The 56,090-nt window shown below is 70.5% G+C and carries 52 protein-coding genes (1 of these 52 cut by a window edge); 28 read left to right on the top strand and 24 right to left on the bottom strand.

Annotated features, from left to right (window positions below; all coding sequences use genetic code 11):
- Positions 1-580: 580 nt before the first annotated feature.
- From AB0I66_RS32750 to AB0I66_RS32760, 3 genes are read right to left on the bottom strand one after another with little or no spacing between them, the layout of a single operon-like run.
- Positions 581-1,780 (bottom strand): dipeptidase, encoded by a 1,200-nt coding sequence (locus AB0I66_RS32750; protein ID WP_363211613.1) that lies wholly within the window; start codon positions 1,778-1,780, stop codon positions 581-583.
- A 5-nt stretch (positions 1,781-1,785) separates the two neighbouring features.
- On the bottom strand, positions 1,786-2,337 hold the full coding sequence (gene purE, locus AB0I66_RS32755) for a 5-(carboxyamino)imidazole ribonucleotide mutase (RefSeq protein WP_363211614.1): 552 nt from the start codon (positions 2,335-2,337) through the stop codon (positions 1,786-1,788).
- On the bottom strand, positions 2,334-3,452 hold the full coding sequence (locus tag AB0I66_RS32760; RefSeq protein ID WP_363211960.1) for a 5-(carboxyamino)imidazole ribonucleotide synthase: 1,119 nt from the start codon (positions 3,450-3,452) through the stop codon (positions 2,334-2,336). Before AB0I66_RS32760 ends, purE begins: the two co-directional genes overlap by 4 nt.
- A 238-nt stretch (positions 3,453-3,690) precedes the next feature.
- Here AB0I66_RS32760 and AB0I66_RS32765 point away from each other — a divergent pair, with 238 nt between their 5' ends.
- Positions 3,691-4,239 carry a GtrA family protein gene (locus AB0I66_RS32765; RefSeq protein WP_363211615.1) on the top strand — a complete coding sequence of 183 codons (549 nt, stop codon included), beginning with the start codon at positions 3,691-3,693 and terminating at the stop codon, positions 4,237-4,239.
- On the opposite strand, the gene AB0I66_RS32770 is transcribed toward AB0I66_RS32765, so the two are convergent.
- Both AB0I66_RS32770 and AB0I66_RS32775 read right to left on the bottom strand, forming a co-directional pair.
- Positions 4,236-5,516, bottom strand: coding sequence for an ATP-binding protein (locus AB0I66_RS32770; RefSeq protein WP_363211616.1), 1,281 nt, complete (start codon positions 5,514-5,516; stop codon positions 4,236-4,238). The genes AB0I66_RS32765 and AB0I66_RS32770 overlap by 4 nt on opposite strands.
- Before the next feature lie 160 nt (positions 5,517-5,676).
- Positions 5,677-6,354, bottom strand: coding sequence for a response regulator transcription factor (locus AB0I66_RS32775; protein WP_363211617.1), 678 nt, complete (start codon positions 6,352-6,354; stop codon positions 5,677-5,679).
- A gap of 475 nt (positions 6,355-6,829) precedes the next feature.
- On the opposite strand from AB0I66_RS32775, the gene AB0I66_RS32780 reads away from it, so the two are divergent.
- Complete coding sequence (locus AB0I66_RS32780) at positions 6,830-8,356, top strand: oligopeptide:H+ symporter (protein WP_363211618.1); 1,527 nt, start codon at positions 6,830-6,832, stop codon at positions 8,354-8,356.
- 104 nt (positions 8,357-8,460) lie between these two features.
- The gene (locus AB0I66_RS32785; protein ID WP_363211619.1) at positions 8,461-9,294 is read left to right on the top strand and encodes an alpha/beta hydrolase; all 834 of its coding nucleotides are present in this window, start codon (positions 8,461-8,463) and stop codon (positions 9,292-9,294) included.
- 171 nt (positions 9,295-9,465) lie between these two features.
- On the opposite strand, the gene AB0I66_RS32790 is transcribed toward AB0I66_RS32785, so the two are convergent.
- From AB0I66_RS32790 to AB0I66_RS32815, 6 genes are all read right to left on the bottom strand, one after another.
- A complete protein-coding gene (locus tag AB0I66_RS32790) occupies positions 9,466-10,818 on the bottom strand; it encodes a hypothetical protein (protein ID WP_363211961.1) in 1,353 nt (450 codons plus the stop codon).
- On the bottom strand, positions 10,818-11,945 hold the full coding sequence (locus tag AB0I66_RS32795) for a hypothetical protein (protein ID WP_363211962.1): 1,128 nt from the start codon (positions 11,943-11,945) through the stop codon (positions 10,818-10,820). Before AB0I66_RS32795 ends, AB0I66_RS32790 begins: the two co-directional genes overlap by 1 nt.
- A gap of 59 nt (positions 11,946-12,004) precedes the next feature.
- A complete protein-coding gene (locus AB0I66_RS32800; protein ID WP_363211620.1) occupies positions 12,005-12,994 on the bottom strand; it encodes a DUF916 domain-containing protein in 990 nt (329 codons plus the stop codon).
- A 49-nt stretch (positions 12,995-13,043) separates the two neighbouring features.
- Positions 13,044-13,781, bottom strand: a complete 738-nt coding sequence (locus AB0I66_RS32805; protein ID WP_363211621.1) for an LPXTG cell wall anchor domain-containing protein — start codon at positions 13,779-13,781, stop codon at positions 13,044-13,046.
- Positions 13,782-13,960: 179 nt separating this feature from the next.
- Positions 13,961-14,479 carry an ATP-binding protein gene (locus AB0I66_RS32810; RefSeq protein WP_363211622.1) on the bottom strand — a complete coding sequence of 173 codons (519 nt, stop codon included), beginning with the start codon at positions 14,477-14,479 and terminating at the stop codon, positions 13,961-13,963.
- Between the two features lie 277 nt (positions 14,480-14,756).
- Positions 14,757-15,125: an STAS domain-containing protein gene (locus AB0I66_RS32815; protein ID WP_363211623.1), complete on the bottom strand. Its 369-nt coding sequence runs from the start codon at positions 15,123-15,125 to the stop codon at positions 14,757-14,759.
- Between the two features lie 238 nt (positions 15,126-15,363).
- On the opposite strand from AB0I66_RS32815, the gene AB0I66_RS32820 reads away from it, so the two are divergent.
- Positions 15,364-16,335, top strand: a complete 972-nt coding sequence (locus tag AB0I66_RS32820) for an RNA polymerase sigma factor SigF (RefSeq protein ID WP_363211624.1) — start codon at positions 15,364-15,366, stop codon at positions 16,333-16,335.
- A 126-nt stretch (positions 16,336-16,461) separates the two neighbouring features.
- Here AB0I66_RS32820 and AB0I66_RS32825 read toward each other — a convergent pair whose 3' ends face one another.
- Positions 16,462-17,163: an aspartate/glutamate racemase family protein gene (locus tag AB0I66_RS32825; RefSeq protein ID WP_363211625.1), complete on the bottom strand. Its 702-nt coding sequence runs from the start codon at positions 17,161-17,163 to the stop codon at positions 16,462-16,464.
- Positions 17,160-17,888 (bottom strand): helix-turn-helix domain-containing protein, encoded by a 729-nt coding sequence (locus tag AB0I66_RS32830; protein ID WP_363211626.1) that lies wholly within the window; start codon positions 17,886-17,888, stop codon positions 17,160-17,162. The genes AB0I66_RS32825 and AB0I66_RS32830 overlap by 4 nt, the downstream gene beginning before the upstream one ends.
- Positions 17,889-17,967: 79 nt before the next feature.
- Between AB0I66_RS32830 and AB0I66_RS32835 the strand changes: the two genes are divergently transcribed.
- Positions 17,968-18,903: a zinc-binding dehydrogenase gene (locus AB0I66_RS32835; protein ID WP_363211627.1), complete on the top strand. Its 936-nt coding sequence runs from the start codon at positions 17,968-17,970 to the stop codon at positions 18,901-18,903.
- A 129-nt stretch (positions 18,904-19,032) separates the two neighbouring features.
- On the opposite strand, the gene hutI is transcribed toward AB0I66_RS32835, so the two are convergent.
- The 4 genes from hutI to hutU form a co-directional block, all read right to left on the bottom strand.
- A complete protein-coding gene (gene hutI / locus AB0I66_RS32840) occupies positions 19,033-20,205 on the bottom strand; it encodes an imidazolonepropionase (protein ID WP_363211628.1) in 1,173 nt (390 codons plus the stop codon).
- A gap of 330 nt (positions 20,206-20,535) precedes the next feature.
- Positions 20,536-21,885, bottom strand: a complete 1,350-nt coding sequence (locus AB0I66_RS32845) for a formimidoylglutamate deiminase (protein ID WP_363211629.1) — start codon at positions 21,883-21,885, stop codon at positions 20,536-20,538.
- On the bottom strand, positions 21,882-23,084 hold the full coding sequence (locus AB0I66_RS32850) for an allantoate amidohydrolase (protein WP_363211963.1): 1,203 nt from the start codon (positions 23,082-23,084) through the stop codon (positions 21,882-21,884). Before AB0I66_RS32850 ends, AB0I66_RS32845 begins: the two co-directional genes overlap by 4 nt.
- A gap of 17 nt (positions 23,085-23,101) precedes the next feature.
- The gene (gene hutU / locus AB0I66_RS32855; RefSeq protein ID WP_363211630.1) at positions 23,102-24,766 is read right to left on the bottom strand and encodes a urocanate hydratase; all 1,665 of its coding nucleotides are present in this window, start codon (positions 24,764-24,766) and stop codon (positions 23,102-23,104) included.
- 122 nt (positions 24,767-24,888) lie between these two features.
- Between hutU and AB0I66_RS32860 the strand changes: the two genes are divergently transcribed.
- The 6 genes from AB0I66_RS32860 (at position 24,889) to AB0I66_RS32885 (ending at position 30,056) form a co-directional block, all read left to right on the top strand.
- The gene (locus tag AB0I66_RS32860; protein ID WP_363211631.1) at positions 24,889-26,274 is read left to right on the top strand and encodes a diaminopimelate decarboxylase; all 1,386 of its coding nucleotides are present in this window, start codon (positions 24,889-24,891) and stop codon (positions 26,272-26,274) included.
- A gap of 79 nt (positions 26,275-26,353) precedes the next feature.
- Positions 26,354-27,721 carry an APC family permease gene (locus tag AB0I66_RS32865; protein ID WP_363211632.1) on the top strand — a complete coding sequence of 456 codons (1,368 nt, stop codon included), beginning with the start codon at positions 26,354-26,356 and terminating at the stop codon, positions 27,719-27,721.
- Between the two features lie 220 nt (positions 27,722-27,941).
- On the top strand, positions 27,942-28,355 hold the full coding sequence (locus AB0I66_RS32870; protein ID WP_363211633.1) for a hypothetical protein: 414 nt from the start codon (positions 27,942-27,944) through the stop codon (positions 28,353-28,355).
- A gap of 5 nt (positions 28,356-28,360) precedes the next feature.
- On the top strand, positions 28,361-29,131 hold the full coding sequence (locus tag AB0I66_RS32875) for a transcriptional regulator (protein ID WP_363211964.1): 771 nt from the start codon (positions 28,361-28,363) through the stop codon (positions 29,129-29,131).
- Between the two features lie 82 nt (positions 29,132-29,213).
- The gene (locus AB0I66_RS32880; RefSeq protein WP_363211634.1) at positions 29,214-29,606 is read left to right on the top strand and encodes a roadblock/LC7 domain-containing protein; all 393 of its coding nucleotides are present in this window, start codon (positions 29,214-29,216) and stop codon (positions 29,604-29,606) included.
- Positions 29,607-29,681: 75 nt separating this feature from the next.
- Positions 29,682-30,056 carry a hypothetical protein gene (locus AB0I66_RS32885; RefSeq protein WP_363211635.1) on the top strand — a complete coding sequence of 125 codons (375 nt, stop codon included), beginning with the start codon at positions 29,682-29,684 and terminating at the stop codon, positions 30,054-30,056.
- A 64-nt stretch (positions 30,057-30,120) separates the two neighbouring features.
- Here the strand turns inward: AB0I66_RS32885 and AB0I66_RS32890 are convergent, their stop codons facing one another.
- From AB0I66_RS32890 to AB0I66_RS32900, 3 genes are all read right to left on the bottom strand, one after another.
- Positions 30,121-30,507: a peptidase inhibitor family I36 protein gene (locus tag AB0I66_RS32890; RefSeq protein WP_363211636.1), complete on the bottom strand. Its 387-nt coding sequence runs from the start codon at positions 30,505-30,507 to the stop codon at positions 30,121-30,123.
- Positions 30,508-30,616: 109 nt separating this feature from the next.
- Positions 30,617-31,450 (bottom strand): MurR/RpiR family transcriptional regulator, encoded by an 834-nt coding sequence (locus AB0I66_RS32895; RefSeq protein ID WP_363211637.1) that lies wholly within the window; start codon positions 31,448-31,450, stop codon positions 30,617-30,619.
- Positions 31,447-32,985, bottom strand: coding sequence for an aromatic amino acid ammonia-lyase (locus tag AB0I66_RS32900; protein ID WP_363211638.1), 1,539 nt, complete (start codon positions 32,983-32,985; stop codon positions 31,447-31,449). Before AB0I66_RS32900 ends, AB0I66_RS32895 begins: the two co-directional genes overlap by 4 nt.
- Before the next feature lie 151 nt (positions 32,986-33,136).
- On the opposite strand from AB0I66_RS32900, the gene AB0I66_RS32905 reads away from it, so the two are divergent.
- From AB0I66_RS32905 to AB0I66_RS32930, 6 genes are read left to right on the top strand one after another with little or no spacing between them, the layout of a single operon-like run.
- Positions 33,137-34,330: an ABC transporter ATP-binding protein gene (locus AB0I66_RS32905; protein WP_363211639.1), complete on the top strand. Its 1,194-nt coding sequence runs from the start codon at positions 33,137-33,139 to the stop codon at positions 34,328-34,330.
- Positions 34,327-34,974, top strand: coding sequence for an ABC transporter permease (locus AB0I66_RS32910; protein WP_363211640.1), 648 nt, complete (start codon positions 34,327-34,329; stop codon positions 34,972-34,974). Before AB0I66_RS32905 ends, AB0I66_RS32910 begins: the two co-directional genes overlap by 4 nt.
- A gap of 1 nt (position 34,975) precedes the next feature.
- A complete protein-coding gene (locus AB0I66_RS32915; RefSeq protein WP_363211641.1) occupies positions 34,976-35,647 on the top strand; it encodes an ABC transporter permease in 672 nt (223 codons plus the stop codon).
- A gap of 20 nt (positions 35,648-35,667) precedes the next feature.
- On the top strand, positions 35,668-36,603 hold the full coding sequence (locus AB0I66_RS32920) for an ABC transporter substrate-binding protein (protein WP_363211965.1): 936 nt from the start codon (positions 35,668-35,670) through the stop codon (positions 36,601-36,603).
- Between the two features lie 48 nt (positions 36,604-36,651).
- Positions 36,652-38,064 carry a cytosine permease gene (locus AB0I66_RS32925; RefSeq protein WP_363211642.1) on the top strand — a complete coding sequence of 471 codons (1,413 nt, stop codon included), beginning with the start codon at positions 36,652-36,654 and terminating at the stop codon, positions 38,062-38,064.
- A gap of 11 nt (positions 38,065-38,075) precedes the next feature.
- On the top strand, positions 38,076-38,498 hold the full coding sequence (locus AB0I66_RS32930; protein ID WP_363211643.1) for a hypothetical protein: 423 nt from the start codon (positions 38,076-38,078) through the stop codon (positions 38,496-38,498).
- A gap of 85 nt (positions 38,499-38,583) precedes the next feature.
- On the opposite strand, the gene AB0I66_RS32935 is transcribed toward AB0I66_RS32930, so the two are convergent.
- Positions 38,584-40,878: an MMPL family transporter gene (locus tag AB0I66_RS32935; RefSeq protein ID WP_363211644.1), complete on the bottom strand. Its 2,295-nt coding sequence runs from the start codon at positions 40,876-40,878 to the stop codon at positions 38,584-38,586.
- Between the two features lie 354 nt (positions 40,879-41,232).
- Between AB0I66_RS32935 and AB0I66_RS32940 the strand changes: the two genes are divergently transcribed.
- The 9 genes from AB0I66_RS32940 to AB0I66_RS32980 all read left to right on the top strand — a co-directional run bounded on the left by AB0I66_RS32940 (position 41,233) and on the right by AB0I66_RS32980 (position 50,197).
- Positions 41,233-41,817 (top strand): TetR/AcrR family transcriptional regulator, encoded by a 585-nt coding sequence (locus AB0I66_RS32940; RefSeq protein ID WP_363211645.1) that lies wholly within the window; start codon positions 41,233-41,235, stop codon positions 41,815-41,817.
- 93 nt (positions 41,818-41,910) lie between these two features.
- Positions 41,911-42,534 (top strand): hypothetical protein, encoded by a 624-nt coding sequence (locus AB0I66_RS32945; RefSeq protein WP_363211646.1) that lies wholly within the window; start codon positions 41,911-41,913, stop codon positions 42,532-42,534.
- 372 nt (positions 42,535-42,906) lie between these two features.
- Entirely contained in the window at positions 42,907-43,683 is a 777-nt protein-coding gene (locus AB0I66_RS32950; protein ID WP_363211647.1) for an AfsR/SARP family transcriptional regulator, read from the top strand.
- Positions 43,684-44,167: 484 nt separating this feature from the next.
- Entirely contained in the window at positions 44,168-45,718 is a 1,551-nt protein-coding gene (locus AB0I66_RS32955; protein WP_363211967.1) for an aldehyde dehydrogenase family protein, read from the top strand.
- A 103-nt stretch (positions 45,719-45,821) separates the two neighbouring features.
- A complete protein-coding gene (locus AB0I66_RS32960; protein WP_363211648.1) occupies positions 45,822-47,114 on the top strand; it encodes an aminotransferase class III-fold pyridoxal phosphate-dependent enzyme in 1,293 nt (430 codons plus the stop codon).
- Positions 47,115-47,126: 12 nt separating this feature from the next.
- On the top strand, positions 47,127-47,627 hold the full coding sequence (locus AB0I66_RS32965; RefSeq protein ID WP_363211649.1) for an SRPBCC family protein: 501 nt from the start codon (positions 47,127-47,129) through the stop codon (positions 47,625-47,627).
- Between the two features lie 16 nt (positions 47,628-47,643).
- Positions 47,644-48,645, top strand: a complete 1,002-nt coding sequence (locus tag AB0I66_RS32970) for a beta-ketoacyl-ACP synthase III (RefSeq protein WP_363211650.1) — start codon at positions 47,644-47,646, stop codon at positions 48,643-48,645.
- A 74-nt stretch (positions 48,646-48,719) separates the two neighbouring features.
- Positions 48,720-48,959, top strand: coding sequence for a phosphopantetheine-binding protein (locus AB0I66_RS32975; protein WP_363211651.1), 240 nt, complete (start codon positions 48,720-48,722; stop codon positions 48,957-48,959).
- Positions 48,959-50,197 (top strand): beta-ketoacyl-[acyl-carrier-protein] synthase family protein, encoded by a 1,239-nt coding sequence (locus AB0I66_RS32980; RefSeq protein WP_363211652.1) that lies wholly within the window; start codon positions 48,959-48,961, stop codon positions 50,195-50,197. The genes AB0I66_RS32975 and AB0I66_RS32980 overlap by 1 nt, the downstream gene beginning before the upstream one ends.
- Before the next feature lie 66 nt (positions 50,198-50,263).
- Here the strand turns inward: AB0I66_RS32980 and AB0I66_RS32985 are convergent, their stop codons facing one another.
- From AB0I66_RS32985 to AB0I66_RS32995, 3 genes are all read right to left on the bottom strand, one after another.
- Entirely contained in the window at positions 50,264-50,587 is a 324-nt protein-coding gene (locus AB0I66_RS32985; RefSeq protein WP_363211654.1) for a RedY protein, read from the bottom strand.
- Positions 50,588-50,652: 65 nt separating this feature from the next.
- Positions 50,653-51,831, bottom strand: coding sequence for an L-prolyl-[peptidyl-carrier protein] dehydrogenase (gene redW, locus AB0I66_RS32990; RefSeq protein ID WP_363211655.1), 1,179 nt, complete (start codon positions 51,829-51,831; stop codon positions 50,653-50,655).
- On the bottom strand, positions 51,828-54,695 hold the full coding sequence (locus AB0I66_RS32995) for a polyketide synthase (RefSeq protein WP_363211657.1): 2,868 nt from the start codon (positions 54,693-54,695) through the stop codon (positions 51,828-51,830). Before AB0I66_RS32995 ends, redW begins: the two co-directional genes overlap by 4 nt.
- A 272-nt stretch (positions 54,696-54,967) precedes the next feature.
- Here AB0I66_RS32995 and AB0I66_RS33000 point away from each other — a divergent pair, with 272 nt between their 5' ends.
- On the top strand, positions 54,968-55,240 hold the full coding sequence (locus AB0I66_RS33000) for an acyl carrier protein (protein WP_363211658.1): 273 nt from the start codon (positions 54,968-54,970) through the stop codon (positions 55,238-55,240).
- A protein-coding gene (locus AB0I66_RS33005) for an aminotransferase class I/II-fold pyridoxal phosphate-dependent enzyme (RefSeq protein WP_363211659.1) crosses the window boundary here: on the top strand, positions 55,237-56,090 show its start. It continues 985 nt past the right edge of the window; the window shows 854 of its 1,839 coding nt (coding positions 1-854); the start codon lies at positions 55,237-55,239; its stop codon lies beyond the right edge, outside the window. Before AB0I66_RS33000 ends, AB0I66_RS33005 begins: the two co-directional genes overlap by 4 nt.

A 56,090-nucleotide genomic window follows, 5' to 3' on the forward strand; every position in this document is an offset into this window, starting at 1 on the left:
TACCCGGGCGCCGACCACGGCTGACGCGGGGCGCCGGATGACACGCTGGCGGGCCCCTTCACCCACTCGCTGCGCTTCGCACAGGGGCCCGTCGGCTGAGACACGCGAAGACGCCGACGGCACGACCACAGGAGGCAGGAGCCAAGGTGTAGCTGCGCAAGATACCGGGCGCCGACCACGGCTGACGCGGGGCGCCGGATGACACGCTGGCGGGCCCCTTCACCCACTCGCTGCGCTTCGCACAGGGGCCCGTCGGCTGAAGCACGCGAAGGCGCCGACGGCACGACCACGGGAGGCGGGAGCCGAGGCGTAGCTGCGCAAGATGCCGGGCGCCGACCACGGCTGGCGCGGGGCGCCGGATGACACGGTGGCGGGCCTCTTAACCCACTCGCTGCGCTTCGCGCGGGGGCTCGTGGGCTGAAGCTACGGGACGCGGGCGCCCGCGCCGAGCTGCGCACAGTGTCGCGCGCCGACCACGGCTGGTGTCGCGCGGCGGCGTCTGCTGAGCAACGCGAAGGGCGGGGGCGGCCGTTCGGCCGTCCCCGCCCTGATGTGCGTAAGCCCGTGTCCCCGTACGGCCTCAGCCGTCCAGCTGCTGGAGCGTCGCGTTTGAAGGGCCGCGCCTGGACTGCTCGTCGCGTGCCACGTCCTCGGCCGCGCCGAGCACGCGGACCGCGTTGCGCCACGTCAGCTTGGCCAGGTCCGGCTTCGACCAGCCGCGGGTCAGGAGCTCCGCGATCAGGTTCGGGTAGCCCGCGACGTCGTCGAGGCCGTCCGGCGTGAACGCCGTGCCGTCGTAGTCCCCGCCGATGCCGATGTGGTCGATGCCCGCCACCTCGCGCATGTGGTCAAGGTGGTCGGCGACCGTCGCGGCCGTGGCGACGGGGCGCGGGTTCGACTCCTCGAAGGCCGCGTGGACCTTCATCGCGTCCGGCGTCGTGTCCAGGTGGTGGAAGCCGTGCGCCCGCATGTTCTCGTCTGCGGCAGCCGTCCAGTCGACCGCCGCCTGGAGGACGAACTTCGGCACGAACGTGGCCATCGCGACGCCGCCGTTCGCCGAAAGGCGTTCGAGGACGTCGTCCGGGATGTTGCGCGGGTGGTCGCACACCGCGCGCGATGACGAGTGCGAGAAGATCACCGGGGCCACCGACGTGTCCAACGCCGCCCGCATCGTCGTCGCCGCCACGTGGGAGAGGTCCACGAGCATGCCGCTGCGGTTCATCTCGCGGACCACCTCGCGGCCGAAGGCGGACAGGCCCCCGACCCCCGGCTCATCCGTCGCCGAGTCCGCCCACGCGATGTTGTCGTTGTGCGTCAGCGTCATGTAGCGGACGCCCAGCGCGTGCAACGCCCGCAGGGTCGCGAGGGAGTTGTTGATGGAGTGGCCGCCCTCGGCACCCATCAGGGACGCGATACGGCCCTCCGCTCGCGCCGCTTCCATGTCCGCGGCCGTCAGCGCGCGCTTCAGGTCCGCGGGGTAGCGCGTGAGCAACTGCTCGACGCAGTCGACCTGTTCGAGCGTCGCGCTCACCGCCGCGTCACCCGTCAGGTCGGTGCGGACGTACACCGACCAGAACTGCGCACCGACCCCGCCCGCCCGCAGGCGCGCGATGTCCGTGTGGAGGTGGCCCGTCTGGTCGGCCGCGATGTCGAGGCGGTCGATGTCGTACCCCGCCTTCTCGCGCAGCGCCCAGGGCAGGTCGTTGTGACCGTCGACCACCGGGAACTCGGCGAGGAAGGCGCGGGCGTCGGCGAGGGAGGTGCTGTCCGGGGACGTCACGCCGCTCACTTCCCCGAGCCGAAGCCGAAGCCGGAACCCGCGCCCTCGACCTTCGTACGGAGCCGCTTGCCCTTCTCCGTGGCCTGTTCGTTCAGCTCCTGCTGGAACTCCCGCATACGGCCCAGGAGTTCGGGGTCGTGCGCGGCCAGGATGCGCGCGGCGAGGAGGCCCGCGTTGCGCGCGCCGCCCACCGAGACCGTGGCCACCGGCACGCCCGCGGGCATCTGCACGATGGAAAGGAGGGAGTCCATGCCGTCGAGATACTTCAGCGGTACGGGCACTCCGATGACCGGCAGCGGCGTCACCGAGGCCAGCATGCCCGGCAGGTGCGCGGCACCGCCGGCCCCCGCGATGATCGCCTTGAGGCCGCGGTCCGCCGCTTCCTCGCCGTACGCGATCATCTCGCGCGGCATGCGGTGCGCCGAGACGACGTCGACCTCGTAGGGGATCTCGAACTCGTCGAGGGCCTTGGCCGCGGCCTCCATGACGGGCCAGTCGGAGTCCGAGCCCATGACGATGCCGACCACAGGTCCCACGGGTTCTACAGGTGCCGTCATTCGGTGATCGTCCCTCTGAGATAGCCGGCCGCGTGGCGCGCGCGCTCCAGCACGTCGTCCAGGTCGTCGCCGTAGGTGTTGACGTGGCCGACCTTGCGTCCGGGTTTCACGTCCTTGCCGTACATGTGGATCTTCAACTGCGGGTCGCGCGCCATGCAGTGCAGGTACGCCTGGTACATGTCCGGGTAGTCGCCGCCCAGGACATTGGCCATGACCGTCCACTTCGCCCGCGGGCGCGGGTCGCCGAGGGGCAGGTCGAGCACCGCGCGCACGTGGTTGGCGAACTGGGACGTGATCGCCCCGTCCTGCGTCCAGTGGCCGGAGTTGTGCGGGCGCATCGCCAGTTCGTTCACCAGGATGCGGCCGTCGCGCGTCTCGAAGAGCTCGACCGCCAGGTGGCCGACCACGCCGAGTTCCTTCGCGATGCGAAGGGCCAGTTCCTGCGCCTGGCCCGCGAGGTCCTCCGAGAGGCCGGGGGCCGGCGCGATGACCGTGTCGCACACGCCGTCGACCTGCTGCGACTCGACGACGGGGTAGGCCACGGCCTGGCCGTGCGGCGAGCGCACGACGTTCGCCGCGAGCTCTCGCGCGAAGTCGACCTTCTCTTCGGCGAGCACGGGGACACCGGCCCGGAAGGGGTCTTCGGCGTCCTCGACGGAACGTACGAACCACACCCCCTTTCCGTCATAGCCGCCACGCACCGTCTTGAGGATCACGGGGAAGCCGTCGCCTTCGGCCGCGAAGGCCGCCACGTCGGCCGGATCGCGCACGATCCGGTGGCGTGGACAGGGCACGCCGATCTCCGTGAGCTTCTCGCGCATCACGCCCTTGTCCTGGGCGTGCACCAGCGCGTCGGGCCCCGGACGCACGGGGATGCCGTCCGCCTCCAGGGCCCGTAGATGCTCGGTGGGTACGTGTTCGTGATCGAAAGTGATCACGTCGCAGCCCCTCGCGAACTCGCGCAGCGTGTCGAGGTCGCGATAGTCGCCGATGACGACATCGCCTACGACCTGCGCCGCGGAGTCCTGAGGGGTGTCACTGAGGAGCTTGAATTTCAGGCCGAGGGGGATACCCGCCTCGTGGGTCATGCGGGCGAGCTGACCGCCGCCGACCATGCCGACTACCGGGAACGTCACACCCCCAGGGTATCGGCCTGTATCGGCCACCTCGGAACGGCCGGTTTCCGCGCACCGTACGGTCTCTCCCGTCACAGAGGCGCCACAGTGTGGAGGCGCCCCCGAGCGACGGGCGGGGTCGCTGGTTAGCATGGCTGGGTTGACGCGACCGAATCACCACATACGTCGACGAGGACGAGACCGGAACGAATCGACGACGGGGGCTGGGGCGACCACCATGACGGAACGTGGCGCACTACGGGTGCGACTGGAGCAGCTCGCGCGCGAAGTGGCCAAGTTCGGAGCCGTGGGGGCGCTGGGCACGCTGGTGAACTTCAGCGTGTCGAACCTGCTGTGGCACACCACCGACCTGCAGGCCGTGCGGGCGAACGTGATCGCCACCGTCGTGGCCATCGCCTTCAACTACGTGGGGTTCCGTTACTTCACGTACAAGGACCGCGACAAAAGCTCCCGCACCAAGGAGCTCACGCTGTTCCTGGTCTTCAGCGCGGTCGGCCTGGTGATCGAGAACGGCGTCCTGTACGCGGCGATCTACGGCTTCGACTGGGACAGCCCGCTGCAGCGCAACATCTTCAAGTTCGTGGGCATCGGCATCGCCACCTGCTTCCGCTTCTGGTCCTACCGCACCTGGGTCTTCAAGGCGCTTCCGGCGCGGGAGACGGTCGCCCGTGCGGAATCGTTCCTGGAGGACGACTCCAAGGCGTCCACCGCGTCCACGGCCGTGGCGGCCGAGGAGAAGCGGCCGGCCGGGCGGGGCACGCGCTAGCGCACCGTCTCCTCGTCGTGCCACCGGTCTCGCTTCTGCGGCGGTGTACGCGACAGGAACAGGCCGAAGACCGGCGGCTTGGTCTGCAGCATCTCCAGGCGGCCGCCGTCCGCCTCGGCCAGGTCCCGGGCGACCGCGAGGCCGATGCCCGTCGAATTGCGGCCGCTGATGGTGCGCTCGAAGATCCGCGCGCCGAGGTCGGCGGGGACGCCGGGGCCGTCGTCGGTGACCTCGATGACCGTCTGGTTTCCCGTGACGCGGGTCCGCAGCGCCACGGTGCCGCCGCCGTGCATGAGCGAGTTCTCGATGAGAGCGGCCAGGACCTGCGCGACCGCCCCGGGGGTGCCCACGGCCCGCAGATGGCGCTTGCCCGAGCTGACGATGGCGCGGCCCGCGCTGCGGTAGGCCGGGCGCCACTCCTCCAGCTGCTGCTTGACGACCTCGTCCAGGTCGAAGGAGACGGCGGAGCCGGTGCGCGGGTCGCGTGAGTTCGTGAGCAGCCGCTGCACGACGTCGGTGAGGCGCTCGACCTGCGCGAGCGCGATCGTGGCCTCCTCCTTCACCGTGTCCAGGTCGTCGGTGACGGTGATCTCCTCCAGGCGCATGGAGAGGGCCGTCAGGGGCGTACGCAGCTGGTGCGAGGCATCCGCGGCGAGCCGGCGCTCGGCGGTCAGCATCCGGGCGATCCGCTCGGCGCTGCCGTCCAGGACGTCCGCGACGCGGTCGAGCTCCGGCACCCCGTATCGCTTGTGGCGGGGCCTCGGGTCGCCCGAGCCGAGGCGCTCCGCGGTCTCCGCGAGGTCGGTGAGGGGCGAGGCGAGGCGGTTGGCCTGGCGTACGGCGAGAAGTACGGCGGCGATGATCGCGAGGAGGGCGACGGCGCCGATGATCAGGAGGGTACGGCCGACCTCCTGGGTGACGGCGGTGCGCGGCTCCTCGACGGTGACCTTCTCGCCCTCCTCGCCCATGGCCGTGTCGCGGATGACGTCGCCGGTGGGGCGGGAGCCGATCTTGATGGGGGCGCGGCCGGGGATCTCGATGAGGGCGTAGCGGTCGGCGTCGACCGCGGCCACGTCCCGCAGGATGCCGGCGCTGATCCGCTCGTCGCTGATGAGCCTGCTGTCGACGACGCTGGCCAGGCGGAGCGCCTCGCTCGTCACTCGCTCCTGGGCGCTGCTGCTGATGGTCCTGGTCTCGACGATGACGAGGCTGACGCCGAAGACGGCGATGACCACGAGGACTACGGCGAGGGTGCTGCTGATCAGTCGGCGGCGCATTCACTCAGTGTGGCCGATCGAAGGCCCCGTCAGGGGCGCGGGGAACTGCGCGAGCAACCCAGAACGCCCCGCACCCGCCGTAGGACCGCAGTGGGCAGACGCGTCTGCGGCTCCGTCGCGGCTGGCCGCGCAGTGCCCCGCGCCCCTGACGGGGCGCTCCTCAGCTCTTTTCGAAGCGGAAGCCCACGCCCCGCACAGTGGCGATGTAGCGGGGGTTCGCCGCGTCGTCGCCCAGCTTCTTGCGCAGCCAGGAGATGTGCATGTCCAGGGTCTTGGTGGACGACCACCACGTGGTGTCCCAGACCTCGCGCATCAGCTGGTCACGGGTCACCACCCGCCCCGCGTCGCGGACGAGGACCCGGAGCAGGTCGAACTCCTTGGCCGTGAGCTGGAGCTCCTCCTCGCCCATCCAGGCGCGGTGCGACTCGACGTCGATCCGCACGCCGTGCGTGGCCGGAGCCTGCTGCGGCTCGGCGGCGCCACGCCGGAGCAGGGCCCGGACCCGGGCGAGCAGTTCGGCGAGGCGGAAGGGCTTGGTGACGTAGTCGTCGGCGCCCGCGTCCAGGCCGACGACGGTGTCCACCTCGTCGGCACGGGCGGTGAGGATGAGGATCGGCGCCGTGTGCCCCCCGGCGCGGAGGCGGCGGGCCACCTCCAGGCCGTCCATGCCGGGCAGCCCCAGGTCGAGTACGACGAGGTCGACGCTGCCCTGCAGCCCGGCGTCGAGGGCGGTCGGGCCGTCCTCACGCACTTCGACCTCGTACCCCTCCCTGCGCAGGGCACGGGCCAGCGGCTCCGAGATGGACGCGTCGTCCTCGGCGAGCAGTACACGGGTCATGGGGTGATGGTAGTCCGCACCGGAGGACCGCAGTGGGGTGATCGACAGCTGTCGGTCGGCCCCTGCGGCTATGGGGTGCGATCCTGGGGATCACCTTGGAATGTGGGCAGGCGGTTCCACCGTAACCTGTGATCCATCTCTCAAGTCCTTCCATATGCCGCACTGTCGTGGCGTATGGTGACCCAACGCCTGATGCACTATGCAAGGACCTTTGGCCCACTGTGCGGCCTTAGGTCTCTTTTATGTGCGGGTTGGCTTCTGCCAGCCTTTGAAAGGAATGACCTGTGGTCGGGCCCTGCGCGTGAAGATGCGTCCAGGGCGTGGATCTCGGAGTCGCCGTCCTGCGCCTTCCCCGTAAAGGGGCGCGAACACTCCCCGGGCGTGGGGGTGAGGCCGGTCAGACCCCGGTGCCGACCGCCCCCCACCGGGCGCGCACACGCTCTTGCCGCGCGTCCCGAACCACGAGGATCGACCCATGGCGTCCAGCCTGACGAAGGACTCCGCCGGTACCCCTGGCTCTGAGAAGACCTTCTTCGGCCACCCCCGCGGACTGGCCACACTCTTCATGACCGAGATGTGGGAGCGCTTCTCCTACTACGGCATGCGTGCTCTGCTCGTGCTCTACCTGGTCTCCGGCGGCGCAGACGCGGCCACCGGCAGCCAGGGCGGCGGCCTCGCGTACACCGCGGCGACCGCCACGGCCATCTACTCCGTCTACGTGGCCATGGTCTACCTCATGGCCATGCCCGGCGGCTGGATCGGCGACCGTGTCTGGGGCGCCCGCAAGACCGTGGCCATCGCGAGCATCGTGATCGTCGCCGGTCACCTGTGCCTGGCCCTGCCGAGCTCGGCGATGTTCTTCGTCGGTCTGGCCCTGGTCGCGGTCGGCTCGGGCCTGCTGAAGGCCAACATCTCGACGATGGTCGGCCAGCTCTACAGCGACCCGAAGGACCTGCGCCGCGACGGTGGCTTCACGATCTTCTACATGGGCATCAACCTCGGTGGTTTCGCCGCGCCCCTCGTCATCGGCATCCTCGGCGAGAAGGTCAACTGGCACCTGGGCTTCGGCCTGGCCGCCGTCGGCATGGCGCTCGGCGCGATCCAGTTCATGATCGGTTCCCGCCACCTGTCCGCGGAGAGCAGCAAGGTCCCGAACCCGCTGTCGGCCGAGGAGAAGCGCGGCGTCATCGTCAAGACGCTGGCGGCCGTCGCCGTGATCGCGGCGTTCTACCTCCTGGTGGCCTTCACCGACGTCTACCGGCTCACCCTCAACTGGGCGCTGCTCCCGATCACCGTGGCCGGCCTGCTGATCCCGATCGCGGTGCTGCTCAAGATCAAGCGGGACCGGGACCTCAACGCCGAAGAGCAGACCAAGATGACGGCGTTCATCTGGTTCTTCGTGGCCGCCGCGATCTTCTGGATGATCTTCGACCAGGGCGCGTCGACGCTGTCCCTCTTCGGTGACTCCCACACCTCCCGGGACATCTTCGGCTGGGAGATGCCGAACACCCTGTTCCAGGCGCTGAACCCGGGCTTCATCATGCTGCTCGCTCCGGTCTTCGCCGCCTTCTGGATCGCGCTGGCCCGCCGCAACCGCGAGCCCAGCACGATCGTGAAGTTCTCCTTCGCCCTGGTGATGACCGGCGCCTCGTTCTTCGTGTTCCTCGTCCCGATGGGCATGGCGACCGGCGACACGAAGGTCACCATGTGGTGGCTCGTGCTGATCTTCCTGATGCACACGGTCGCCGAGCTGTGCCTGTCCCCGGTGGGTCTGTCGCTGACCACGAAGATGGCGCCCGCGAAGTACGCCTCGCAGATGATGGGTGTCTTCTTCCTCGCCGTCACCGCGGGTGACAGCGTGACCGGCATGCTCGCCATCGCCGGGGTCGACCTCAACGGCCGGGGCATGGTCGCCCTGGAGGCCACGGCCGCGGTGCTCGCCGGCTTCTCGGTCTACATGGCCCGCAACAAGGTGAGCTCGCTCATGGGCGACGTGCGCTGATCCGCACACCTGCACGCTCGAACTGAGGGCCGCCGCACCACCCGGTGCGGCGGCCTTTGGTGTTTCTGCGGGTGCCGAGCCGCGGGACGGTGGAGCATCTGGCCATGCGCCGTACGTTGCCGACCCTCGCCCTCTGCGTGGCGTTGCTGTCGTCCTCCACTGCCGCCGTCGAGGCCGCACCCGAACCGCCGCCCGTCCGGACCTTCTCGTACGGGGAGCACGCGCGGCAGAAGATCACCGTGTACGGCGACGGGTCCGGGCGCCCGGCGCTGATGATCCTGCACGGCGGTTCCTGGGTGCGGGACACCGACTGGAGCGGGCGTGCGCGGTGGTTCGCGGCGCGCGGGTTCACCGTGTACGACACCGACTACCGGCTCGCCACCGACGCCGCCTGGCCCGCGCAGCGTGACGACGTGCTCGCCGCCCTGCGCTGGGTGAAGCGGCGCGGCGGTGCCGCGCCCGTGGTCCTCGGGTCCTCCGCCGGCGGGCATCTCGCCGTCAGCGCGGGGGCGTACGGGGCCGGGCGGAAGCGGGTGCGCGGCGTGGTGGCCCTCTCCCCCGTCGCCTCGCCGTACCGCGCCTGGAAGGACGGCGGGATGACCGCCGCCGCTCCGGCCCAGCGCAAGCTGCGGGGTACGGCGGAGCTGCTCGCGGGGTGCGTGCCGGACCGGGCCTCCGGGCGGTGCTGGAAGAAGTGGGTCGACCTGGTGGCCAAGTCGCACGCCTCCGGCAAGGACGACGCGCCCCTCTACCTCACGCACTCGGCGGCGGACTTCGTCCCGGTCGCCCACTCCACGGACCTCGCGCACGCGCAGACGGTGGCGGGGCTGCGGGACGTCACCGTACGGATCGAGCCGGGTACGGGCCACGGGGGCGAGCTGTTGCGGGACCCTGCGGTCGCACAGGCCGTCCTTGGGTGGCTCAGAAAGCACACCTGAGGGGCGCCCCGTCAGGGGCGCGGGGAACTGCGCGAGCGGCCCAAGGCGGCCCGCACCCGCCGACCAACCGCCGTAGGCAGACGCATCTGCGTCGACTGCAGGCCGTGCTCGGCTGAGCGCGCCCACGCGGCGGAGTCGCACATGTCACAGCCCCGCGCCCCTTGCGGGGTCTCAGCGCAGGCCGCGCCTCCGCCCGGGGAGGAACGTGAACACCGCGCCGCCCAGCAGGATCACCGTGCCCGCGACAAGCCCCAGCGCACGCAGCGTGCCGTCGTTCTCGGCGCCGGTCTCGGCGAGGCCGCCGCCTGCCGCACCACCACCGCCGGTGGTGGAACCGCCCGCCGAGCCGGTGCCACCGGCCGACCCCGAACCGCCGGCCGCCCCGCCGGGTACCGCCGCCGTGTCGATCTCCAGGGACACCTCCGCCTTGGACGGGGTGCAGGTCGTCGTCGTACCGAGTGCCTTGACCGTCAGGACGCCCGGCGAGAGCGTCGACTTGCCGTCGGCTCCCGGCTTGTACGTGCCGGTCAGGTCAGGGATGGTCATCGGGTCGCCGGACTTGATGGGCTCCTTGTTCGTGGGGCCCTCGACGTGCACCGTGCCCTTGTCCGCGCCGCCCAGCTCGACCTCCATCGACGGCTTCACCGAGTCCGCGGGGATGTCGGCGGGGCTGTCCATGACGGACTTCTTGAACTCGACGGTGAGGCCGTAATTCCCGCCGTCCTTCTTGGCGTTGATCTGGACGGGGGACGTGGCGTCCTTGTCGCCGATGGGCGTCTTGCACTTGTAGGGCGTCTGGACCTCCTTGCCGGGGAAGTCGGTCTTGCCGCCGTCGTCGCCACCGCCACCGGTGGAGCCGCCGCCGGTGTCGCCGCCCGTGTCACCGCCGGACGCGGAACCGCCCGACGTACTGCCGCCCGACGTACCGCCACCGGAAGTGCTGCCGCCCGAGGCCGTGCCGCCGCCCGAACTGCCGCCGCCCTCCGTCACCTTGATGGTCGCGCCCGCCTTGACCTCTTCCTTGGGCGTGCACTTGGTGTCGGTCGACATCGGCTTGCTGACGTTGATGTTGTACGCGCCCGGGGTGAGCGTGAGGTCGCCCGCCTTGGTCAGCTTCAGCTTGCCCTTCATGTCGGACAGGAGCATCGGGCTGTTCTTCTTGATCGGCGGGTTCGCGCGCTCGCCCGCCACCGCCAGGTCACCGGTCTGGCCGCCGCCCAGCTTGATCGTGCCGGTCGGCTTCACCGTGTCCTTGTCCAGGTCGAGGATGTCCGGGTTCTTGGACGCGGCCTCCGTGGTCTTCCATACGACCTCGACCTCGTCGCCCACCTTCGCGGTGGCCGGCGCGGTGATCTCCACCTTGGTGGTGCCCTGCACCGGCGGCAGCCCCGATATGGACGGCGGGATGCACTCCGTCTTGTACGCCACCTCGGCCGCTTGCGCGGGACTCGCGCCCAGCAGGATGCCCGCCCCGCCGAGCAGCAGCGAGACCGAGGCCGCGCCCGCTCTCCGTCGTGTGCTGATCACGTGTTTCCTTTCGTCGTCGGGCTGTTCTCTGACGGTGCGGAGAGCTGTCCGGCGGCGGGTGCGGTCCCGGAGCCGGGGTCTGTGTCAGGGGTGAACCACGGGAGGGTGCCCGTGTGCGTGGCGGTGTCCTTGGCGGATGGCCCGCCGGTCTCGCGGGGCGGCTTCGTACGTGGCGTACGGGCCGCCTCGTCCGCCGCGACCGCCCCCTGGGGCAGCCGCAACTTCGGTATGCGGTCGGTGAGTTCGGCGATCCTGCCGGTGCGGTGGCGCCCCGCGGGGCGGGAGCCGCGGTTACGGCGGCGGCCCGGCCGCAGCCTGTCGACCACCGCCATGCCGATGCGGAAGACGGCGGCCGGCACGACGACGCAGAGCAGGATCCAGAAGAGGGTGACGCCCCACGGACGCCCGACGCCCCAGGGTTGCTCGGCGAGCACCTTGCCGCCGAACTTCAGTGAGACGAGGTAGTCGCCGTGCGCCCCGGCCGACAGTTCGACCGGCAGTTTGATCTGCGCCTTCTTGCCCGGCGCGATGGTGCCGCGCCACTGCTGCTCCTCCCACTGCGGGGCGAACACCCCATGGGAGGTGCCCACTTGGAAGACCGGGTTCTTGACCGGGGCCGAGCCGACGTTGCCCACGGTGAAGACGAGCTTGCGGGACGGCGGGGCACCGAACCAGGTCAGGACGCCGCTCGACCCCTCAAGGCGCGTATCGGTGAGGACGGAGAGCTTCCCGCCGCCCTGCTGCTTCGGCAGGGGCTTCACGGGGTGCCCGGCGACCGCGAAGACGGCGTCCGCCTGCGCCTTGTCCCCCGTGACCGTGGCCACGTGGACCACGCAGGGGCAGGGCTTGGGCGGCTCGGCCACCGGGAGCTTCTTGCTGAAGGCGCCCTTGGCGTCCGTGGTGACGGCGCGGCCGCTGTCGTTGGCGCAGGAGTTCGTGCCGCCGGGCACGCCGTCGGCCGGGGTGGACTGTCCGCAGACGAGCATCATCAGGAGGGCGTTCGGCCGCCACCCCTCTCCCTTGACGGTGATGTCACCGCCCTTGCCCGCCTCTGTCTTCGAGAGGGTGAGGGAGGGTTTCTCGGCGGCGCCGGCCCCCGCCGCCGGGAGCAGCGCCAAGGCCATGGCCGCAAGCACGGCGGTCACGGCGACGCACCGCCGAACCGCCCACAACGGGTTGCCGTTCACAGCTGCTCTCCCTCTGCCGTCCCCACTCCCGCCAACTCCGGTTTCATGACGCCCTGTTCAGGTACTTCGTCCGGTGGCAGCTCCGCGGCCGCCGCTCTGCGTCTGCGCACGAACCAGACGCCTGCCGCCACCAGGCCGAGCACCCCGGCCCCCACTCCTGCCACCGCTCCCCATGGGACGAAGCGGGCCGATGCCGTCGCCTCGCCGTGGGCTCCGCCCGATGCCGTCACCGTGAGCGTGACCTCCACGGAGTCGAGCGCGGGGGCGTCCTTCCACGGTTCCGTGAGGGTGACCCTGCGGCCGGGGAGGAGTTCCACGGGGAGCGTGCGGGGCTTCCGGTCGAGCAGCGGGCCGAACACGCCCTCCGCGTGGACCGTGAGCCTGGGGGTCAGGACCGTGTTGCCGCGGTTGACGACGTCGTACGAGATGCGCCCGCCCTCGGCCCGTACGCGCTCGACCGTGAGCGCGGACAGCGTCGGGCCGCTCACCCGCAGATGCACGCGGACCCCGGCGTCGCGGCCGCCCTCCCGCGCGACGACCGCCCCGGGGTGGTCGCCGGGCACCGCGTTCTCGGGGATGCTCACGCTGAACGGCACCTCGGCGCGGGTGCGCGGCGGCACCTTCACCTTGCGTTCGGCGAACGTGATCCAGGAGCCGGTGTCCTTCGGCTTGCCCCGCTCCAGGGAGTACGCGCCGCTCTTGGTGTTGTCGGCGTCCGCGCCGCTCAGCTCCACCGTGCGGGGCTTCGACCCGGGGTTGGTGACCGTCACCGTGTCCTCCAGGACGGAGCCGGGCGTGCCCTCCACGTAGAAGTACGGCCGCCCGTCCTTGGCCGGCCGCGTCCCTCCTCCCGCGGAGGGCGCGACGGACCACGCCCCGGAGTCGTCGGCGGACGCCCCGGTCGCCGGCGCCACGCCCGTCACCAGTAAGGCCACGGCCACGGTGAGGGCTCGGGCGACGGACAGCAGCGACGGCTTCGGCGGCATCGGCGGCTCCTGGATCTTCTCGCGCTTCGTACCTTCGTACGCGTCGCGCCTAGCGCGACCTGGCCGCCTGGTTCCTGCGGGTCAGCCAGAGCGCGCCGGCCGCGCCCGCGAGCAGCACGGTGCCGCCGAGGGTGCCGAGCGCGATGGCGGAGTCCGCGGGGCCGGTCTGCGGGAGCTCTTCGCCGCCGGAGGGTGCGCTGGCCGAGCCGCCTGAGCCGCCGTCGTCGGTCGATCCGCCTCCGCCGGAGCCGCCGTCCGTCGCGCCGCCGCCGCCCGAGCCCTTCACGTCGAGGGAGAGCGAGGGCTTGGGACTGTTGGACGGGGTGCACGTCGTCGTCGTGCCGAGCGCCTTGATGGTCAGGACACCCGCGGTGAAGGTGACCTTGCCGCTCTTCTTGGGCGTGTACGTCCCCGACAGGTCACTGATCTTGATGGGGGTGTTGGCGGGGATCGCCTTGTCGTTGGGCGCTCCGGACACCGGCACCGTGCCGCTCTCCGCGCCGCCCAGTTTGATGAGCGCGCTCGGCTTCATCGCGCCCTTGCCCAGTTCCACGGGGCTGGAGGAGACGCCCTTCTGGAAGGACATGGTGAGTTTGTAGCCGCTGCCGCTCTTCACGCTCTTGATGTCGATCGGCGAGACCGCGCCCTTGTTGCCGATGGGCGTCTTGCACTGGTAGTTGACGTCCTGGACCTCGGCCTGCGCGGCGGGGGCGGCCATCAGCACCGCCGAGCCGCCGGCCAAGGCCGTGGCAAGCGCGAGCACAGCCGTTCGTTTCTGGTACGACACCTCGGGTTCCCCTCATGCCGGTCGTGGCGTGCCGCGGTGCGGATTTACTGACGGCACATCAGATTGGGCGCTCAAGGTACGCCCGGGGCCTTGCCGAGGGAAGACAAAGAACGCGCCGGATCTCAGTGATCCGGCGCGCGTACGAACCGTGGGTAACCCAAGGGGGAACTGAACGGGCCCTATGCGGGCGCGCTCAGCTCGGCCCACACCGTCTTGCCCGCCACCCCCGGGGTGCGGACAACACCCCAGTCCAGGCAGAGCCGCTGGACTATGAACATTCCGTGCCCGCCGGGCCGGCCGGCGCGGTGCGGGGTACGGGGCTCGGGCTGACCGGCGCCGCGGTCGGACACCTCGATCCGCAGCACCTTGCTGTCGGAGGAGAGCCAGAGCTCGTCGGGTCCCTCGGCGTGCAGGCACGCGTTGGTCACCAGCTCGGACACGACAAGGAGGACGTCCTCCGCGGCGGCACGCTGATCGGCGCCCGCCGCGGGCAGCCAGCCCCACGCCTGCAGCGACTGGCGCGCGAAGTCCCGGGCGAGCGGAACGATGCCACTGGCGCCGTTCAGGTTCAGCCTGCGGACCTGGCGACCCTGACGGACCGTGGCCGCCGGGACGGCCTGATCCGCGGGGGCGGCCGCGACGACGGCCTCGGGCTCCGGGCCGCGGTCGCCCGGCGAGCAAGGCCGGGTGGTGCTCATCAGCGCTTCACCTCACCGACAAGAGGACTCTGGACAAGGAACTGGACAAGTAGCAGGGCTCCAAGAGGGATCATCGGCTGCTCGGCCGTTCCGGCTGTTGATTTGGCAACGATTGTGCGCGGACCGCTGTCGACGTATCCAGGATGTCTCCTGCCCGGCCGAACCGTGAGAACACCCACTTATTCGACGCTACCCGTGTGACACTCGTAACGCAGTGATCACATAGAGACAACTGACGCGTAACTCTTGAGCACGCTCCGTCAGCGGGCCCCCTGAGTCAGTCGGCCAACGCGTCGGCGAGCGTCTCGTGGACACTGAAGACCGCCTCGGCCCCGGTGATCTCGAAGACCCTGGCCACCACCGGCAGCATCCCTGCCAGATGCACCCCACCTCCCGCCGCCTCGGCCTTGAGCCGGGCACCCAGTAGGACATTGAGTCCGGTGGAGTCCATGAACTCCAGGCGCGAGCAGTCGACGACCAGGCGTGAGTAGCCGTCGTCGAGGCATGCCTCGAGCGGCTCACGCAACAAATCGGCGGTGTGGTGATCCAACTCACCCGCCGGAGTAACGACGACGCTCGGGCCTTCTGCCCGGACTTCGACCAGAAGCCGGCCCCGATGCGCGCTACCGACTGTCCCGCGGTCCATTCCGTCACTCACTTCCGACCGTCGTGGCTGTTGATGACGCCCCTGAACATTACGCCTTCCTCACGCCCTCGGGTACCCGAACATCCCCCCGAAATCGGACATTTAGCCGCACAACGCACTTGCGACCGGGCTGTGGAAACGGGTAGGGGTAGAAGAGACAGTAATCAACACTGACGGCTTTGGAGGCGCCGCACTCCGCAGTGCACGTATTGGCATCGGCAGCCATATGCCGAGAACGATGGAGGACACCATGTCACCCCGGCTCGACGAATCGCGCACTGACCGAGCGACGTCGACACTCCCACCGCACCGTATCGAGACCGAGATCCCGGGTCCCCGCACGGAAGCCACGCCCGGCGAACTCCCGGACCTGACGGCCATGCCGGAGGCGGAAGCCCTCGAAGGGCTCGCCGACCTGCCCGAGATCCCGCCGTTCGACGAGGTGGGGCCGCTGGATGCGAGGGCCCTGTCCAAGACCCTCTTCGAACGCCTCGAGTCGCTCGAGGAAGGCACGCACGAATTCGCGTACGTGCGCAACACGCTGGTCGAACTCAACCTCGCCCTGGTCAAGTTCGCCGCCTCCCGGTTCCGCTCCCGCAGCGAGCCCATGGAGGACATCATCCAGGTCGGCACCATCGGCCTGATCAAGGCGATCGACCGCTTCGAGCTCAGCCGAGGCGTCGAGTTCCCCACCTTCGCGATGCCGACCATCGTCGGCGAGATCAAGCGCTTCTTCCGCGACACGAGCTGGTCGGTGCGCGTTCCGCGCCGCCTGCAGGAACTCCGACTGGACCTCGCCAAGGCGGGCGACGAACTCGCCCAGCAGTTCGATCGCGCCCCCACGGTGGGCGAGCTCGCCGAGCGCCTGGGCATCTCCAACGACGAGGTCGTCGAGGGCATGGCCGCGTCCAACGCCTACACGGCGAGCTCGCTGGACGCCCAGCCCGAGGAGGACGACTCCGAGGGCGCGCTCGCGGACCGGATCGGCTACGAGGACCACGGCCTTGAGGGCATCGAGTACGTCGAGTCGCTCAAGCCCCTGATCGCCGAACTGCCGCCGCGCGACCGCAAGATCCTCTCGCTCCGCTTCGTCGCCAACATGACGCAGTCGGAGATAGGCGATGAGCTCGGCATCTCGCAGATGCACGTCTCGCGACTGCTGTCGCGCACGCTGGTCAAGCTTCGCAAGGGATTGACCGTCGACGAGTGAGGGGGCGCGCCGCTCGGCGTACCTCCGGGTCCTCGGACCGCCGCTCCGCGGCGGAACGCGCCCACCCACCCACCCGTTTGCCCCGCGTCCAGGGGTGGACGGGTGGGTTGCTGTCGTCTGCCTACTTCACTCGGCCTCCATCGCCAGCGCCGCCGCCACCGCTGCCTCCGCATGCAGCCGCGTCGTCGGGAAGAGCGGTACCGGGCTGTGCTCCTGCCCGATCAGCAGCTCGATCTCGGTGCATCCCAGGATGACGCCCTCAGCTCCTTCCCGTACAAGATCCTCGATGACGTTCTGGTACCCGACCCTGGACGCCTCATGCACCACCCCGAGGCACAACTCCTCGTAAATCACGCGGTGCACCAGAGCGCGTCCCTCCGCGTCCGGAACGAGTACGTCGAGCCCGTGCGAGGCCAGCCGCTCCCGGTAGAAGTCCTGCTCCATGGTGAACGCGGTCCCGAGCAGCCCCACGCGCCGCAGACCGCCCCGCAGGACCGCATCGGCGGTGGCGTCCGCGAGATGCAGCAGCGGCACGGAGAGAGCCGCCTGGACCTGTCCTGCGACCTTGTGCATCGTGTTGGTGCAGATCAGCACGAGCTCGGCCCCCGCCGCCTCGACCCCCTTCGCGGCCCCGGCGAGCACCTCCCCCGCCCGCTCCCACTCCCCCGCGACCTGCAACTTCTCGATCTCGGCGAAGTCCACGGAGTACAACACGCAGCGCGCGGAGTGCAGCCCCCCGAGCCGCTCCCGCACCAACTCATTGAGCAGCCGGTAATACTCGGCGCTGGACTCCCAGCTCATACCGCCGATGAGGCCGATGGTCTTCATGGGGCCAGGATGCCGTAGCCGTGCCGACGTCCGGCCGAAGGCACCGCGGCAGCAGCCAGCTCAAGAACCTCGGGGATCACGGCGAACGCGGCGTCCATGTGCCCGACCAGTGCACCGCGGTCGTGGTCTCCACCAGGCGTGGACCACTCCTTCAGCGCGCCGCGCCACGCGGAGAGCATCAGCTCCAGGAGGAGCCGCACCCGTAGCGGCGCCGGGTCCGTGGGGAGGGCGGCGACCGTCAGGGCGATGACCTCATCGGTGATCTCCGCGCAGTGCCGCAGGCTGTGCGCGTTGAGCGCGGGCGTAGCGTCGGCCAGGGCACGGCTCGTCAGGAAGCGCCGCTCCCAGTCCTCCTCCATGCCAGCCACGGCGGCGTACAGCGACTGCTCGAAGACGGTGAGCAAGGGTTGGCCTTCCCCGAACGGCCGCTGGCCGATGTCGTCGGTGTACGCCCGCCACAGCTCTCGCTCCGGGGCGAGCGCGACGTCCTCCTTCGACGCGAACGTACGGAAGAACGTGCGCTTGGAGACCTCTACGGCCTCGACCAGTTCGTCGAGCGTGGTGGCCGCGAACCCCTTGGCGGAGAACAGCTCAAGGGCCGTCTCGACGAGGGCCCGCCGCGTGCGCAGCTTCTTCCGCTCCCGCAGCGGCAAGTCTCCAAAGACACCCCTGTCCCTGCCCTTGCCCCCGCCTGGCCCTTCGCCCTTGCCCATCTCGCTCGCCATGGCGCCATCTTAGCCACGACGCCTCCCGTGCGCCTTTGCCCCTTGAAGGCTTTTGCCACTGAGTGGCACTATGGCGGCCATGCGAGCACTCACGATCGACCACTCCGCTCCCGGCCACCTCTCTCTGCGCGAGGCACCCGACCCGGTCCCCACATCTCATCAGGCGCTCGTCCGCATTCACTCCTTCTCCGTGAACCACGGCGAGGCCGCTTTCGTCGTCCCGAACGGCGAGGAGGGCACCATCCCCGGCTGGGACGCCGCGGGCGTCGTCGTGCGCGCGGCCGCCGACGGCACCGGGCCCGCTGCCGGCACCCCGGTCGTCACACTCGGGCCCTCCGGGGCATGGGCCGAACTCCGGGCGGTGGAGACGGGGTTGCTCGGGATCGTGCCCGAGGGTGCGGACCTGGGTGCGGTCGGTGCGCTGCCGGTCGCCGCTGGGTCGGCGCTGCGCGCGCTGCGACGGCTCGGGCCGATCCTGGGGCGCCGCGTTCTGGTGACAGGGGCGAGCGGCGGCGTCGGCAGGTTCGCGGTGCAGCTCGCGGCCCGTGGCGGCGCGCACGTCGTGGCGGCGACCAGCGACCCCGCCAAGGGTGAGGCACTGACGCACCTCGGCGCCCACGAGGTTGTGGCGGGCGATGCCCTGACGCTCGTCGAGCCGGTGCACGGCGTGATCGACGTGGTCGGCGGTCCACAACTGGTGGACGCCTATCGGGCGTTGGCGCCCCACGGCACTCTGGTGGCCGTCGGCCACAGTTCGGGGGTCGGGGAGGAGCTCCCGTTCGGCGCCCTTTTCGGGGACGCCGGGCGTCACGACCGTTCGCTCACCACGTTCTTCCTGATGGACGACGCCGACGGCCTCGGCACCGACCTCGACTGGCTCGCGTCGCTCGTCGCCCGCGGTGAGCTGGACCCCCAGATCAGTCGCCGCGACGACTGGACCCGCACCACGGATGCGTTGGCCGCGCTACTCGCCCGCGAGGTCACCGGCAAGGCCGTCTTGGACATTGCGCGGTGACGGGTGGTGGTGCCCATGCGAGGAAATCCCGCTCGGTGGTGGGTGTAGCGCTTGGCGGGTGGGATTTTTTTGCGGTCGGGTCGGGTCGGGTCGGGTCGTGTCGTGTCGTGCCGTCAGGACGCCGCACCCTCAGGCCACCCGCATACCCCGGCGCCAGACCTCGCTGACCAAGGGGACTCCCGGGCGGTAGGCCAGGTGGACGTGGCTGGGGGCGTCGAGGAGGGCCAGGTCTGCTCGGGCGCTCTGGCGGATGTGGCCGATGTCCGTGCGGCGCAGGGCTGCCGCGCCACCCGCTGTCGCCGACCAGATCGCCTCGTCCGGGGTCATGCCCATGTCCCGTACCGCGAGGGCGATGCAGAACGGGACCGAGGACGTGAAGGAGCTGCCCGGGTTGCAGTCCGTGGAGAGGGCCACCGTCGCGCCCGCGTCCAGGATGCGGCGGGCGTCGGGCCACTCGGCGCGGGTGGAGAACTCCGCGCCGGGGAGGAGCGTCGCCACCGTGTCGCTGTTCGCGAGGGCGTCGACGTCCTCGTCCGTGAGGTGCGTGCAGTGGTCCGCCGATGCCGCGTCCAGTTCTACGGCGAGCTGGACTCCGGGGCCGTACGAGAGCTGGTTCGCGTGGATGCGGGGGTGCAGGCCCTTCGCCTTGCCCGCCGTGAGGATCGCGCGGGCCTGGTCGCCGTCGAAGGCGCCCTTCTCGCAGAAGACGTCGATCCAGCGGGCGTGCGGGGCGCAGGCCTCCAGCATCTCGCCGGTGACGAGGTCCACGTACGCGGCCGGGTCGTCGGCGTAGTCCGGGGAGACGATGTGGGCTCCCAGGTACGTCACTTCGTCCGTGTGGCGGGAGGCGATGCGGAGGGCTCGGGCCTCGTCCTCCGTGTTGAGGCCGTAGCCCGACTTCGTCTCGAACGTGGTCGTGCCTTGGCGCAGGGCCTCGCGGAGGTAGTGGGTGAGGTTCGCTTCGAGCGTCTCGTCTGTGGCGGCGCGGGTTGCGGCGACCGTGGTGCGGATGCCGCCCGCCGAGTACGCGCGGCCCGACATGCGGGCGTTGAACTCCTGGGTGCGGTCGCCTGCGAAGACGAGGTGGGAGTGGGAGTCGACGAAGCCGGGGATGGCTGCGCGGCCCTTCGCGTCGTACGTCTCGTCTGCCGCGGGGGCCTTGGCGGCCGGGCCCACCCAGGCGATGGTCTCGCCGTCCAGGACTACGGCGGCGTCCGTGAGGAGGCCCAGGGGGCTGCCGTCCCCCAGGGCGGGGTCGTTCGTCACCAGGCTGCCGATGTTGGTGATGGCGGTCGTCGTCATGGGGGTCTCCGTGGTGGGCTGAGGTTCGGGCGGTCTTCTTTCCCCGATCCCGCCCCTTCCCGAATTTTCCGGCTCCGCCGGCCGTGGTGACCGTCGATCACCGGCTCCGCCGAGTTCGTCCTCAAACGCCGGACGGGCTGGAGATTCAGCTGCGGGGCAATCGGGCGGGTGGGTGGGAAAGATTCGCCGCGCAGCGGCGGCTCGGCGGCCAGTCGCGGCCGACGACGGCGGAGCTGGAAACACTCCGCCGGGTGCACGGGCAACTGCCGGGTAATCGGGTGGGTGGGCGGGAGAGATTCGCCGCGCAGCGGCGGTTGGGGGACGGGCGGGTCAGTCCCGTAGCGTTGCCACCGCCTTCGCCAGCGCCCCCGGTACGTCCGGTACCAGCGTGTGGATGCCGTCTCGTACGACATGGCGGCCCCCCACCACCGTGTGCCGCACGTCCGCCGACGTTGCCGCGAAGACCGCCGTCTCCGCCGCCAGGCGCGGCAGAGGGCCGGCCGTGCGGACCGAGTCCAGGGCGATCGTCGCGAAGTCGGCCAGTGCGCCGACTTCCAGGACACCCGCGTCCGACCAGCCAAGCGCCGCATGCCCATCGGCGCTCGCCGCGCGCAGCAGCGCCGCCGCCGTCCAGTGGCCGCGCGTGTGCGAGCGGAGGCGTTCGTTCAGCTCCATCGCGCGGGCCTCCTCCAGGAGGTCGATCACCGCGTGGCTGTCGCTGCCCAGGGAGAGCGGGCTGCCCGCCTGCTGGAGGCGGACCGCCGGGCCGATGCCGTCCGCCAGGTCCCGTTCCGTCGTGGGGCACATGCACGTGCCGGAGGAGGAGCGGCCCAGGAGCGCGATGTCCTCGTCCGTGAGGTGCGTGTTGTGCACGCCCGTCGTACGGGGGCCAAGCACCCCGTGGTCCGACAGGAGCTGGGTGGGAGTGCGGCCGTGGACCGACAGGCACGCCTCGTTCTCCGCCTTCTGCTCGGAGAGGTGCACGTGGAGCGGGGCGTTGCGGGCCGACGCCCAATCCGCCACCGCGCCCAACTGCCTTGCCGGGACTGCTCGCACGGAATGGATCGCCGCGCCGATCCGCGCGTGGCCGCGGTCCTTGAGGGCCGAGGCCCGCTCCGCCCACGCCTCCGTCGTACCGTCGGAGAAGCGGAGCTGGTGGCGGTTCGGGGCCTCGCCCCGCGTCTCGCTGAGCAGCCCCGACGCCACGTACGCCGTGTCCAGGAGCGTGATGCGGATGCCCGCGTCGGAAGCCGCCTCGATCAGCGCCTCGCCCATCGCGTTGGGATCGGCGTAGGGCGTGCCGCCCGGCGCGTGGTGCACGTAGTGGAACTCGCCCACCGTGGTGATGCCCGCGAGGGCCATCTCCGCGTACACCGCGCGGGCCAGCTCGCGGTACGTCTCCGGTGTCAGGCGGTCCGCCACCGAGTACATGACCTCGCGCCACGTCCAGAACGTGCCGGAGCCCACCTGGACCGTGCCCCGCAGGGCCCGGTGGAAGGCGTGCGAATGGGCGTTCGCCAGGCCCGGCAGCGTCAGGCCGCGCAGCACCGTCGCGCCTGGTGGCGGGGACTCCACGCCCTTGCGGACCGCGGAGATCCGGTCGCCCGTCACCTCCACCGCCACGCCCGGCTCGACCGTCGGGTCGAGCCAGGCCTGCTCCAGCCAGTAAGTCTCCGTCACCTGCACGCCAGCCCTTCCAGTACGTCGGCCAGTGCGGTCACCCCGGCCACGCAGTCGTCCTCGGCGGCGAACTCGGCCGGGGAGTGCGAGATGCCCGTGGGGTTCCGTACGAACAGCATGGCGGTCGGGATCGAGCCGGACAAAATACCCGCGTCGTGTCCCGCGCCCGTGCCCAGGACGGGAAGCTTCCTGCCCGTGCTGCCGCCGAGAATCCGGCCCAGTTCGTCGCGCAGGGCGTCCTCGAACTCCACCACCGGCGTGAAGGACTCCTGTACGACGTCGAGGTCGATGCCGTGCCGGTCCGCGTACTCGCGGGCCGCCTTCTCGATGCCCGTCACGACCGTGTCCAGCGACTCCTGGTCCGCGGCGCGCGAGTCCAGCCAGCCGCGCACGAGCGACGGGATGGCGTTGACGCCGTTCGGCTCGACCGCGATCTTGCCGAACGTCGCCACCGCGCCCGCGAGTTCCGCCTCCCTGCGCGCCGCGAGGACCGTCTCCGCGTACGACAGCATCGGGTCGCGGCGGTCCACCAGGCGGGTGGTGCCCGCGTGGTTGGCCTCGCCCCTGAAGTCGAAGCGCCAGCGGCCGTGCGGCCAGATGGCGGAGGCGATGCCCACGGGGTCGCCGGTGAGGTCGAGGGCTCGGCCCTGCTCCACGTGCAGTTCCACGAACGCGCCGATTCGCGCGAGGCGTTCGGGGTCCGGGCCGATGGTCGACGGGTCGTATCCCGCCGCCTCCATCGCCTGCGGGAGCGTGGTCCCGGACGCGTCCGTCAGCTCGTACGCCTTCTCCTTCGTGAGCTGCCCGGCGGTCAGGCGCGAGCCCACGCAGGCGAGGCCGAAGCGGGCGCCCTCCTCGTCGCCGAAGTTGGTGATGGCGAGGGGACGACTGAACGACACCTTCCGGGCGCGGAGTTCGTCCAGGGCCGCGAAGGAGGAGACGACCCCGAGCGGGCCGTCGAAGGCGCCGCCGTCCGGGACCGAGTCCAGGTGCGAGCCCGTGACCACCGCGTCGCCGCGGGCCGGGTCGCCGAGCCAGGCCCATTGGTTGCCGTTGCGGTCGACCTCGTAGTCGAGGCCGCGTGCCTCCGCCTGCGCCTGGAACCAGAGGCGGCACTCGGCGTCCGCGCCGGTCCAGGCGTAGCGGCGGTAGCCGCCCGAGGCGTCGCTGCGGCCGATGGGCCGCAGCGAACGCCACATGGCGTGGAACGTCTCGCTCACGCCTGGTCACCCTCGCGCATCGGGATGCGTACGCCCTTCTCGTCCGCCACCGACTCCGCGATGTCGTAGCCCGCGTCGACGTGCCGGATGACGCCCATGCCGGGGTCGTTCGTGAGGACGCGGCGGATCTTCTCGCCGGCCAGCTTCGTGCCGTCGGCGACCGAGACCTGGCCCGCGTGGATCGAGCGGCCCATGCCGACGCCGCCGCCGTGGTGGATCGAGACCCAGGAAGCGCCCGACGCGACGTTCACCATGGCGTTCAGGAGCGGCCAGTCGGCGATCGCGTCGGAGCCGTCGAGCATGGCCTCGGTCTCGCGGTACGGGGATGCGACGGAACCGCAGTCCAGGTGGTCGCGGCCGATCGCGAGGGGCGCGGCGAGGGTGCCGTTGCCGACCATGTCGTTGAACATGTCGCCCGCCTTGTCGCGCTCGCCCTGGCCGAGCCAGCAGATGCGCGCCGGGAGGCCCTGGAAGTGGACCCGCTCGCCCGCCATCTTGATCCAGCGGTGCAGGGACTCGTTCTCCGGGAAGAGGTCGAGGAGCGCCTTGTCCGTCTTGTGGATGTCGGAGGCCTCGCCGGAAAGCGCCGCCCAGCGGAACGGGCCCTTGCCCTCGCAGAAGAGCGGGCGGATGTAGGCGGGGACGAAGCCGGGGAAGGCGAACGCGCGGTCGTAGCCAGCGAGTTGGGCCTCGCCGCGGATCGAGTTGCCGTAGTCGAAGACCTCGGCGCCCGCGTCCATGAAGCCGACCATGGCCTCGACGTGCCGGGCCATGGACTCGCGGGCGCGGGTGGTGAAGCCCGCCGGGTCCTTGGCCGCGTACGCCGCCATGTCGTCGAAGTCGACGCCGGTCGGGAGGTAGGCGAGCGGGTCGTGGGCGGACGTCTGGTCCGTGACGATGTCGATCGGGGCGCCCTCGGCGAGCATCTGCGGGAGCAGGTCGGCGGCGTTGCCGAGCAGGCCGATGGAGAGGGGCTTGCGCTGGTCGCGCGCCTCGACCGCGAGCTGGAGCGCGTGCTGCAGCGAGTCGGCCTTCACGTCGAGGTACTTGTGCTCGATGCGGCGCTCGATGGCGCGCGGGTCGACGTCGATGCAGATCGCGACGCCGTCGTTCATGGTGACGGCGAGCGGCTGGGCGCCGCCCATGCCGCCGAGGCCGGCGGTGAGGGTGATCGTCCCGGCGAGCGTGCCATTGAACTTCTTGGCCGCCACCGCGGCGAAGGTCTCGTACGTGCCCTGGAGGATGCCCTGCGTGCCGATGTAGATCCAGGAGCCCGCGGTCATCTGGCCGTACATGGTCAGGCCGAGGGCCTCCAGGCGGCGGAACTCCTCCCAGTTCGCCCAGTCGCCCACCAGGTTCGAGTTGGCGATCAGGACGCGGGGGGCCCACTCGTGGGTCTGCATGACGCCGACCGGGCGGCCGGACTGGACGAGCATCGTCTCGTCCTGCTTGAGGGTCTTCAGGGTGCGCACCATCGCGTCGAACGAGCGCCAGTCGCGGGCCGCCTTGCCGGTGCCGCCGTAGACGACGAGCTTGTCGGGGTGCTCGGCGACCTCGGGGTCGAGGTTGTTCTGCAGCATGCGCAGGGCGGCTTCCTGCTGCCATCCCAGGGCGCTCAGTTCCGTACCGCGCGGTGCCCGTACGGGGCGGGGTCCTGACATGGCGATGCCTCCTCGTGACGCTCTGCTGTGACCTTGTTATTCACATCCTGCGATGTTGAATAGAGCTAGTCAATACGCCGACGGGGCAGCGATACCCCGTGACGGATGATTGGCTGGAACACATGAGCGATCAGGGCACGGAGACCGCACCCACGACCGAGGTGGACGGAGAGGATCCGGCGGACCGCGCCGTCCGGCGTGACCAGGCCGTCCGCGCCGCCGTCGAGCAGGGCCTCGTGGACCCCGCGTCCCCGGTCGTAGGGCTCCTGGACGTCACCGGCATCCGCTCGGCCGCCGCCGCGCTGCGCGCCGCCTTCGAGGCGGTCACGCCGCCCGGCACCCCCGTCCTGCACGCCTTCGCGGTGAAGGCGTCGCCCCTGGTCCCGGTCCTGCGCCTGCTGCGTGACGCGGGCATCGGCGCCGAGGTGGCCAGCCCCGGCGAGCTCGCCCTCGCGCGGGCCGCCGGTGTGCCGCCCACGCACACCGTCCTCGACTCGCCCGCGAAGACCGCCGCCGAGCTGCGCGAGGCCCTCGCCCTCGGCATCGCCGTGAACGCCGACAACCCGCAGGAGCTCGCCCGCCTGGACGCGATGACCCGCTCGGCGCCCACCGGCTCCCCCATCGGCCTGCGCGTGAACCCGCAGATCGGCGGCGGCTCCATCGGCGCGCTGTCCACCGCGACCGCGACGTCCAAGTTCGGCGTCGCGCTGCTGGACGAGGGCGCCCGCGAGTGGATCGTCCGGGCGTACCTCGACCGCCCGTGGCTGACGCGCCTGCACGCCCACTCCGGATCGCAGGGCATGCCCCTGGAGCTGATGGTGCGGGGCGTCGCGGCGACGTACGAGCTCGCCGAGGAGATCAACGAACGGGCCGGCCGGCAGCAGGTCGACACCATCGACATCGGCGGCGGCCTGCCCGTCAACTTCGGCTCGGACGAGGAGACCCCGACGCACGCGCAGTACGCCCGCCGCCTGAAGTCCCGCGTGCCGGGGCTGCTCGACGGGCGGTACGGCATCGTCACCGAGTTCGGCCGCTCGCTGCTCGCCAAGCACGGCACGATCCTGGCCCGCGTCGAGTACGCCAAGTCGGCGGGCACCCGGCCCATCGCCGTGACGCACGCGGGCGTCCAGGTGGCCGCCCGCACGGTGTACGCGCCCGCGTCCTGGCCGCTGCGGATCGCCGCGTACGACGAGAAGGGCCGCCCCAAGAGCGGGCCGGCCGTCGGGCAGGACATCGCGGGCCCCGCGTGCTTCGCTGGCGACCTGCTCGCCGAGAACCGTCCGCTCCCGCTGCTCGAACAGGGCGACTACGCCGCGGTGCTCGACACGGGCGCGTACTACTTCGCGCACCACTACTCGTACAACAGCCTTGCCCGGCCCGGCATTTACGGCTTCTCCGCGGGTCAGGGCGGAGAAGTCGGCTTCGCCACCGTTCGCGAGCCGCAGACCCTTCAGGAGATCGTCGCCGAGTCCGGGGGCGCGCTGCGGGACGCGCTGCGCGACCTCTGAGGTTGCTCAACTCCCGCATCGCATCGGCACTTCCGGGGCAGATGCTCCCTCCAGGCACACCCTCGGGGGAGATGATCCTGTGACGACATCCGAAAAGGCCACCGGTACGCCGCCGCCGTCCGGAGAACCCGCGCTGAACCGCGCGATCGGCCCCAAGCTCCTGATCCTCTTCGTGATCGGCGACATCCTCGGCACCGGCATCTACGCCACCACCGGCAAGGTGGCGGGGAAGGTCGGCGGCGCGCTGTGGCTGCCGTTCGCGATCGGCTTCGTGGTGGCGATCCTGACGGCGGCGTCGTACGTCGAGCTGGTCGGCAAGTACCCGAAGGCGGCGGGCGCCGCCCTCTACACGCAGAAGGCGTTCAAGGTCCCGTTCCTCACCTTCATCATCGCCTTCATGGTGATGTGCTCGGGCCTCTCGTCGGCGAGCGCCGCGGCCCGCGCCTTCAGCGGCGACTACCTCGGGGAGCTGACGAGCAACGCGCTCCCGCCGACGCTGGTCGCGATCCTCTTCATCCTCGCGCTCGCGGCGCTGAACCTGCGGGGCGTCTCGGAGTCCGTCAAGACGAACGTGGTCCTCACCCTCGTCGAGCTGACGGGCCTGGCCATCATCCTCGCGATCGGCGCGTACGCGGTCCTGAGCGGGGACGGTGAGCCCTCGCGCCTGACGGAGTTCGAGGCGGGCGACGGAACGGCCTACGCCCTGATGACGGGTGTGCTCGGCGCGACCGCGCTCGGCTTCTTCGCGTTCGTCGGCTTCGAGGACTCGGTGAACATGGCCGAGGAGACGAAGGACCCGACGCGCACGTTCCCCCGGGCGATCTTCCTCGGGGTCGCGGTGACGGGCACGATCTACGTCCTGGTGGCTCTGGTGTCCTCGCTGCTCGTCGACTACAAGGTGCTCGAAGGATCGAGCGGCCCGCTGCTCGAGGTGGTGAAGGCGGGCGGCATCGACTTCCCGCACAAACTCTTCGCCCTGATCGCCCTGTTCGCGGTCACCAACTCGGCGCTGATCAACATCATGATGGCCTCGCGGCTCTGTTACGGCATGGCCAACGAGCGCATCCTGCCGCGCGCGATGGGGCGGGTCCTTCCCAGTCGCCGGACACCGGTGGTCGGGATCGTCTTCGTCTCGCTGCTGGCGATCGGTCTGGTGACGACGGGCGAGATCGAGGGCCTCGGCGACACGACGGCCTTCCTGCTGCTCTGCGTGTTCGCGGTGGTCAACGTGGCCGTCCTGGTGCTGCGCCGCGACCCCGTCGAGCACAAGCACTACCGCGCCCCGACGGTCCTTCCCGTGCTCGGCGCCCTCACGGCCCTGATCCTCGCGAGCCCCCTCGCCGACCGCCCGGCGGAGGTCTACATCCGGGCCGGGGTGCTGCTCGCCATCGGCATCGGGCTGTGGGCCGTCAACAAGGTGGTGCTCAAGGCGCGCGGCGAGGAGTGAAGGGGGCGGTCCGGTCGTCGGCCGCCACAATCGGTCAGGCTCGGGCCCGAACCCACCTCTCCTCGCACTGATCCCGTCGAGGTCGGGCATGTTCCCCTGGAAAGTGCCCATTTCCCAGGACTCTCCACCACTTCTGCGTACCTTCCTCACACCGGGCGGCGCTGAGCCTCCGGTCGGGTGGTAGGGGCCACCCGGTTCAACCCTGGGGAAGGGGAGCCGCGTGCCCGGAATCGACGAGTGTCTGCTCGAAGCGATGACACTGCCTGGTGCGCGCGGCGCGGCGATCGTCGACTGGACCAGCGGGCTCGCCCTCGGTTCGGTCGGCGATCCTCCCGGCGGCGACCACGAGGCGACCGCGGCCGAGACCGCGGAGGTGGCGCGGTCCGCGGCGGAGTACCAGGCGTTCGCGCCCAGGGACGACGTGCTGGACACGGAGCGGTGCGACGACCGCAAGGGGCTTCCCGTCGAGGACCTCATGCTCACCACGAGGACCGGGTTCCATCTGATCCGCTTCGTCGAGACGACCTTCGACAGCAGCGTCTTCCTCTATCTCTGGCTCGACCGGCACACCGGAAATCTCGCGCTCGCCCGCATGCGGCTGCGCGACCTCTCCGAGCGTCTGGTGCTGGTGTGAGCGCCATGCGCATCACCGCGGCCGCCACCTCACCCATGCTGATGCGGCTCGCCGACGAGCGGGCGACCGGTGCGCTGCTGCGCGACCAGGGCACCCTCTATCTCGTCGAGGGCCGCGTCGTGCACGCGGAGAGTCCCGCGGCGCCGGGCATAGACGTCCTGCTCACGGCCGGTGGCGTGCTGCCGCCGCAGGGCTGGCAGGAGGCCCTCTCGCTGGCCGGGACACGCAACGAGGTGGGGCGGCAGCTGATCGACAGCGGCCGGGTCACCGCGGGCGAGCTGGAGGTCTGCCACATCGGCGCGCTGTTCGACGCCGCGTTCTTCGTCCTCGGCCCGGCGAGCGGACCCACCCGGTTCCGTTACGGCGTCGCGCACTGGCTCGGCCGGGTGCGCCCGGTGGCGGCGGAGGCCGTGGAGCGGGAGACCCGGCGGCGCCGGGCTCTCCTGGACAGCGTCTGGCCCTGTCCCGAGCTGGACACCTCTCCCGTCGTGGCGCGCCCGCCCGCGCCCGGGCAGACGGTCACCGGACGTCAGGACGCGCTGCTGCGGCTCGCCGACGGGGTCCGTACGCCGACGGCCATCGCCTGGGCGCTCGGCCGGCCGTCCTTCCACACCCTCATCGAGGTCAGGCGGCTCGCCGCGGCCGGGCTCGTGGAGCCACCGCGCACGCCCGACCCGGCCCCGCCGATGCTTCCCGCCCCGGCCCGCACGGAGCACGACGAGCCGGACGTCGCCCTGCTGCGCCGGGTCCGTGACGCGCTGGAGGCGACCCTGTGAAGGTCCGTGCCGTTCAAGGGACTTGGCCCCCGTGCCCATGAAGTTTTTCGCGCTCTGGAAGCGCGCCGGGAGGAGAGAGCTGATGGCTGCCGAAGCCGACGTACTCGTCGAACTGAAACGGCTGCGGACCAGGATTCCTCAGCTCAAGGGCGCCCTGACGGCCAGCGTCGACGGCTTCGTCCTCGCGCAGGACGCGCCGGACGTCGAACCGGAGGGCCTCTGCGCGCTCACCGCGGCGGCGCTCGGAGTGGCCCTGCGGCTCTCCGACGCGACGCATCAGGGCGGCTTCCGCGAACTGCTCATCCGCGGCGAGGGCGGCTACGTGGCGACGTACACGGCCGGCTCGTCCGCGGTGCTCACCCTGCTCGCCGAGTCCCGAGTCAACGTGGGCCGGCTGCACCTGGAGGGCCGCCGTTCGAGCGTGCTCATCGGAGAGCTGGTCGACGCCGCCGTCGAACGAGCGGAGGAAACCTGACCCATGTCCCCCACCACACCCTCATCGTCCCCAGCACCGCGTACACCCGGCAGACGGAAAGGAAGTGCGAAAATCATGGCCAACACAGAGACATCGCTCAAGGAAGTCACCACCTCGATCGAGGGAGTCATCGGCGCCGCCCTGGTCGACTACACGAGCGGCATGGCCCTCGGCACCATCGGCGGCGGAAAGGACCTGGACCTGGCCGTCGCCGCGGCGGGCAACACCGACGTGGTGCGCGCCAAGCTGCGCACGATGGAACTCCTGGACCTCAAGGACGAGATCGAGGACATCCTGATCTCGCTCAGCAGCCAGTACCACCTGATCCGCCTGATCAAGGGCCGCAACAACAACGGCCTGTTCCTCTACGTGGCCCTCGACCAGAAGCGTTCCAACCTGGCCATGGCCAGGCACCAGCTCAAACGCATCGAGGCGAACCTGGACGTCTGAGCCCGGCACGCAGAGAGCGACGGACCGGGCCTTTGTGGCCCGGTCCGTCGTGCACGGCCGGGGTTCAGCAGCTCTTCACCCAACGGACCGCGTCGACTTCGAAGGTCTTCTTGTCCTCCCACTTCTCGCCCGGGGACAGGCATCCCCACTTGGAGTCGCTGCTGCCCGGGTAGTTCCACTTGACCTTGACGTGGTCGTAGGGCTCATCGGTGTGGCCGTTGTTCCGGGCCGAGTTGATGCTCTTGAAGTTGCTGTTGCTGTCGGCGTGACGCTCGTAACGCGTGCCGTCTCCGTTGCTCCCCGTGTAGAAGCAGACGGCCCCCTTGGTGCAGCTCCACGCCGCCTGGGCGTCCACGCCCTGGGCAGGCGCGGCCCCCGCCGTCATCGTCCCGCCGGTGGCGAGCAGTGCCGCCGAACCGACGCCGACCAGCACCATCTTCATCGTGCGCATCTTTACCCCCGTTGTCCGCCGCCTCCTTGGCGGCCTGACACGACCATGCCGTCCGGCGCGGTCCGGGGGTACCTCGTAACTCATAGGGTCGCCGCCCCGGAGGCCCGCCTCACTCCACGAAGAGCCCCCGCGCCGCCGCTCCCGCGTCGAACTCCTCCAGGCGGGCCTGGGCGTCCGGGAGTCCGTCGCACATCGCCTCCAGGAGTACGCGGCCCAGGAGCATCGGGGCGCAGGCCGTGTCGAAGGCGAGGCCTGTGCCGACCGCTGCCGGGAGGAGGAGGTCGGAGTGGGCGGCCACGGGGGCGAACGCCGAGTCGGCCACCGTCACCACGGAGAGGCCCGCCCCCTGGGCGTGGGCGAGGGCGTCCACCACCTCGCGGGGGTGCCTCGGCAGCGCGAAGCACAGGAGCGCCGTCGCGCCCGCCCGCACCGCCGCGTCGATCCGGTCGGCCAGCATGGTGCCGCCCTCGTCGAGGAGGCGTACGTCGGGGTGGACCTTCGCCGCGAAGTACGAGAAGCCGTACGCCTGGGACGCGGCCGCCCGCAGGCCGAGGACCGGGAGCGGGCGGGAGGAAGCGAGGAGCTGTCCCGCGCGCTCCACCGGGGAGGGGTCGGCGAGGATCTCCGCCAGGTGCCGCAGGTTCGCGATCTCCGCCTCGACCGCCTGCTGGTACTCGTTGAGGGAGTCGCCGCCCGCCGCCTCCGCGGGCGCCAGTTCCCGCAGGTGCCTGCGCAGCGCCGGGTAGCCGTCGAAGCCGAGCGCCACCGCGAAGCGGGTCACCGAGGGCTGGCTGACCCCGGCGAGCTCCGCCAGTTCGACGCTGGAGAGGAAGGGGACGTCCGCCGCCCGCCGCACCATGCAGTGCGCGATGCGCCGCTGGGTGGGCGTGAGCCGGTGCCCCTCGAAGAGCACTTGCAGCCGCGCCGCAGGACTGTCACTCATACCGTTCCCCTCACAACACCCTGACTCTCGCCCAGGTCCGACCACAGCTCCGTGAACCGGTCGAGCAGCCCGGCCGCCGCCGTCACATCATCCGTCAACGGCCGGTCGGCCAGCTCCGCGTCGAGGACGGAGTCCGCGAGCTCGAAGGCCCGCCCGACGGGCAGCTCCGGGTCGAGGCGCATGTCGCGCTGCCTCAACGCCCTGACGGCGGCCACCAGTTCACAGCCCACGACCAGGCGGTACGCCTCGCACGCCCGCAGCGTCTGGCGTGCCGCGAGCGAGGCGAAGCTGGCCTGCTCCTCGACCCCGCGCGAGAGCACGGCGTGGCCGAGCGAGGCGGGCGCGGAGAAGGCCCGCAGGTCACCGAGGGCGGCGCCGGCCGCGTACTCCAGGATCATCACGCCCGACGACGCCGGTTCGCCGTCCGCGAGGAAGGGGCGCAGCCGGGTGAAGCCCGGTTCATTGAGGGTCGAGAGGCGTGACGTCGACAGGCGTGCCGCCTGGGTCACCGCCAGTCTGAAGTGGTCCAGGGACAGAGCGAGTTGGGCCAGGTAGAAGCCGCCGTGGTGGTACGCCGCCATGTCGTCCGCCGAGATCAGCGGGTTCTCGGCCGCCGCGTTGATCTCCACCGTGAGGACGTCCTCCAGGGCGTCCGCCGCGTCGTGCGCGGGCCCGTGGATCTGCGGCACACAGCGCAGGCCGTACGGGTCCTGGATGCGGCCGAGCGGCGGCGTGGGGCGGTCGGGCGCGCCGAGTATCCGCCGCATCCGCTCGGCGACCGCGAACGAACCGGAGTGGCGCCGCGCCTCGTGCACGGGCAGCGCGTACGCCTCGTACGAACCGTCGACCGCCATCAGGGTCAGCGCCGCCACCACCTGGGTGGCCGCGATCAGGCCGCGCAGTTCGTGCAGGGCGAGCGCGGACTGGCCGAGGGTCAGGGCGTTGCTGCTGATCAGGGCGAGTGCGTCGTTGTTGTCGAGGGGCTGCGGCTCGGGGGCGGTCCCCGGCCCCTGCCAGGGATGCTCGCCCGCGAGCGCGAGGCCCATCTGCGCGAGCGCGGCGATGTCGCCCGTACCGACCGAACCGAATTCGTTGACCCGGGGGTACGCGCCCGTCTCCAGGGCCTGGCAGAGCGCCGTGACGACGGTCGGGCGCAGGCCCGCGCCGCCGGCGAGCAGCTGGTTGGCGCGGACCGCGAGCATCGCGCGCACCTGCCGCGCGGGCAGCTCGTCGCCGATCGCCCCGGCGTGGCTGCGCAGCAGCCGCAGACCGTGGTCGGCGGCCGCCTCGGTCGGCACGGACTCATTCCGGTTGGCGCCCACTCCGGTGGAGCGGCCGTAGACGCGGCCCCAGGACGCGATCTCCCGGGCGGCGTTCCACGAGAGCTCCACCCGCTTCATGCCGTCCGTTCCGGGTACGGGCTTAGCGGTGGATTCGGCCATACGTACGACATCTGCGACCATCAGTCCCCGGCCGTCCAGGACGACGACCGAGTCACTGGCGTCGGTCGCCCTGTCCGCGATACGAGACGACATCACTCGTAATTCCTCCTCAACCGGACGCTCAGTCTTGCCCTGCGACCACTTGTCACCAGTGATTTACGTCGGGGCGTGGACAAGCTATTGACAATCTATTCAGTCAACGAGAACTCTGCATGACGATATACAGCCGGGCAAGGGACTCCTCATGATCCAATTCGATACGGTCCACAAGCGCTTCCCGAACGGCACAACCGCGGTCCACGACCTCAGCCTTGAGATGCCGGAAGGGGGCGTGACCGTCCTCGTCGGATCTTCCGGTTGCGGCAAGACGACCACGCTCCGCATGATCAACCGGATGGTCGACCCGACCTCCGGGACGATCAGGGTGGGCGGCAAGGACGTCCTGGAGCAGGACGCCGCCGAACTGCGCCGCTCCATCGGTTACGTGATCCAGCAGTCCGGGCTCTTCCCGCACCGCACCGTCCTGGACAACATCGCGACGGTGCCACTGCTGCTCGGCTGGGGCCGCAAGAAGGCGCGGGCGCGGGCGGCCGAGCTCCTGGAGACGGTCGGCCTCACCGCCGACGCCGGGAAGCGTTACCCGCACCAGCTCTCCGGCGGCCAGCAGCAGCGCGTGGGCGTGGCCCGCGCGCTCGCCGCGGACCCGCCGGTGCTCCTGATGGACGAGCCGTTCGGCGCGGTCGACCCCGTCGTCCGCACCCAGCTCCAGGACGAACTCCTGCGCCTGCAGCGGGAGTTGAACAAGACCATCGTCTTCGTCACGCACGACATCGACGAGGCCGTCCGGCTCGGTGACCGCATAGCCGTCTTCCGCACCGGCGGCCACCTCGTTCAGTGCGCGAGCCCTGCCGAGCTCCTGGCCCGCCCCGCCGACGACTTCGTCGCGGACTTCCTGGGCGCGGAGCGCGGCCTGAAGCTGCTGTCCCTGGTTCCCCTGGCGGGCGTCGCGCAGGGCCCAGCCCCGCAGGACGGCGACTGGACACTCCGCCTGGACGCGGCGGGAGCACCGCTGGCCTGGCGGCACAAGGACGCCGCGGAGCCCGACCTCCCCGTACGCCCGTTGCGGGACGCCGACTCGCTCCTCGCCGCCCTCGACGAGTCCCTGTCCGCACCGACGGGGCTCGTGGCACGCGTCGACGCGGAGGGCCGTCTGACAGGGGTGTCTTCGCGGGAGGACATCCACGAGGGCGCGGCGCGCGGGCGGAACTCTTCCGTCCGCGGGCCGGTGGGGGCTGATCGCGCAGTTCCTCGCGCCCCTTCCAGGGGCGATGCCCCGTCAGGGGCGCGGGGAACTGCGCGAGCAACCCAAGACGGCCCCGTGCCCGCCGAAACGACCCCCGCGGGCACGGCGGACGGCGCAAGCAAGGCCGACGTATGACCATCGACTGGTCGTGGATAGCCGACCACACCGACGACCTCACCACCCTCACCCTCTCCCACCTCCAGGCCGCCCTCACCGCCGTACTCCTCGGCCTGCTCATCTCGCTCCCCCTGGCCGTCCTCGCCCACCGCGTGCGCCCCCTGCGCGGACTGCTCCTCGGCCTGTCGAACGTCCTGTTCACCATCCCGTCCATCGCCGTCTTCGTGCTGCTCCTGCCGGTCAGCGGACTGACCCGCACCACCACCGTCATCGGCCTGACGATCTACACGCTCGTCGTGCTCCTGCGGAACACCGTCGAGGGCCTGGACTCCGTCCCGGCGAAGACGAAGGAAGCGGCCAAGGCCATGGGCACCCGCCCGCTGCGCACCCTCCTCACCGTCGAACTCCCCCTCGCACTCCCGGTGATCATGGCGGGCGTACGCATCGCGACGGTCATGGCGATCTCCCTCGTCTCCGTGGCGACCTACATCGGCGACGGCGGCCTCGGCCAGCTCTTCACGGACGGGTTCCAGCGCAACTTCCCCACCCCCGTCATCGTCGGCGTCGTCCTGACCCTGCTCCTCGCGCTCGTCGCGGACGCGCTCCTGGTCACCCTCCAGTACGTCCTGACCCCCTGGACCCGCCGCAAGAGGAGCGCGTGACATGTACGAACTCTTCAAGGATCTCGGCGCCTGGCTGGTCAGCGGCGAGCAGTGGGCCGGTCCCGACGGCATCGGGCACCGCCTCCTGGAACACCTCCAGTACTCGCTCCTCGCGACCCTGATCGCCGCCGTGATCGCGCTGCCGGTCGGCCTGCTCATCGGGCACACCGGGCGCGGCGCGTTCGTCGCCATCAACCTCTCCAGCTTCGGGCGCGCGCTTCCGACGGTCGGCCTCGTCGTGCTGGTCTTCCTGGCCAGCGGCCTGTCCATGTGGCCCGTCTACATCGCTCTGGTGGCGCTGGCCGTCCCCTCCATCGTCACCAACACCTACGCCGGGATGACCGCCGTCGACCCCGAGGTTCGGGACGCGGCGCGCGGCCAGGGCATGCGCTGGCACCAGGTCCTCTTCCAGGTCGAACTGCCCCTCGCGCTGCCGCTGATCATGACCGGGCTCCGGCTCGCGCTGATCCAGGTCGTCGCGACGGCCACCATCGCCGCGTACGTCTCCTTCGGCGGGCTCGGCCGGTACGTCTTCGACGGGCTCGCCCAGCGCGACCTCGTGCAGGTGCTCGGCGGTGCCGTGCTCGTCGCGGTCGTCGCCGTCGTCCTCGATCTCGCGCTCTCCGGACTGCAGCGCGCCCTCTTCCGCCACCGCCCCGCCAAGTCGGCCTAGGAGCAACCCAGATGGCCCCCATGAACCGCAGGACCCTCCTCGGCGGACTCTTCGCCGCGGCCTCCGTCCCCGCGCTCGCCGCCTGCAGCGGCGGCATCACCTCCCTCGACGGGGGAGGTTCCGGCGGCGGAGGCGGTGGCTCCAGCAAGGACGGCGTCACCATCGGCACCGCCAACTTCACCGAGAACCAGGTGCTCGGCCACCTCTACGCCGCCGCCCTGGAGGCGGAAGGCGTGAAGACGACCGTCCGCCCCAACCTCGGCACCCGCGAGATCCTCATCCCCGCCCTCAAGGGCGGCGACATCGACCTCCTGCCCGAGTACCAGGGCGCCCTCCTGCACTACCTCGACACCAAGGCGAAGGCCACCGAGGAGGGCGAGATGCAGAACGCGCTCGCCATGGTCCTGCCGCGCGGCCTGCAGATCCTCCCGTACGGCAAGGCCGAGGACTCCGACGCCTTCGTCGTGACGCGGGAGACCGCCGACAAGTACGGCCTCAAGTCCCTCGCGGACCTGGCGAAGCACAACGGCAAGCTCGTCATCGGCGCCGCACCCGAGGTCAAGAAGCGCACGGTCGGCTCGGTGGGCCTCAAGGACGTGTACGGCGTCGAGTTCAAGGAGTTCAAGTCCCTCGACTCCTCCGGGCCGCTCGTGAAGGGCGCCCTGAAGAAGGGGGACGTGGACGTGGCGAACCTCTTCACCACCGACACGGACATCGTCGCCGAGAAGTGGGTCGTGCTCACCGACCCCAAGAACCTGATCCCCGGCCAGCACGTCGTGCCGCTCATCGCCGACCGCAAGGCCGACTCGACGGTCCGCAAGGCGCTCGCGCGCCTGGGCAACGCCCTGACGACCAAGGACCTCACCGAGCTCAACCGCCTGGTGGACAAGGACAAGAAGGACCCCGAGGACGTCGCGAACGACTGGGCGGCGCGGCACGGGATCAAGAAGAAGTAGCTCACCAGCAGGGCAACGGCTCACCAGCAGCAGGGAGTTCACCGGATCATGGCAGACACTCTCGTGGAGCGGCGCTCCATCGACGTCGTCCCCGACGACGAACGGCACGGCACCGCGTTCAGCCAGTTCACCCTCTGGCTGGGCGCCAACCTGCAGATCACCGCGGTCGTCACCGGCGCGCTCGCCGTCGTCTTCGGCGGCGACGTGGTGTGGTCGGTGGTCGGCCTGCTGCTCGGCAATCTGCTCGGGGGCGCCGTGATGGCCCTGCACTCCGCGCAGGGCCCGAAGCTCGGTCTGCCCCAGATGATCCAGTCGCGCGCCCAGTTCGGGGTGCGGGGAGCCGTCGTACCGCTCCTGCTCGTCATCCTCATGTACGTCGGCTTCTTCGCGAGCGGCAGCGTCCTGGCCGGACAGGCCACGGCGCAGCTCACGCACACGAACGACACCACCGGCATCATCGTCTTCGCGGTGATCACCGCGGTGGTGGCGGCCGTCGGCTACCGCGTGATCCATGTCCTGGGCCGGGTGGCGAGCGTGATCTGCGCGCTCGCCTTCATCTACCTGGGCATCCGTCTCCTGGACCGCGTGGACCTCTCGGCGCTCCTGAACGACGCGCACTTCGACCTGCCGATGTTCCTGCTGGCCGTCTCCCTCTCGGCGTCCTGGCAGCTCGCCTTCGGCCCGTACGTCGCGGACTACTCGCGCTATCTGCCGCGTACGACGTCGGGGCGGGCCACCTTCTGGTGGACGCTGTCCGGGTCGGCGCTCGGCTCCCAGTGGTCGATGACGTTCGGTGTGCTCGTGGCGGCGAGCGCGGGCGAGGCGTTCCTCGCCAACCAGGTCGGGTACGTGGTGGGCCTGGGCGGCACGGGTCTGATCGCGTCGTTCCTGTACTTCGTGATCGCGCTCGGCAAGCTGACCATCAACGTGCTCAACACCTACGGCGGCTTCATGTCGATGGTGACGAGCATCAGCGGCTTCCGCGGCCAGAAGACACTGTCCCCGCGCGGCAGGTCGGCGTACATCGCGCTGATCATGGTGGCGGGCACGGTGGTGGCGCTGCTCGGCAAGGACAGCTTCCTGACCTCGTTCAAGGACTTCCTGCTGTTCCTGCTGACGTTCTTCACACCCTGGTCCGCGATCAACCTGGTCGACTACTACCTGATCTCCAAGGAGCGCTACGACATCCCGGCGCTCTCCGACCCGCACGGCCGCTACGGAGCCTGGCGCTGGGACGCGCTGACGGTCTACGGGGTGGGGCTCCTCGCCCAGCTGCCGTTCCTGGTGACGCACTTCTACACCGGCCCGCTGGTGGAGCCGCTTGGCGGTGCGGACATCTCGTGGATCGTGGGCCTGGTGGTCCCCGCGGTCCTGTATTGGCTGCTCGCCCGCCGCGACACGTCGCACATCCCCGCGGAAAGGGGGGGTAGCCCCACTGTCAGGGCCTCGTCCGCTGCGTAACGTGAAGGACTATGGAAGCCCGAGACGCCGAACTGAAGAAGGAACTCGACGCCTCTTTGCACGCTCGCAAAGAGCTGGGCGAAGAGTATGAGTCCGCGCTGGTCGACTCGTTCCTCGAAAAGGTCGAGCAGCGCCTGGACGGCACCATCGACCGGCGGATGCGCCGGCACATGGCCGAGCAGCAGATGGTCGTGGCGCGCGGCTCGCGCGCGCCGAACGGCCCCGTGGACTCCTGGGGCGAGCGCTTCGGGTTCGGCATCGTCTCGCTGATCCTCGCGATCCCCCTCTCGGCGATCGGCGTGGTCAACGCGGACCTGCCGGGCCTGTTCGTCACCTGGGGCGGCATCGTCGGCGTGAACGCGGTGCACTCGATGCGGGGCATGAGCTTCGGCCGCGGCAAGGACCGCGGACGGAAGTCGGAGTGGGACGACTGACACGGCACGGCGACGGGGCCGGCCCCCGGGCGTGCTGCCCGAGGACCGGCCCCGTCGCCGTGGAAGCGGGCCGGGCCCGGCCGCGTCAGTTCGACGCCCGCTCCCGCTCCTTGGCGTCCTGAGCATCCGGCGGCGGTGGCACCGTCGCGCCCGCCGCGCTCCCGGTGGCGGCCGGCATCTCGTGGTGGAAGCCGTACTTCTGGTGGAAGCGGCGCAACGGCCCCGGTGCCCACCAGTTCGCGTTGCCGGCGAGCCGCATGAACGCGGGCACCAGCAGACCTCGGATGATCGCCGCGTCCATGACGATCGCGAGTGCCGTCCCCAGACCGAGGATCTTGACGGGGGTGAAGCTGGTGAAGACGAGGGCGACGAAGAAGATCGCCATCAGCCCGGCGGCCGCGGTGATCAGCCGCCCCGTGCTCTGGATGCCGTGCGCGACCGCCGCCGTGTTGTCGCCGGTCCGGTCGTACTCCTCCTTGATCCGGGAGAGCAGGAAGACCTCGTAGTCCATCGAGAGGCCGAAGATCACGCAGAACATCAGGATCGGCATCGTGACGTCGATCTGCCCTGTCACGGTGAAGTCACCGGCCAGGAAGGTGAGATGGCCCTCCTGGAAGATGAACACCATCGCCCCGAACGTGGCCGTGAGGCTCAACAGGTTCATGACGATCGCCTTGAGCGGGACCAGCAGGCTGCCGGTGAAGAGGAAGAGCAGCACGAAGGTCAGCACGGCGATGATCAGCGCCGCGTAGGGGAGCGCGGCCCAGAGGCTGTCGAGGGTGTCGGTGTAGGCGGCGGCCATGCCGCTGACCTTGGCCTCGGTGTCCCCCGGCGGGGAGAGTCCGCGCACGTCGGCGACCATGTCCTGGCCGTCGTCCGAGTACGCCTCCGTGGTGCTCTGGAGCGAGAGCCAGGTGGAGCCTTCGGCGTCGAAGGCCTCCGCGGCACCCGAGGGCGCGGGGGCCACGCGCTCGCCGTCCTTGAAGATGCCGGCGGACGAGTCGACCCGCTCGATGCCCTTGACCTCGGACAACTTGACGGCGTATGAGGTGAGTTCATCTCCGGATGGCTTGGTGTCGAGGACGACCTGGAGTCCCTGTCCGGCCATGGCGGGGAAGTCGTCCCGCAGGGCGTTGCCGACCTGTGCGGCCTCCGCGTCCTTCGACAGTGAACGGTCGTCGGGCAGCCCGTAGGACGCACTGCCGAACGGCGCGACCAGGATGGCGAGGCCGACGAGCACCACGGTGAGCACCGGCACGGGTCGGCGCATCACGAAGGTGGCGAGCCGGTACCAGAAGCCCTCCGTCTGATCGGCGGCGGCCACGGGCTGCTTGCGCCGGAACCTGGCCAGCAGGTCGAACTTGTCGACCCGGGGGCCAAGGAGGGAGAGCAGGGCCGGGAGCAGCACGAGCGAGCCCAGCATCGAGAAGAGCACCACGCCGATGCCCGCGTAGGCGAACGACGTCAGGTAGTACAGCGGGAAGACCAGCAGCGCGCAGAGCGAGAGCAGCACCGTGAGCGAGGAGAAGAAGACCGTGCGGCCCGCGGTGTTCAGCGAGCGGCGCAGCGCCTCCTCCAGGTCGCAGCCTCTGGCAAGTTCCTCGCGGTAGCGGCTGACGATGAAGAGCGAGTAGTCGATGGCCAGGCCGAGGCCAAGGGCGGTGGTGAGGTTGGTGGCGAAGACCGACACCGAGGTGAACTGGGCGATGACCACCAGGGCGGCGAGCGACCCCACGACCGAGACGCCCGCGACCGCCAGCGGCAGCAGTGCCGCGGCGCCCGAGCGGAAGACCAGGATGAGCAGAAGCAAAGTGATCGGGACCGCGATGGACTCGGCGAGCAGCAGGTCCTGCTCGACCTTCTCGTTGCTCTGCCGGTTGAACTCCGCGTAGCCGCCGGACTTCACCTGGAGGCTGCCCTGGTCGCCCACCACATCCGGGACGATCTCCTTGGCCGTCTCCGCGATCTTGTCGTCGTCACCGCCGAGCCGGGCCAGGATCAGGGCCTGGTCGCCGTCCTTGGAGACGAGTTCGGATGCCGCCTCCCCGCCCTTCGGGGCGAAGTAGGACGTCACCGACTCGACGCCGTCCTCACCGGCGAGTCTCTTGGTGAGCCGCTCCCCGTCGCTCTTCGTCCGCGGATCGTCGAGCGCCCCGTCGGGCGTGACGAGCAGGATGAAGTTGGCATCGCCCGCGTCGAAGCGCTCCTCGATGACATCGGAGGCGACGGACGACTCGGAGTCGGGGTCGTCGAAGCCTCCGGCGGACAGCGAGGTCATCACCGGTCCCGAGACGACGGCTATCAGCACGAAACCCAATGCGGACAGTACGAGAACAAGACGGCGCCGGTGGACAGCCAGCGACGCCAGTCGCGAAAGCATAGAGAAACTCCGTTTGTTTGCGTGAGAGCAGGACGGGAGGCGCATTCGCGATTCGGCGCAGAACGCGATCAACAGGCGTGCAGGAGAAGGGACGCCCAGGTTCTGCATGAAATAGCCCGCCGGATAAGAATGTCAAGACGGCATTTAGCCCCGGCAGATGATTTCCCCCGGTCAGGGCGCGGGAAAGAATTTCAGCGGGCTCGGCGGCGCCCACGGCACATCTGACGGCGGCGGAGCCCGCACGGCGCGGCAGGCCGCGACGGCGTCCCGCACGGATCTTCGCCGAACGCACGCCGCTGACCTGCGGTGATGGCCGGGCGTGACAAAGGCGAGGCGTAACGCTAGGTTGGTCACATGACTAATTTAGTCGATCGGCCAACTTCGGCACGCGGCCAACGCCGACGTGAGCAACTGGCCGATGCCGGCGTGGAGCTGCTCGCGGAGAGCGGCTGGCCGGGCGTCACCACCCGTTCCGTCGCCGAGCGCGCCAACGCCAACCTCGGCCTGATCCATTACTACTGGGGCGGGTTGCCCCAGCTGAAGGCGACCATCGCCCGCCGGGCCGGTGAGCAGGTCTTCGACCCGGTCACCACGGAGCTGAGCAGCACCACGACGATCGGCGAGGCGCACGCCAAACTGATCGAGCTGCTGTCCACCCCGCACGACGACAGGACCGCCCGGCTGACGGTCGAACTGATCGCGGGCGCGGCCCGTGAACCGCTGCTCGGCGAGGTGCTGCGGGAGTCGCTCACCGAGACCAGGGCCGTGCTCCGGGCCTGGATCAAGAGGGTCCACCCGACCGCACCGGACGGCACCGAGACCGTTCTGATCGCGCTGCTCGACGGCATGCTCCTGCACCGGATGCTCGACCCCGACCTGGACAACGGCGAGGCGCTCTCCGCCCTGTCCCAATTCCTTCCCGGCCGCCCCGACGGGTAACGATCCCCCTGACGGCACAGTCTCGGCGGCCCGGACCTCCCCCGGCCGGGCCGCCGATCCCCCCTCTCTCCCTGCCTTCCTGGAGGACTCACAGTGGATGCGGCCAAGCCGAGCTGGGCGTTCGGCGCCGGCGCCACCCGCGTGGAGAAAGGCCTCGCCTACGCGGTCTCGGCGTTCGGCATCGGCGCACTGACGGTCGGCGGACACGGACTGGGCTGGAGCTGGTGGCAATGGCTCATCGGTGTCCTGCTCGTCCACGATCTGGCCGGCGGTGTCGTCGCCAACGGCCTCGACACGGCCAAGCACTTCTACCACTCACCCCTGACCTTCACCGACTCGGTGCTCGCCCGCTTCTTCCACCACCCGGTGGGGTTCACGGCGGTCCACTTCCAGCCGGTCCTCATCGCCCTGGTGATACCGGGCGGCACCTGGTGGTGGGGCCTGCTCTGGTACGCCTGGGCGCTCGCCGGAGCGGTCGCCGTGGACCGGGCCGGCGAACGCCTGAAGCGGCCGATCGCGCTCGCCATCGTCGTCGCCGGGATCATGGTGGCGTCCTTCGTCGACTCCCCTCCGGGGCTCGGCTGGCTGCCGGCCGTGCTGCTCCTGAAGCTGGTGCTCGCCCATGGAGTGCCCGAACGCCTTGGTCAGCCCGCGGAACACGTTTCGAAAATCGATCCGAATTCCGGGACAGATAGAAGAAGGCACTCTCACTTGTGAAGATGGGAACTCCCCGGTATCCACGTCCGGGGAGTTCCCATCTGCTTTACGTTGCGGACCCGCGAATTTGACTCTGGTTCAGCTGCCGACGGGTAATGCCCATTAAGAGGTGACCGCTGTCACTTCATGCACGGGATTGGCTGAAACCACTAGAACTCGGCCAAAGAAGCGTGTATACCTATTGCTTCAATCCCTTGCGAGTGAAAGCAGATGTGCCGCGAAGAGGATCGTGAGGTCAACTGAATGCCCCACCCGCACCCCTTTTCCATGCCTCCCGCTGTCCACGGCGGCCCGCCGCCGTAGAGATCACCCGCCAGCCCGCCTCAGTGCTGGGCAAAGCACGGCATCAAGTTCGAGCAGACGGGGAACGAAATGCTGATCGAAGTTTTGGGACCGATGCACGTCACCCATGGCGGAAAAGAGATCGAGATACCAGGAGCGAAACCCAGGACCATCATCGCGAGCCTTGCCCTCCATCCCGGCGAGGTCATATCCGCCGCCGATCTTCTCGACGAGCTGTGGGGTGACAACCCGCCACGCTCGGCGGCCAACTCACTGCAGGGCCACGTGGCCAGGCTGCGGCGCTCGCTGGCCGCACAGACCAACAGCGCGCAGGCCCGTGACGTGCTGCGAACCTCCGGATCCGGCTATCTGCTCGACGTCGACGCGGACAGCGTGGACGCCCTGAGGTTCTCCCGCATCGTGCAGCAAGTGGGCAGCCACACCCTTCACCACGCACCGGATCAAGCCATCGTGAAGCTCACCGAGGCACTCCAGATGTGGCGCGGTCCCGCGCTCGCGGACACCGGTCAGGGAATCAGCTGCCAAACAGCTTGTGCACATCTCAACGAAACCAAGCTGATGGCGCGAGACCTCCTGATCGAGGCACAGCTCACCCTTGGACTGCACCGCGAAGTCGTTCCCCAACTCGAACAGCTTCTCACCCGCCACCCCTTGCGCGAGCGGTTCTGTGAACAGCTCATGCTGGCCCTTTACCGGTCAGGCCGGCAGGCGGATGCCATAAACGTCTACTACCGGGTCCGGCAACAGCTCAGCAACGACCTCGGGCTCGAACCGGGCCCCGGAATGCGCAGCCGTCTCGCGGAAATCCTCAAGCAGGAGCCCAGCCTTATCCTCGCCGGGCGCTGAAGTCCCTTCCCGGGCACGGGAACATCGAAACGCACCTCGCTCGGACACCATGCTCACCGGGAAGCATTTCCCGCCGCGCACCGGCTGATTTTCTGCGCCGTCATCAACCGGCCACGCGTGTGCACCCCTCCGCATTCCCGATGGCAACCCCCCTCCAGAACCCATGACCCGACCCAGTGACCACCCCCGCGCGCTCAGGATTAGTCACCCGACTAACTATAGTGCGGGCGTGGTCCTGTGTCACCACTCGAATCCAGCCGTGCGCCGAAAAACAGCCTCAGTCAGGTATCAGCGCATTCTCAGGAACCCCTGGAAAGGTCTTGTACGCACCCCCTTCTACAGACTCGACTCGCTCGATGTCCGCAGACGAAATGGAGTTAGTGTGGGCACTGGTCAGCAGTACCGTTCGAATCCTCAGGACCTGCGCACCTACTACTCCTACGTGAACGGCGAGCGGAGGGAGAGCGGCGAATGGGTCTACGTGATGGACTCAAATGCCCTGCTCGACGACGTCTTCGCCAGCCTCCGCCTCAAGCGCCGACTGGAACAGGGACGGCTGGAGGACGTCGCCCCCGACGGCCTGCCGGACACCGTGGTCGGCCGGGTCGCCAAGGCGGACCGCGACACCGTCGAACTCGCCGTCAAGGCGGCCGCCTCGGCTGCCCCCGAGTGGGGCGCGGTCCCGCTGGAGATCCGGGTCGACCGGTTCGCCGAGCTGCTCCACCAGCGGATCTCCGACAACGCCGAACAGATCGCCGCCATCCTGGTCGAGGAGGGGCATCCGCTCCCCCTGGCCCGCTGGCAGGTCTCCGGCATGCTGGAGATCTTCGGCTCGCAGTCCGCCGCGTTCTACCGCGCGCAGATGCTGCAGGAGTTCAGCCACGGTGAGCGCCGCCTGCAGGTCCGCCGCCGGCCGGACGGCGTCGTCTGCCTCAACCCGCCCCAGAACGCGCCGCTTTCGAGCGCCATGCTGGGCGCCACCTCGATCATGGCGGGCAACGCACTGGTCGTCAGGGCGCCGCGCAGCGGTCCCCTGGGCGTGATGTACGTGCTCCAGGAGATCGTCGCGCCGGTCCTCGAGGAGCTCGGGGCACCCAGCGGGGTGCTCAACGCCGTCTGCGGCGATCCGGCACCGATGCTGTCGGCCTGGCTGGACAGCCCCGAGGTCGACGACATCATCTACTTCGGCAGCAGTGAGAACGGCGTGCGTTTCGAGCAGCGCTGCATCGCCGCGGGCAAGAAGCCGATCCTCGAACTGGCCGGCAACGACGTGGTGACCGTCTGGAAGGACGCCGACGTCGAACTCGCCGCCGAGGCCCTCACCGAGAGCTTCTACGGCTCCGGCCAGCTGTGCATGATCCCCAACCAGGTCGTCGTCCACCCGGACGCCGCCGACGGGCTGCTCGAGGCCCTGCTCCGGCAGGTGCGCTCGATCCGTCCCGGCCGGCCGCAGGACCCCGAGGTGCTGCTGACGCCCGTACTGCGCAACGAGAAGTTCTTCGCCTGCCTGGAGCAGGCGCTGGAGAAGGGCGCCGAACTCGCCCACGGCGGGCACGCGATGCAGCTCGACGGCACCCGCGACCCGAACGGCATCTTCCTCGAACCGACGGTCCTCGTCGTACGCGGCCTGGCGCACGCCCGGGATCTCGATGCCGTACGCCATGAGACGTTCTTCCCGCTCCTTCCGGTGATCGTCGCCGAACCGGCGGACGACAAAACGCTGTTGGACCGCTTCGTCTCCTTCGTGGAGTCCAACGAGTACGGGCTGCGGAACTCCCTGTGGGCGCGGGACGAACACGTCGTGGAGCACTTCACCGACCGCATCACGGGCGGCGGTCTGCTCAAGGTCAACGACTCGCACATCGGCTTCCTGCCCTGCCTGCCCACGCACGGCGGAACGGGCCTTACCGGCGGCGTCTTCGGCGAGGCCAACTACCCGATCCTGCGCACCTCGCACGTCCAAGGAGTCAGCTTCAGCACGGGTACGCCCCCGCGCGCGGCCGTCTTCGGCGCCTGGCGTGAGCTCTTCAGCTGACTCGTTCGGCGGACACCTGCCCCAGGCGTTCGCCGTGACGCTCCAGGAAGCTCTTCGCGGCCTCCGCGACAACCTGCCCTTCCGGGCGACCACTAAGGGAACCATGACCACAGTCGAAACTCCGGGCAGCGCCGCCGAGGCAACCGACGCGGACACCCTGATCGAGCTCTATCGGACACGCATGAACAAGGGCCGGGCCACGCTCGGCGAACTCTTCGGCAGGCACGTCGAGTTGGCGTCGGACGGGGCCTGGGTCACCGGCGAGGAGGACCGCCGCTTCCTCAACTGCGGGGGCTACGGCGTCTTCATCACCGGTGCCCGGCACCCGGCGGTCCTCTCCCGGGTCACCGAGCAGCTGGGCCGCCATCCCGTCGCCACCCGGCTCTTCCTCGAACCGCAGGCCGCGTACGCGGCGGACGCGCTGGTCGCCCACGCGCCACAGGGTCTTGAGCGGGTGCACTTCGCCTGCGGCGGCGCCGAGGTGGTCGAAGCGGCGATCAAGCTCGCCCGCACCCAGGGCCGCACCCGACTGGTGGCCACCGAGGGCGGATACCACGGCAAGACCATGGGCGCGCTCAGCCTCACCGGCAAGGATGTCTTCCAGGACCCGTTCCGCCCGCTCCTGCCGGGCGTCGACCACGTCCCCTACGGCGACGCGGCGGCACTGGAACGGCTACTCGCGACCATGCCGGGCGAGGCCTGCGTGGTCCTCGAACCGGTGCAGGGCGAGGCCGGGGTGATCATCCCGCCGGCCGGGTACCTGCGCGACGTACGCCGGATCTGCGACACCCACGGCGCCCTCCTTGTCCTCGACGAGATCCAGACGGGTCTCGGCCGCCTCGGCGCCTGGTGGGGGGCCGATCTGGCGGGCGTCACCCCCGACATGCTGCTCACCGGCAAGGCGCTGGGCGGCGGCATCCTGCCCGTCTCCGCCCTTGTGGCCACGCCCGAGGTGTTCTCGGTCTTCGACAAGGACCCCTACCTGCACACGTCCACCTTCTCCGGCTCGCCGCTCGCCATGGCGGCGGTCCGCGGCGCGCTGGCCGCGATCGAGGACGACGGACTCGTGGACCGCGCCCGCGTCCTCGGCGCCGAACTGCTCGGCGGGCTCCGCGAGATCGCCGTACGCCACTTCGGCGACACCGTGGCCGAGGTGCGGGGCCAAGGGCTCCTGATCGGCGTGGAGTTCACCGAGCCCGGACTCGCCGGAGAGCTGCTGATCGAGCTCCTCGACCAGGGCGTCATCGCCAACCACTCGCTCAACTCGCACATGGTGCTGCGCTTCACTCCCCCCGCAGTGCTCGCCCCCTCGGACGTGACGTTCCTCTACGAGGCGTTCGACCGCGCCTGCCGCGCACAGGCAGCGCAGTACCTTCCCTCCGCACCGACTCACTAGGCGGCAAACCCCATGCGTAGCGTGCAGCTTGTGATCGATCTGCCCGGCGTCGGCCCCGACACCGCGTTCGCCACGGTCCGCGAGTTCGGCCGGTTTCCCGGCCTGGCCCCCGCGGTGCGCTCGGTCGAATCGCGTACGGGCGAGAGCGACTGGGAAGTCTATTTCCGCAACGGCGTCCTGCGCTGGACGGAGCACGACCGGGCCGACGAGACCGCGCGGACCATCGACTTCGAGCAGGCGGAAGGGGACTTCGAGTCCTTCTCCGGCCGCTGGCACGTCGTCGCGACGGACGGCGGCAGCCGGGTCGACTTCACCACCGACTTCGACTTCGGCATCCCCAGCCTGATCGGCATCCTCGACCCGGTGGCCGAGCGCGTCATCAAGGAGACCATCGGCCTGATCGTGCTCGGTCTCTTCCCGGGCGGCTCCGTGGTCGGCGACCCGAAGCTCGCCGAGCGCATAGCGTCCCTGGCCCCGACGGCTCCCGCGACGACGCCCGCGGGAGCGGCCTGAACGGAGGACTGCCGCGATGACACGGGCCTCGGTCCTGGCGGGCCTCGGCAGCTGGCTGCCGGCCCAGGTGGTCACCAACGACGACCTGGGCCGCGAACTCGACACCTCGGACCACTGGATACGCAGCAGAACGGGCATCGGGCAGCGGCACATCGCCGAACCCGGGACCGCCACCTCCGACATGGCCGTCGAAGCCGGCGGCCGGGCGCTGAAGTCCGCGGGCCGGGAGCAGACGGACGCGGTCGTGCTCGCCACCACCACGCCCGACCGGATCTGTCCGGCCACCGCGCCGCTGGTCGCCTCCCGGCTGGGGCTCGCGCCGGTCCCCGCCTTCGACGTGTCGGCCGTGTGCACCGGATTCCTCTACGCGCTGGCCACCGCCCGCGGCCTGATCGCGGCGGGCACCGCGGACAGCGTCCTGGTGATCGGCGCGGACACCTACTCGAGCCTCCTCGATCCCCGGGACCGCTCCAGCCGTGCCATCTTCGGCGACGGGGCGGGGGCGGTGGTGCTGCGCCTGGGCTCACCGGACGAGCCGGGCGCGCTCGGACCCACCGTGCTCGCCAGCGACGGCAGCGGCGAGGACCTCATCTCGGTGCGCTCCGGCGGATCGAGGGAGCCGTTCCGTCAGGAGACCGCCGCCGACGCCGACCCGTACTTCCGGATGAACGGCAAGTCCGTCTTCCGCAACGCCGTGGAGCGGATGACGCACAGCTCCCGGCAGGTGGCCGAGGAGTCCGGCTGGGCGGTGGAGTCCATCGACCGGCTGGTCGCGCACCAGGCCAATCTCCGCATCCTGTACGCCGTCGCCGACCAGCTCGGCCTGGAGCGCGAGCGCTGTCCGATCCATCTGGACCGGGTCGGCAACACGGCTGCGGCGTCGCTGCCGCTCGCCCTGGCCGACGCGGTGAACGAGCGCCGCCTGCTGCCCGGCCATCGCACCGTGCTCACCGCTTTCGGCGGCGGACTCACCTGGGGCGCCGCCGCCCTGACCTGGCCGGACGTACAACCCGCCTGACCACCCCGTCGTACGCCCGACTCACCCACCCCTCGCGCGGGCGCACCGTCCGCGCCATCCTTACGGAGATACTCATGAGTGACGTCTACGAACGCTTCGTCGGCCTCCTGGTGCAGGGCTTCGGCGCCGAGGCAGGCGAAGTCACCGAGAGCACGACCTTCATGGACCTGGAGCTCGACTCCCTCGCCCTGGTCGAGCTGACGATCGCCGCGCAGCAGGAGTTCGACGTCCCGATCGGCGACGACGAGCTGCACGCCGAGGACACGATGGCGCACGTCGCCAAGGTGATCGAGGCCAAGCTGGTGGAGGTCTGATGGCGGCCGGTGACGGCCGCTTCGACGCCGCCATCACCGGCCTGGGGATGGTGACGCCGGCCGGTGTCGGAGTGTCACCCACCTGGGAGCGGCTGTGCGCCGCCGAGGGGACGTGCGCGGGCCTGGTGCCCGAACTCGCGGGTGCGCCGGTTGAGTTCGGCGCTCAGGTGCCGGACTTCGACCCGGTGAAGTCCATCGGCCGGCGCAAGGCGTGGCGGCTGGACCGCCACAATCAGCTGGCGCTCGCGGCAGCCGCCGAGGCGGTCGCCGACTCGGGGCTGGACCCGGCCACCTGGGACGGGGCCCGCGTCGGCGTCGTGCTCGGCGTCGGTCTGGGCGGGGCCGCCAGTTGGGAGACGCAGCACCGCAAGCTGCTGGAGAAGGGCTCCGGGAGCGTCTCGCCGATGCTGATCCCGATGCTCATCTGCAACATGTCGGCCGGTCATCTGGCCATGGAGTACGGCGCCAAGGGCCCCAACTTCGTGACGGTGACGGCCTGTTCGTCGGGCACCACCGCCATCGGCGCCGCCCGGGACCTGCTGCGCGGCGGCCTCTGCGACGTGGTGCTGACCGGCGGAGCGGAAGCGTGCATGGTGCCGTCGATCGCCGGAGGCTTCGCGCAGATGGGCGCGCTCTCCCGGCACGACGAGGACCCGACGGCGGCCTCGCGGCCGTTCGACGTGAACCGGGACGGCTTCGTGCTCGCCGAGGGCGCGGCCGTGCTGGTCCTCGAACGCGTGGCGGACGCCAGGGCGCGGGGCGCCCGGATCAGGGCACGGGTGAGCGGGTACGGCGCGTCGGCCGACGCGTACAACCCGACGGCGCCCGACCCGCAGGGCGCGGGCGCGGAGCTCGCGGTGCGGGCGGCGCTGCGGGACGCCGGGGTCGGCCCCGAGGCGGTCGACCACGTCAACGCGCACGGCACCTCCACCCCGCTCAACGACGCCGCCGAGTCCCGGCTCATCCGGCGGGTCTTCCCGCACCAGCCGCCGGTCACCTCCGTCAAGGGGGTCCTCGGGCACACCCTCGGTGCCGCCGGGGCCATCGAGGCGGCCGCGGCGGCGCTGACGCTGGAGCACTCCTTCATCCCGCCGACGGCGAATCTGACGGCCCAGGACCCGGAGATCGACCTGGACGTCGTGCACAAGGCGGGCCGGGAGGGTCCGGTCTCCACCGTGGTCAGCAATTCCTTCGGGTTCGGCGGGCAGAACGCGGTTCTCCTGCTGACGCCGGGCTGAGGCGGACGGCACGCACACGGGCGGGGCCCCGGTCGCTTCCTGCGACCGGGGCCCCTCCTCGTGTGGTCAGGAAACGGGCTTGCTGTAGCCGGCGCCGATCCGTTCCCCGGCCGTCTCGTCGACGACGTCGGCCATCTCGGCGAAGGCCTCCTCCAGACCGTGGAAGGCGTCCAGTTTCATGTCCCGGTCGAAGGCGTCCCGGCCGGTCACGCCGATGATCTCGAAGTAGTTGAAGGGCGCCTCGGGATCATCCGAGGCCCGCTGGACGCTGAAGGTGACGACACTGGGCAGTTCGGGGCAGGTCGCGTAGTCGGTCTCGCGCACCCAGTCCTCGAAGCGCTTCGGGTCGACGCCGGGACGGAGCTTGATGCGGTGGACGATGTACTCCACTGTTCCTCCGGAACGGGAAGTGGGAAACGGGAAGCAGGAAGCGATGGGCGGGAAGCGGCAGACGGTCAGCGGCCCGTGCGGCGCCGGTGCGGCGCGCGGCCGAGGCCCAGGCTCCTTGCGATGTTGTTCTTCTGGATCTCATTGGTGCCGGAGAAGACCCGGGAGGGCAGCGCGTCCCGCAGGAACGCCTCCGCCTCCCCGTCCACGATCCCCAGGCCGCCCCTCAACTGCACGGCGTCCAGGCCGATCTGTACGGCGGCCTCACTGACCGCGATCTTCGCGAGCGCGGGGCCGACCTCGTCGTGACTGCCCTCGTCCAGACCGGCGGCGGCGCGGAAGAGCAGCAGCCGGGCCGACTCGTGACGCAGCAGCATGTCGACGACGCGGTGACTCACCGCCTGGAACGACCCGACCGGCACACCGAACTGCTCGCGCTCCCTGACGTACTCGATCGTGGAGTCCAGCAGCCGCTTCATCCCGCCGAGGTACGCGGCGAACAGGCAGGTGCGTTCCCACCGCATCGAGGAGGTGAAGACGGCCGCGCCGCCCCCCTCGGCGCCCAGGATGCGGTCGGCCGGTACGGCGACGTCCTCCAGGCGGACATCGGCCGTCGGTGATCCGCGCAGGCCCACCTTGTCGTACGGACGGCCGACGGTGAGCCCCGGAGTACGGGCGTCGACCAGGAACGAGGTCAGGCCGAAGTAGCCGCTCTCCGGGCTGGTCACCGCCTGGATCAGGAAGACGTCGGCGACCGGGGCGTTGGTGGTGAAGCACTTCTCGCCGTTGAGGATGAACCGGTCGCCGTCGCGTACCGCCCTGGTCCGCAGGTTGAGCGCGTCCGAGCCGGCCTCCGGCTCGGTGATGCCGTGGGCGGCGATCAGCTCACCGGAGGCGAGCCCCGGCAGCCAGCGCTTCTTCTGCTCGGTCGTGCCGAACTCCACCACCGGCATCAGGCAGGCGTACAGATGGGCGGCGACGGAGAAGACGAAACCGGTGTCCCGGCACCCCCTGCCGAGCGCCTCCATCAGTGCGGTGGCGGTCACCGCGCCGAGGCCCGCGCCACCGAACTCGTCGGGTACGCAGGTTCCGGTGACGCCCTGCCGTCCGGCGAGCAGCCACCGGCGGCGGAAGTCCTCGGCGTCGAACACGTCCGGTGCCTGGAGCCGGTTCTCGGCGAAGTCCATGAGCGTCGCGCACATGTCCTCGGTGTCACGGTCGAAGGTGGTGCTGATCAGCGGGTTCATCGGGAGAGGTCCGTCCCATCGTTCGGTTCGTCCTGACGGGGTGCGCCCGGCCGGCGGCCGCGGCCCTCGTCCGGGCCCGCCTCCTCGACCAGCAGGTGGTAGTTGATGCCGCCGGTGCCGAACGAGCTCACCGCCGCGCGGCGCGGCCGGCCCGGCGTGCGGGGCCACGGCTTGGGCCGGGTGCCGAGCACGGCGGGCAGAGCCTCCAGGTCCAGTGCCGGGTTGGGATGGTGGAGGTTGGTGTTGGGCGGCAGCGTCCCCGCGCGCAGGGCGAGCACGGCACGCAGCAGGCCGGCCCCGCCCGCGGCCGCGAAGGTGTGGCCGACGAAGCTCTTGGCCGAGCCGATCTCCAGCGGGCGTACCCGGGCGGCACCGCCGTAGACCCGGCCGGTGGCGGTGATCTCCACCCGGTCGCCGACCTTGGTCCCGGTGCCGTGCGCCTCCAGGTAGTCCACGTCGGCCGGTGCGTGGCCGACCTGGGTGAACGCCTGGCGCATGGCGCGGACCTGGCCGTCGGCGTCCGGGGCGATCAGGGACTTCGCGTCGTTCGAGGCGCCGCTGCCGGTCAGCAGGGCGACGATCTCGTCGCCGTCCCGCTCGGCGTCCGAGCGGCGCTTGAGCAGGAAGAGCGCGCAGCCGTCACCGGGCGTGAAACCGTCGGCGTCGGCGTCGAACGGGGTGATCCTGGCGTGCGAGAGCAGCCCGAGTGCCGAGCACAGGACCATGTCCCGTGCGGAGCAGGGCAGTTCGACGCCACCGGCCAGGGCATAGTCGGCGGTGCCGTTGCGCAGGGCGGTCATCGCGGTGTCCAGGGCGGCCAGCGAGGAGGCACAGGCCGCCTCCACCGCCAGCGGCACGGCGTCCAGGCCGTACACCCCGGCGAGCAGGGCCGCGCTGCCGCTGGCCAGGGCGCCGTCCAGGGTGTCCGGTGTCGGGCCTGCCGGGGTGCCGTAGGCCTGCCGGACGGTGTCCAGGAGCCGTTCGAGGTCAGCGGAGGAGAGGCCCTTGAAGGCGGTCAGATCGCGCACGAACTCTTCGAGTTCGCCGAGCGAGCCGTCCACATGTGCCTGCCGGTCGGCGGCCAGGCCGAGGTTGCTGGCCACGGCGATCAGCCCCCGCCCGGTCAGCGGCCGCCCGCCTCGACCGCGGAACACCTCGTCGGCGACGGCGAGGGTCATGCGCTGGGCGGCGTCCATCGCCGCGTACCGGTCCGCGCCGATTCCCGTCCCGGGCGGCGGGGACTGCGGTACGACGGCGTATCCGCCGAGCTCGGTGTAGCTGCGGTTAAGGCTCAGCGCACCGGGGGCGTAGTGGAGTTCCCGGTCGAGTCGGTCGGCGGGCACCGGGCGCAGCCGGTCGCGGCCCGACAGCATCAACTGCCAGTAGGCGTCGGCGCTCTCGGCATCGGCGAACCGGCCGCCGCAGGCCACCACGGCGATCGGCTCGGGCAGTCGGGCGGCGCGTGGGGCGGGGTCGGTGCGTGGGGTGGCGTCGGTACGTGGGACGGCGTCGGTGCGCCGCGGCACGTGCTCCTCCAGGACCAGGTGGCACAGCGTCCCGGTGAGCGATGCCCCGCTGACCGCGGCCCGTCGGGGTGCGGCGCCGGCCGGTGCCGTCCAGTCGGCGGCGGGCTCCGTTCCGTCCTGCGTGCGGTGCGCGGGCAGCGTGCGGTGGTGCAGGGCGAGCGCCGCCGTGGTGACCGCGGCGAGTCCCGCGTGGGCGAAGGTGTGCCCGAGGCGGTCGCTCGCGTCGCGGATGACCGGTGCGTCTTCGCCGAATTCAGCACGCATGGCCGCCAGTTCGGCCTTCTGGGCCTCCTCGCCGGAGGTGCCGGTCCGCTCGACGTACCCCACCGGGGAGGTGCCGGGGGCGGTGGGCCGGTGGGCGGCGCGGATGACCTCGCGGTACTGCTCGGCCGAGTCCTCGTGCCGGAACTCCCCGCCACGGGCGCGGTGCCGGATGGAGCCGGCCGTGATCGTGGCGTAGATCCGGTCGTGGTCCCGCTCGGCGGCGGCCAGCGGCTTCAGGAGCAACGCGCCGACTCCTTCTGCGAGTTCGGCGGCGGGGTCCGATGATCCCTGCGGGTGCGTCAGCAGGCCCTTGGTCCGCAGCAGCGAGGCCAGCAGCCCGCTCTCCCGCAGCTGCCCGGTGACGACCAGGGCACGCTCGGCGAGGCCGCGGCGCAGTGAGCCCATCGCCTGGTCGAGCGCCAGGAACGAGGTGACGTCGGCCGACTCCACGGCGAGCGTGCGGCCGCGCAGCCGGAACACCGAGGCGATCCGGGCCGGGATCGTGCTGGCCATCTCGCCGACCCGGTCGTGCGGGGCGCCGCCGAGGTTCCGCTGCAGCAGGGCACGCAATTCCTCGCCCGCCTGGCTCGCGTTCTCCACCGCCTCGGGGATGCCGGCGGCGAGCGCGGCACGGACCACCTCGCGGGCGTACCCGCTGCCCGCGATCCGCAGGGCGTTGGCGTACTGCCGGTCGAGGCCGAAGCAGGTGCCGACCACCACGTCGGTGCGGTCGCGCTCCTCGGTGCGCTCACTCTCGTCGGTGCGGCCGTGCACGTCCGCGCGGCCGGTCCTGGCGTCCGTCAGGCACTGGTCCGCCGCCTCCAGCATGAGCAGCTGGAGCCGGGCCATGGAGCGTGCCTGCACCGGCGGGACGCCGAAGCGGGCGACGTCGATCGCCGGTTCGTCCGGCGCCCAGTGGGCGGGCGACCGTATTCCGTCGGAATCGTCCCGTACCAGTTTCCAATAGGCATCAACCCCCGCTGCCCGAGGAGTGAGCGCGGCGATACCGACGATCGCCGTGTGCTCTGTTCCGGTGTTCTCCTGCTGAGAGCAGGCTGCATATTCGGAGCGCATGACAGGCAACTCCAGATTTATCGTTCGGCCGGTGGGCGAAAATCCGTGGCAACGTACCATGAAAATCCAAAACGCCGTTCCGCACATCGAGTTTCGCCGCCGACGCGCACGGGATTCCGGCGCAGCTCGTCGGCCATCAGACCGCAACCATGCGCTCACCTGCACTGATGGGCGCAACAGCAGATTTACACCGGGATCTCAGCCGGATGTAAGTCACATCTGCAAGTGTGGTCACCGCTCGGCATTCTGCCGAATACGAGTCTAAGGCGGCCATGATTACTGAGCAGTCGATCATCGATTACATTGCCACGGCCTGGCTTGGTGGAGACAGCGAAGGTCTGGATACCGAAACACCGCTCGCCGAATTGAACATCATCGACTCCGCGGGAATTTTCGACCTGGTGCACTTCTTGCAGAGCGAATTTCGTATCACGGTGCCACTGCACGAGGTCGCACCGGGGAATTTCCAGTCGGTCGGCGCCATCGCCGCGCTGGTGGACCGCATCCGGAACGAGAAAGAGAACGAGAAAGAGGGGGTCCGATGAGGGAGCCGGTGGACGTCGCCGAGGACACCTCGTCCATCCACCGCCAGGTCGTCGAGATCGTCGCGTCCCGCACGCTGTACGACGTCGAGCACCTGGCCCCGGACAGCGATCTGGAGGGTGAGCTCGGCATCGACTCCGTCGTGCTCGAGTCGATCCTGGCGGCCCTGACGGAACACTTCGGCCTGAAGCGCGAGCTGGACTCCGTGCCGACGACGCTGCGGGAGCTGGTCGCGGACGTGACCACCGCGCTCGGCGACGCACCCGAGGCCGGCAGCCGTTCGCAGGAGCTGATGCGGACCCTGCTCGACACGGCCATGCGGCACACCCACTACCAGCGCGACCAGCTCGGCCTCGACGCCGATCTGGAGAGCGAACTGGGCATCGACTCCGTCGTCCTCACGTCGGTCATCGCCGACTGTGCCGAGGCCTTCGGCATCCCGCAGGACGCCACCGACGGAGTCGCCGCCACCACCTTGCGCAAGCTGCACGCCGAACTGGAGGCCCTCCAGCCGCTCGACGGCGTGGACACGGACGCAAACAGCGACGGCGACAGTGACGGCGACGGCGACGCGTGGGACAGCCGCTCCATGAAGGACTTCATGGAGGAGCGCGACCCCGACCTCTTCGCCAAGGCCCGCTCGTTCCAGCGCTACCGAACCCGGCGCGAACAGGACCGGCTCTACTGGTACGGGATGCCGCACCGCGCCATGAGCGGCAGCCGCGCGGTCATCTACGACGAACTGGAGGGCCGGGAGCGCGAGTTCCTGATGTTCGCCTCCAACAACTACCTCGGCCTCGCCAACCACCCCCGCGTCATCGAGGCGGTCTGCGACGCCACCCGCACCTTCGG

The sequence above is a fragment of the Streptomyces sp. NPDC050439 genome (genome assembly GCF_040655335.1).
Classification (GTDB): domain Bacteria; phylum Actinomycetota; class Actinomycetes; order Streptomycetales; family Streptomycetaceae; genus Streptomyces.

Excerpts from the sequence above, each read along its gene's own strand:
- AB0I66_RS32795 (WP_363211962.1), bottom strand. The coding sequence starts at position 11,945 with ATGGCCTTGGCGCTGCTCCCGGCGGCGGGGGCCGGCGCCGCCGAGAAA.
- AB0I66_RS32810 (WP_363211622.1), bottom strand. The coding sequence starts at position 14,479 with ATGAGCACCACCCGGCCTTGCTCGCCGGGCGACCGCGGCCCGGAGCCC.
- AB0I66_RS32970 (WP_363211650.1), top strand. The coding sequence starts at position 47,644 with ATGACACGGGCCTCGGTCCTGGCGGGCCTCGGCAGCTGGCTGCCGGCC.
- AB0I66_RS32930 (WP_363211643.1), top strand. The coding sequence starts at position 38,076 with ATGGAAGCCCGAGACGCCGAACTGAAGAAGGAACTCGACGCCTCTTTG.
- AB0I66_RS32975 (WP_363211651.1), top strand. The coding sequence starts at position 48,720 with ATGAGTGACGTCTACGAACGCTTCGTCGGCCTCCTGGTGCAGGGCTTC.
- AB0I66_RS32770 (WP_363211616.1), bottom strand. The coding sequence starts at position 5,516 with ATGCGCCGCCGACTGATCAGCAGCACCCTCGCCGTAGTCCTCGTGGTC.
- AB0I66_RS32825 (WP_363211625.1), bottom strand. The coding sequence starts at position 17,163 with ATGAAGACCATCGGCCTCATCGGCGGTATGAGCTGGGAGTCCAGCGCC.
- AB0I66_RS32895 (WP_363211637.1), bottom strand. The coding sequence starts at position 31,450 with ATGAGTGACAGTCCTGCGGCGCGGCTGCAAGTGCTCTTCGAGGGGCAC.
- AB0I66_RS32890 (WP_363211636.1), bottom strand. The coding sequence starts at position 30,507 with ATGCGCACGATGAAGATGGTGCTGGTCGGCGTCGGTTCGGCGGCACTG.
- AB0I66_RS32820 (WP_363211624.1), top strand. The coding sequence starts at position 15,364 with ATGGAGGACACCATGTCACCCCGGCTCGACGAATCGCGCACTGACCGA.
- AB0I66_RS32910 (WP_363211640.1), top strand. The coding sequence starts at position 34,327 with ATGACCATCGACTGGTCGTGGATAGCCGACCACACCGACGACCTCACC.
- AB0I66_RS32780 (WP_363211618.1), top strand. The coding sequence starts at position 6,830 with ATGGCGTCCAGCCTGACGAAGGACTCCGCCGGTACCCCTGGCTCTGAG.
- AB0I66_RS32955 (WP_363211967.1), top strand. The coding sequence starts at position 44,168 with ATGGACTCAAATGCCCTGCTCGACGACGTCTTCGCCAGCCTCCGCCTC.
- AB0I66_RS32925 (WP_363211642.1), top strand. The coding sequence starts at position 36,652 with ATGGCAGACACTCTCGTGGAGCGGCGCTCCATCGACGTCGTCCCCGAC.
- AB0I66_RS32830 (WP_363211626.1), bottom strand. The coding sequence starts at position 17,888 with ATGGCGAGCGAGATGGGCAAGGGCGAAGGGCCAGGCGGGGGCAAGGGC.
- AB0I66_RS32775 (WP_363211617.1), bottom strand. The coding sequence starts at position 6,354 with ATGACCCGTGTACTGCTCGCCGAGGACGACGCGTCCATCTCGGAGCCG.
- AB0I66_RS32875 (WP_363211964.1), top strand. The coding sequence starts at position 28,361 with ATGCGCATCACCGCGGCCGCCACCTCACCCATGCTGATGCGGCTCGCC.
- AB0I66_RS32850 (WP_363211963.1), bottom strand. The coding sequence starts at position 23,084 with ATGTGGCGTTCGCTGCGGCCCATCGGCCGCAGCGACGCCTCGGGCGGC.
- AB0I66_RS32980 (WP_363211652.1), top strand. The coding sequence starts at position 48,959 with ATGGCGGCCGGTGACGGCCGCTTCGACGCCGCCATCACCGGCCTGGGG.
- purE (WP_363211614.1), bottom strand. The coding sequence starts at position 2,337 with ATGACGGCACCTGTAGAACCCGTGGGACCTGTGGTCGGCATCGTCATG.
- AB0I66_RS32885 (WP_363211635.1), top strand. The coding sequence starts at position 29,682 with ATGGCCAACACAGAGACATCGCTCAAGGAAGTCACCACCTCGATCGAG.
- redW (WP_363211655.1), bottom strand. The coding sequence starts at position 51,831 with ATGAACCCGCTGATCAGCACCACCTTCGACCGTGACACCGAGGACATG.
- AB0I66_RS32915 (WP_363211641.1), top strand. The coding sequence starts at position 34,976 with ATGTACGAACTCTTCAAGGATCTCGGCGCCTGGCTGGTCAGCGGCGAG.
- AB0I66_RS32765 (WP_363211615.1), top strand. The coding sequence starts at position 3,691 with ATGACGGAACGTGGCGCACTACGGGTGCGACTGGAGCAGCTCGCGCGC.
- AB0I66_RS32760 (WP_363211960.1), bottom strand. The coding sequence starts at position 3,452 with ATGGTCGGCGGCGGTCAGCTCGCCCGCATGACCCACGAGGCGGGTATC.
- AB0I66_RS32815 (WP_363211623.1), bottom strand. The coding sequence starts at position 15,125 with ATGGACCGCGGGACAGTCGGTAGCGCGCATCGGGGCCGGCTTCTGGTC.
- AB0I66_RS32835 (WP_363211627.1), top strand. The coding sequence starts at position 17,968 with ATGCGAGCACTCACGATCGACCACTCCGCTCCCGGCCACCTCTCTCTG.
- AB0I66_RS32960 (WP_363211648.1), top strand. The coding sequence starts at position 45,822 with ATGACCACAGTCGAAACTCCGGGCAGCGCCGCCGAGGCAACCGACGCG.
- AB0I66_RS32860 (WP_363211631.1), top strand. The coding sequence starts at position 24,889 with ATGAGCGATCAGGGCACGGAGACCGCACCCACGACCGAGGTGGACGGA.
- hutI (WP_363211628.1), bottom strand. The coding sequence starts at position 20,205 with ATGACGACGACCGCCATCACCAACATCGGCAGCCTGGTGACGAACGAC.
- AB0I66_RS32935 (WP_363211644.1), bottom strand. The coding sequence starts at position 40,878 with ATGCTTTCGCGACTGGCGTCGCTGGCTGTCCACCGGCGCCGTCTTGTT.
- AB0I66_RS32905 (WP_363211639.1), top strand. The coding sequence starts at position 33,137 with ATGATCCAATTCGATACGGTCCACAAGCGCTTCCCGAACGGCACAACC.
- AB0I66_RS32800 (WP_363211620.1), bottom strand. The coding sequence starts at position 12,994 with ATGCCGCCGAAGCCGTCGCTGCTGTCCGTCGCCCGAGCCCTCACCGTG.
- AB0I66_RS33000 (WP_363211658.1), top strand. The coding sequence starts at position 54,968 with ATGATTACTGAGCAGTCGATCATCGATTACATTGCCACGGCCTGGCTT.
- AB0I66_RS32900 (WP_363211638.1), bottom strand. The coding sequence starts at position 32,985 with ATGTCGTCTCGTATCGCGGACAGGGCGACCGACGCCAGTGACTCGGTC.
- hutU (WP_363211630.1), bottom strand. The coding sequence starts at position 24,766 with ATGTCAGGACCCCGCCCCGTACGGGCACCGCGCGGTACGGAACTGAGC.
- AB0I66_RS32965 (WP_363211649.1), top strand. The coding sequence starts at position 47,127 with ATGCGTAGCGTGCAGCTTGTGATCGATCTGCCCGGCGTCGGCCCCGAC.
- AB0I66_RS32880 (WP_363211634.1), top strand. The coding sequence starts at position 29,214 with ATGGCTGCCGAAGCCGACGTACTCGTCGAACTGAAACGGCTGCGGACC.
- AB0I66_RS32950 (WP_363211647.1), top strand. The coding sequence starts at position 42,907 with ATGCTGATCGAAGTTTTGGGACCGATGCACGTCACCCATGGCGGAAAA.
- AB0I66_RS32920 (WP_363211965.1), top strand. The coding sequence starts at position 35,668 with ATGAACCGCAGGACCCTCCTCGGCGGACTCTTCGCCGCGGCCTCCGTC.
- AB0I66_RS32785 (WP_363211619.1), top strand. The coding sequence starts at position 8,461 with ATGCGCCGTACGTTGCCGACCCTCGCCCTCTGCGTGGCGTTGCTGTCG.
- AB0I66_RS32995 (WP_363211657.1), bottom strand. The coding sequence starts at position 54,695 with ATGCGCTCCGAATATGCAGCCTGCTCTCAGCAGGAGAACACCGGAACA.
- AB0I66_RS32940 (WP_363211645.1), top strand. The coding sequence starts at position 41,233 with ATGACTAATTTAGTCGATCGGCCAACTTCGGCACGCGGCCAACGCCGA.